General features: G+C 60.4%; 43 protein-coding genes and 1 pseudogene (1 of these 44 cut by a window edge). 18 read left to right on the top strand and 26 right to left on the bottom strand.

What is annotated here, in order from left to right; genetic code table 11:
* Nucleotides 1-85 precede the first annotated feature (85 nt).
* The 13 genes and pseudogenes from JQF37_RS13065 to JQF37_RS13005 all read right to left on the bottom strand — a co-directional run bounded on the left by JQF37_RS13065 (nucleotide 86) and on the right by JQF37_RS13005 (nucleotide 17936).
* Nucleotides 86-2452: a tetratricopeptide repeat protein gene (locus tag JQF37_RS13065; RefSeq protein WP_130206231.1), complete on the bottom strand. Its 2367-nt coding sequence runs from the start codon at nucleotides 2450-2452 to the stop codon at nucleotides 86-88.
* A gap of 142 nt (nucleotides 2453-2594) precedes the next feature.
* A pseudogene (locus JQF37_RS13060) lies at nucleotides 2595-5109 on the bottom strand (fused MFS/spermidine synthase).
* A gap of 99 nt (nucleotides 5110-5208) precedes the next feature.
* Nucleotides 5209-6789, bottom strand: a complete 1581-nt coding sequence (locus tag JQF37_RS13055; protein ID WP_130206227.1) for an arylsulfatase — start codon at nucleotides 6787-6789, stop codon at nucleotides 5209-5211.
* Nucleotides 6790-6856: 67 nt separating this feature from the next.
* Nucleotides 6857-7885: an HAD family hydrolase gene (locus JQF37_RS13050; protein WP_130206225.1), complete on the bottom strand. Its 1029-nt coding sequence runs from the start codon at nucleotides 7883-7885 to the stop codon at nucleotides 6857-6859.
* On the bottom strand, nucleotides 7882-9324 hold the full coding sequence (locus JQF37_RS13045) for a BatD family protein (protein WP_130206224.1): 1443 nt from the start codon (nucleotides 9322-9324) through the stop codon (nucleotides 7882-7884). Before JQF37_RS13045 ends, JQF37_RS13050 begins: the two co-directional genes overlap by 4 nt.
* Nucleotides 9321-10901, bottom strand: a complete 1581-nt coding sequence (locus JQF37_RS13040) for a VWA domain-containing protein (RefSeq protein ID WP_130206222.1) — start codon at nucleotides 10899-10901, stop codon at nucleotides 9321-9323. The genes JQF37_RS13045 and JQF37_RS13040 overlap by 4 nt, the downstream gene beginning before the upstream one ends.
* 1 nt (nucleotide 10902) lies before the next feature.
* A complete protein-coding gene (locus JQF37_RS13035; protein WP_130206220.1) occupies nucleotides 10903-11895 on the bottom strand; it encodes a VWA domain-containing protein in 993 nt (330 codons plus the stop codon).
* Nucleotides 11882-12463 (bottom strand): DUF4381 domain-containing protein, encoded by a 582-nt coding sequence (locus JQF37_RS13030; RefSeq protein WP_130206218.1) that lies wholly within the window; start codon nucleotides 12461-12463, stop codon nucleotides 11882-11884. Before JQF37_RS13030 ends, JQF37_RS13035 begins: the two co-directional genes overlap by 14 nt.
* Entirely contained in the window at nucleotides 12460-13395 is a 936-nt protein-coding gene (locus JQF37_RS13025; protein WP_130206216.1) for a DUF58 domain-containing protein, read from the bottom strand. The genes JQF37_RS13030 and JQF37_RS13025 overlap by 4 nt, the downstream gene beginning before the upstream one ends.
* The gene (locus tag JQF37_RS13020) at nucleotides 13392-14372 is read right to left on the bottom strand and encodes a MoxR family ATPase (protein ID WP_130206214.1); all 981 of its coding nucleotides are present in this window, start codon (nucleotides 14370-14372) and stop codon (nucleotides 13392-13394) included. Before JQF37_RS13020 ends, JQF37_RS13025 begins: the two co-directional genes overlap by 4 nt.
* A gap of 88 nt (nucleotides 14373-14460) precedes the next feature.
* Nucleotides 14461-15408, bottom strand: a complete 948-nt coding sequence (locus tag JQF37_RS13015) for a transporter (RefSeq protein WP_130206212.1) — start codon at nucleotides 15406-15408, stop codon at nucleotides 14461-14463.
* 12 nt (nucleotides 15409-15420) lie between these two features.
* Entirely contained in the window at nucleotides 15421-16824 is a 1404-nt protein-coding gene (locus JQF37_RS13010) for a DUF1254 domain-containing protein (protein ID WP_130206210.1), read from the bottom strand.
* Nucleotides 16825-17687: 863 nt separating this feature from the next.
* Nucleotides 17688-17936 (bottom strand): DUF6124 family protein, encoded by a 249-nt coding sequence (locus JQF37_RS13005; protein WP_130206206.1) that lies wholly within the window; start codon nucleotides 17934-17936, stop codon nucleotides 17688-17690.
* Here JQF37_RS13005 and JQF37_RS31825 point away from each other — a divergent pair.
* The 7 genes from JQF37_RS31825 to JQF37_RS12980 all read left to right on the top strand — a co-directional run bounded on the left by JQF37_RS31825 (nucleotide 17913) and on the right by JQF37_RS12980 (nucleotide 21844).
* Complete coding sequence (locus tag JQF37_RS31825; RefSeq protein ID WP_130206204.1) at nucleotides 17913-18260, top strand: HNH endonuclease; 348 nt, start codon at nucleotides 17913-17915, stop codon at nucleotides 18258-18260. The two genes, JQF37_RS13005 and JQF37_RS31825, sit on opposite strands and share 24 nt — an antisense overlap.
* Nucleotides 18257-18532, top strand: coding sequence for a bacteriocin immunity protein (locus tag JQF37_RS13000; protein WP_130206202.1), 276 nt, complete (start codon nucleotides 18257-18259; stop codon nucleotides 18530-18532). The genes JQF37_RS31825 and JQF37_RS13000 overlap by 4 nt, the downstream gene beginning before the upstream one ends.
* A gap of 78 nt (nucleotides 18533-18610) precedes the next feature.
* On the top strand, nucleotides 18611-19087 hold the full coding sequence (locus JQF37_RS12995; protein WP_130206200.1) for a DUF6392 family protein: 477 nt from the start codon (nucleotides 18611-18613) through the stop codon (nucleotides 19085-19087).
* Between the two features lie 349 nt (nucleotides 19088-19436).
* Entirely contained in the window at nucleotides 19437-19712 is a 276-nt protein-coding gene (locus JQF37_RS12990; RefSeq protein ID WP_130206198.1) for a bacteriocin immunity protein, read from the top strand.
* A gap of 14 nt (nucleotides 19713-19726) precedes the next feature.
* Nucleotides 19727-19987, top strand: coding sequence for a hypothetical protein (locus JQF37_RS31820; RefSeq protein ID WP_343227679.1), 261 nt, complete (start codon nucleotides 19727-19729; stop codon nucleotides 19985-19987).
* Nucleotides 19977-20252, top strand: a complete 276-nt coding sequence (locus tag JQF37_RS12985; protein ID WP_189340368.1) for a bacteriocin immunity protein — start codon at nucleotides 19977-19979, stop codon at nucleotides 20250-20252. Before JQF37_RS31820 ends, JQF37_RS12985 begins: the two co-directional genes overlap by 11 nt.
* A gap of 89 nt (nucleotides 20253-20341) precedes the next feature.
* On the top strand, nucleotides 20342-21844 hold the full coding sequence (locus JQF37_RS12980; RefSeq protein ID WP_130206194.1) for an S-type pyocin domain-containing protein: 1503 nt from the start codon (nucleotides 20342-20344) through the stop codon (nucleotides 21842-21844).
* A 95-nt stretch (nucleotides 21845-21939) separates the two neighbouring features.
* On the opposite strand, the gene JQF37_RS12975 is transcribed toward JQF37_RS12980, so the two are convergent.
* Nucleotides 21940-22362, bottom strand: coding sequence for a YciI family protein (locus JQF37_RS12975; protein ID WP_130206192.1), 423 nt, complete (start codon nucleotides 22360-22362; stop codon nucleotides 21940-21942).
* Between the two features lie 325 nt (nucleotides 22363-22687).
* Here JQF37_RS12975 and tpx point away from each other — a divergent pair, with 325 nt between their 5' ends.
* From tpx to JQF37_RS12940, 7 genes are all read left to right on the top strand, one after another.
* Nucleotides 22688-23188 carry a thiol peroxidase gene (gene tpx / locus JQF37_RS12970; RefSeq protein ID WP_047528457.1) on the top strand — a complete coding sequence of 167 codons (501 nt, stop codon included), beginning with the start codon at nucleotides 22688-22690 and terminating at the stop codon, nucleotides 23186-23188.
* A gap of 178 nt (nucleotides 23189-23366) precedes the next feature.
* The gene (locus tag JQF37_RS12965) at nucleotides 23367-24683 is read left to right on the top strand and encodes an MdtA/MuxA family multidrug efflux RND transporter periplasmic adaptor subunit (RefSeq protein WP_130206190.1); all 1317 of its coding nucleotides are present in this window, start codon (nucleotides 23367-23369) and stop codon (nucleotides 24681-24683) included.
* Complete coding sequence (locus tag JQF37_RS12960; RefSeq protein ID WP_130206188.1) at nucleotides 24680-27784, top strand: MdtB/MuxB family multidrug efflux RND transporter permease subunit; 3105 nt, start codon at nucleotides 24680-24682, stop codon at nucleotides 27782-27784. Before JQF37_RS12965 ends, JQF37_RS12960 begins: the two co-directional genes overlap by 4 nt.
* On the top strand, nucleotides 27781-30888 hold the full coding sequence (locus JQF37_RS12955) for an efflux RND transporter permease subunit (protein WP_130206186.1): 3108 nt from the start codon (nucleotides 27781-27783) through the stop codon (nucleotides 30886-30888). The genes JQF37_RS12960 and JQF37_RS12955 overlap by 4 nt, the downstream gene beginning before the upstream one ends.
* Complete coding sequence (locus tag JQF37_RS12950; RefSeq protein ID WP_204149676.1) at nucleotides 30885-32366, top strand: efflux transporter outer membrane subunit; 1482 nt, start codon at nucleotides 30885-30887, stop codon at nucleotides 32364-32366. The genes JQF37_RS12955 and JQF37_RS12950 overlap by 4 nt, the downstream gene beginning before the upstream one ends.
* A 289-nt stretch (nucleotides 32367-32655) precedes the next feature.
* The gene (locus tag JQF37_RS12945) at nucleotides 32656-34737 is read left to right on the top strand and encodes an EAL domain-containing protein (RefSeq protein ID WP_130206182.1); all 2082 of its coding nucleotides are present in this window, start codon (nucleotides 32656-32658) and stop codon (nucleotides 34735-34737) included.
* Nucleotides 34738-34856: 119 nt separating this feature from the next.
* Nucleotides 34857-35603: an SDR family oxidoreductase gene (locus tag JQF37_RS12940; protein WP_130206180.1), complete on the top strand. Its 747-nt coding sequence runs from the start codon at nucleotides 34857-34859 to the stop codon at nucleotides 35601-35603.
* A gap of 90 nt (nucleotides 35604-35693) precedes the next feature.
* Here the strand turns inward: JQF37_RS12940 and mapR are convergent, their stop codons facing one another.
* The 3 genes from mapR to JQF37_RS12925 form a co-directional block, all read right to left on the bottom strand.
* Complete coding sequence (gene mapR, locus JQF37_RS12935; protein ID WP_090469375.1) at nucleotides 35694-37103, bottom strand: GntR family transcriptional regulator MpaR; 1410 nt, start codon at nucleotides 37101-37103, stop codon at nucleotides 35694-35696.
* 82 nt (nucleotides 37104-37185) lie between these two features.
* Nucleotides 37186-38616 carry a cytochrome c oxidase accessory protein CcoG gene (ccoG, locus tag JQF37_RS12930; protein ID WP_130206178.1) on the bottom strand — a complete coding sequence of 477 codons (1431 nt, stop codon included), beginning with the start codon at nucleotides 38614-38616 and terminating at the stop codon, nucleotides 37186-37188.
* Nucleotides 38617-38811: 195 nt separating this feature from the next.
* Nucleotides 38812-39045, bottom strand: coding sequence for a DUF3203 family protein (locus JQF37_RS12925; RefSeq protein WP_130206176.1), 234 nt, complete (start codon nucleotides 39043-39045; stop codon nucleotides 38812-38814).
* A gap of 120 nt (nucleotides 39046-39165) precedes the next feature.
* On the opposite strand from JQF37_RS12925, the gene JQF37_RS12920 reads away from it, so the two are divergent.
* Entirely contained in the window at nucleotides 39166-39663 is a 498-nt protein-coding gene (locus JQF37_RS12920; RefSeq protein ID WP_130206174.1) for an MgtC/SapB family protein, read from the top strand.
* Here JQF37_RS12920 and JQF37_RS31705 read toward each other — a convergent pair.
* Together JQF37_RS31705 and JQF37_RS12915 are read right to left on the bottom strand one after the other, a co-directional pair.
* Nucleotides 39660-39788, bottom strand: coding sequence for a hypothetical protein (locus JQF37_RS31705; RefSeq protein WP_262984239.1), 129 nt, complete (start codon nucleotides 39786-39788; stop codon nucleotides 39660-39662). The genes JQF37_RS12920 and JQF37_RS31705 overlap by 4 nt on opposite strands.
* Nucleotides 39789-40174: 386 nt before the next feature.
* The gene (locus tag JQF37_RS12915) at nucleotides 40175-40342 is read right to left on the bottom strand and encodes a hypothetical protein (RefSeq protein WP_189340364.1); all 168 of its coding nucleotides are present in this window, start codon (nucleotides 40340-40342) and stop codon (nucleotides 40175-40177) included.
* A gap of 185 nt (nucleotides 40343-40527) precedes the next feature.
* Between JQF37_RS12915 and JQF37_RS12910 the strand changes: the two genes are divergently transcribed.
* From JQF37_RS12910 to glgB, 3 genes are all read left to right on the top strand, one after another.
* A complete protein-coding gene (locus JQF37_RS12910) occupies nucleotides 40528-42525 on the top strand; it encodes an alpha-1,4-glucan--maltose-1-phosphate maltosyltransferase (protein WP_130206172.1) in 1998 nt (665 codons plus the stop codon).
* A 75-nt stretch (nucleotides 42526-42600) separates the two neighbouring features.
* Nucleotides 42601-45942 (top strand): maltose alpha-D-glucosyltransferase, encoded by a 3342-nt coding sequence (gene treS, locus JQF37_RS12905; RefSeq protein ID WP_130206170.1) that lies wholly within the window; start codon nucleotides 42601-42603, stop codon nucleotides 45940-45942.
* Nucleotides 45943-45944: 2 nt separating this feature from the next.
* Entirely contained in the window at nucleotides 45945-48176 is a 2232-nt protein-coding gene (gene glgB / locus JQF37_RS12900) for a 1,4-alpha-glucan branching protein GlgB (protein WP_130206168.1), read from the top strand.
* 122 nt (nucleotides 48177-48298) lie between these two features.
* On the opposite strand, the gene JQF37_RS12895 is transcribed toward glgB, so the two are convergent.
* The 7 genes from JQF37_RS12895 to JQF37_RS12865 form a co-directional block, all read right to left on the bottom strand.
* Nucleotides 48299-49366 (bottom strand): autotransporter outer membrane beta-barrel domain-containing protein, encoded by a 1068-nt coding sequence (locus JQF37_RS12895; protein WP_130206166.1) that lies wholly within the window; start codon nucleotides 49364-49366, stop codon nucleotides 48299-48301.
* Between the two features lie 313 nt (nucleotides 49367-49679).
* Nucleotides 49680-52229, bottom strand: coding sequence for an autotransporter outer membrane beta-barrel domain-containing protein (locus JQF37_RS12890; RefSeq protein WP_130206164.1), 2550 nt, complete (start codon nucleotides 52227-52229; stop codon nucleotides 49680-49682).
* Nucleotides 52230-52510: 281 nt separating this feature from the next.
* Nucleotides 52511-53284: an endonuclease/exonuclease/phosphatase family protein gene (locus JQF37_RS12885; RefSeq protein ID WP_130206300.1), complete on the bottom strand. Its 774-nt coding sequence runs from the start codon at nucleotides 53282-53284 to the stop codon at nucleotides 52511-52513.
* Nucleotides 53285-53422: 138 nt separating this feature from the next.
* The gene (locus JQF37_RS12880) at nucleotides 53423-54181 is read right to left on the bottom strand and encodes a PIG-L family deacetylase (RefSeq protein ID WP_130206162.1); all 759 of its coding nucleotides are present in this window, start codon (nucleotides 54179-54181) and stop codon (nucleotides 53423-53425) included.
* Between the two features lie 194 nt (nucleotides 54182-54375).
* Nucleotides 54376-56535: a glycogen debranching protein GlgX gene (glgX, locus tag JQF37_RS12875; RefSeq protein WP_130206160.1), complete on the bottom strand. Its 2160-nt coding sequence runs from the start codon at nucleotides 56533-56535 to the stop codon at nucleotides 54376-54378.
* Between the two features lie 206 nt (nucleotides 56536-56741).
* Nucleotides 56742-57062 (bottom strand): DUF2934 domain-containing protein, encoded by a 321-nt coding sequence (locus JQF37_RS12870; RefSeq protein ID WP_130206158.1) that lies wholly within the window; start codon nucleotides 57060-57062, stop codon nucleotides 56742-56744.
* Between the two features lie 21 nt (nucleotides 57063-57083).
* Nucleotides 57084-57671, bottom strand: partial view of a malto-oligosyltrehalose synthase gene (locus JQF37_RS12865; protein WP_130206156.1) — the 3' end only. 2187 nt of this gene lie beyond the right edge of the window; the window shows 588 of its 2775 coding nt (coding positions 2188-2775); the start codon falls outside the window, past its right edge; its stop codon occupies nucleotides 57084-57086.

Here is a 57671-nt window from a genome sequence, read left to right as displayed (position 1 = left end):
AGCTCGCTCCCACAGGTTGATCATTGGCCGTGATTACTTGACCCGTTCAGCTTGCCCGCGAAGGGGCCTCTGGATCAGCCCCCAATCACTTCAACGCCGGATCGCCCATGTTCATTTTCTTCCAGCCCTGCAACAGCACCTGCGCCTTGGGTTCATGGCCGTTATCCAGGTAGTACTGGATCAATGCCAGGCGCGCATTGCGGTTGGCCGGCTGCACTTTCAACAGGCGTTCCAGTTCTTCGCACGCCTCATCGATTTTGCCGCTGTCGTGCAGCGCCACGGCCAGCACATAGCCAAACTGCGCACTCTGCGGTTCCAGTTGCGCGGCTTTGCGCAGGAACGGCATGGCCTGGGCGGACTGGCCGGCGCGCACCAGTGACAAGCCCCGGGTGTGTTGCAGCAGGGCGGCGTCCGGGTGCTCTTTCAGGCTCTGCGCCAACAGCGCCTGCGCCTCCTGACGGCGGCCATTGGCCTCCAGCCATTGCACCAGCGTCACCAGGGCCGGGTAGAAGCCCGGATCACGCTTGAGCGCAGTTCGCAGTAAGCCTTCGACCTCGTCACTGCGTCCACTGGCCTGATACAGCATGGCCAGGTTGAGGTTGGATTCGGCACGCTCGGCGAGGCTCTTCTGCACGTTTTCGTACTCGGCGATGGCCGCCTCCCAATTGGCCCGCGCACTGCCCAGACCCGTGTTAGCCACGCTGAGCAAGTCCCGGGCAGCGGCAATGCGCACGGCTTTCACCGGATCGCCGAGCAACGGCGACAGCAGCGCGGCGCGTTCCTCAGGCGGCAAGAACGCACTGATGGCGTGGACTGCGCTTTCACGCACTTGCGGCGCTGGATGGCTCAGGTCCCTGGTCACGAGTTTCAGTGCCTGTTCGCTTGGATACAGCGGCAACTCGGCGAGCAGGGTCGCCCGTTGAATCGCCGGCAGGTTGCTGCGTTGCAGCTGCTCGTAGAGCGCCTGCGCCGCGCCCGGCTGGCCGTTGCGAATCAGCCACAGGCTTTCGTCGTAGCGCGGGGCCTGGACGGGGCTGGCATTGGCGGTGTTCCACAATTTGAACTGCTCGGTGACCTTGTCGCCTGCCTTGCCTTGGTGACAGCTCAGGCAGGCGTCCGGTGTGCCGAGTCTTGCGGCACGCTCGGGGTTGGGAATGCTGAAGCTGTGGTCATGGCGGAAGTCGTTGCCCATGTAGAACTTGCCGGGCATGTGGCAATCCACGCACTGCGATCCGGGCTGGCCCATGGCGTGACGGGTGTGTTCGATGGAGTCGTAGTTCTTCGCTTGCAGGCCCTTGCCATCGACGGTTTCCACGGCCGTCTTGCCGGCGCTGTTGTGACATTGCAGGCAGACGCCGTTCCCCTGCGCCTTGAGCTCGGCGCTGTGCGGGTTGTGGCAATTGCTGCAGCGCACACCCTTGTCGAACATCTTGCTCTGGGCAAAGGAGCCGTGTTCGAACACTTCGTCCTTGATCTTGCCGTCCAGGGCATACAGTTCGCGGGTCAGCGGGCTCGGCAAGTAATCATCCATCAAGCGCTTGCCAACGGTGTAGCCGTCGTCCAAGGGGGCGCGGCGCGAGTGGCAGCGGGCGCAGGTTTCGATTTCAACGGTGGCGTTCTTGTCCTTGAGATCGACGGCGAAACCGGCGTGGATCAGGTCGGTCTTCTTCGCGGCCCATTCCAGGTGGTTCGAGGCCGGGCCGTGGCAAGCCTGGCAGCCGACCCCGAGGCTGTTCCACTGACTGTCGAAGGTGTTTTTCGCCGCATCGAAATTACGCTTGAAACCGGTGGTGTGGCACTCGATGCACATGAAGTTGGCGTTCTGGCTCGGTTTGCTCCAGTGCAGCGGGTCCTTGAAGGTCACGCCCTGGCCCGGATAAAGGTGAAACCAGCGGTGCTTCTCGGTATCCCAGGCCACGCCCAGGGCTTGCAGTCGACCTTCGCCGACCTCGATCAAGTACTGCTGCAAGGGCGCAATGCCGAAGGTGTAGGCCACCTTGAAGTCGGCGTTCTTGCCATCGCTGCCGGGGGTGTTGACCCAAAAGCCGTCGTCCTTGCGCGAAAAACGGGTGGTTTCGTTTTCCGCCTTGAAGGTGACGTTGTTGAAGTCGCCGAGCAGGGTGTCGGCATTGGCCGGTTGCATCGCCAATTGGTGATGGGAGCCTTGCCAGTCCTTGACCTGCGCGCTGTGGCAGCCCTGGCATTGTTGCTCATCGACCATTTTGGCCGGCGCCATGGCAACGGGTTGCGGTTGTGGTTTGGCCGGTTCAACGGCGGCCTTGCTGACCGGTGCGTAGGTCACGGGTGCCGGATGGCTGCCGAACAGAAACCAGCCGATGCCCGCGACCGCCAGCAGCAAAACGCCGATGGTGACGGGAAACAGGTAGCGATTGATCAAGGTCGGTTGCGAATCAGGGGTTGCGTTTGCTGCATTATTTTTATGTTTCGGCATTGCGACTTCCCTGGTCCAGGTACGTTTGCCGTCAGGCGCGCGTTCAGCGAATTGCAGCTTTGCCGGATGGCCGGCGACTGTCAAATGACGCTTGTGATCGGTTATGCGTCGTTCCGACAATGGCGGTCGGATAGTTGCCGGATCACTCCCCGCCAAACCAGCGGAAATACGGGTTACCGCCATCCCCGCGCATCACTTCGCGGGCGTCCCGGGCCCAGGCATCGCGGTCACCCTCGTACGCATGCAGGCTCGCCCGATAGAACTGCATCAGGCGTTGCTGGTGGGTGTTCATCCGTTCGATGAAACCTGCATCGGCGTTGACCAGGGGCGGGGCGCTGCGCAGATTCAGCAGCGCCGGAAGCACGCGGGTGATTTCCCTGTCCCGTACCCAGGGGGCGTATTCGATTCGCGGTTGATCGTCGGTCACCGCTGGCGCGTCAGCAGCGAAGCGCTCGAGGCCGGCGCGATCGGTGACCCAGGTTGCCAGCAGCGCGGCCGCCGAGCCGATACCGACATCCTGCAAGGTGCTGCGCACGCTGTCCTGCTGGAACCGCGCGCTGATTTTCGCTGCATGCAGTTCCATCGGCTCCAGCGAGCCCACCAGCAGCATCTCGTGGAACTCACTGGTCCACAGGGTGGCGTAGGGGAAGACGTCAAGGAAACTGCGCACCAGCGAGCGCGAGTCGTCGATGTTTTGCGTCGGCAACGGAAGCCATTGGGCGACCAGGCCCTGGTTCTGCAAACGGCTGGCCGCCAGTTGGTAAAAGTCCCGGGAATACAGATTGACCACGCCGGCAGCGGACGGCGGTGGTGGTTCAAGGGTGATCAGGTCGTACTGCTGCGGGTTGCGCAGCAGTTCCTGGCGACCGTCGCGCAAACGTACATCGACACCGGGATCGGTGGCGGCATTGAAGTTGCCCTTGAACAAGGGCGCAGCCTTGACCACCGACGGCAGCAGTTCGGCGACGACGCGATGCTCCAGGCCCGGATAGCGGGTCAGGGCGCCAGCGGTGATGCCGGTGCCAAAGCCGATCACCAGCGCCGAGCGCGGTTCTCCGTTGTGGATCAGCAGCGGCAACAGTGCCTGAATGCGCATGTAGCGCAGGGATGGCATGGCGTCGCCAGTGTTGGACACGCCCTGGATGTACAAGCGCTGAAACGCCTTCTGCCCCTTGCCCTGGGTGACTACGGCGACAGTGCCGCCGCGACCTTCCTCATAAAACGCCAAGGTGCCGTTGCGCGCACCGGGCAGCAGGCCGGCCAGTTTGTCGACCGGGGTCAGCAACGCCAGTGCCACCGATAACAGGCCGACCGCGACCACGCCCTGGCGCCGGCCTTTCTTGACCCCATGGCCCTTGCGCACGGCGAAGTAGCCGATCGCGGCGGCGATGATCGCCAGCAAGCCAAGAGTCCGCACCAGCCCCAGCAACGGGATCAGCACAAAACCGCAGAGCATCACTCCGATAATCCCGCCCAGGGTATTGAACGCCACGACCTCACCAACATTGCGCCCCACATGGTCGCGCCCGACGCTCAAGCGCAGTGCCACGGGAAACGCCGCGCCGAGCAGCACGGTCGGCACGAACACGATGCTCAGGGCAGCGACCGCGAAGCGTGCGCTCATGCCCAGTAACTCACTGGCACCCAACGACAGCACCCTGGCTTCGACCAGGCTCTGGGCGAGTACCAGCCAGCGCCCGAGCAAGGCGATTTCCAGCAGCGCGATCAGCCCGGCGCCAGCGATCAGCAGGCCGAATACCCCCCAGGGATCGCGCAGGCGATCGACCCGACGGGCGAGCAGGGCACTGCCCAGGAACAGCCCGGTGAGGTACGTCGCCAGCACCACGGCAAAGGCATAGGTGCGCGTACTCATGAACTGCACGATGGACTGCGACCACACCACTTCGTAACCAAGGGCCACGCCACCGGCGATCGAATACAGCCACAGGGCCAGGCGATCCGGTGCCTTGTCCGTGTGGTGTTTGATGGGGGTTTCAACCGGCAGTGAGCGATGACGCTGGAACCACAGGGCCCCGGCAGCGGCCAGCAGGTTCAACATCGCCGCGGCCAGGGCACTGCCGCGCACGCCCAGGGTGGCAATCAGCACGAACGCCGCGAGCAGGGTGCCGGCGATGGCGCCTGCGGTGTTCGCCGCATACAAGTGGCCGCCAGCCTTGCCCAGTTGTTGCGGGTGGCTGGCCAACGAACGAACCAGCACCGGCAACGTGCCCCCCATCAGCAAGGCGGGAATGCCCACCAGGGCGAACGGCAACACCCAGGCCAGCAGGCCGATGTGTTGTTCCAGCCAGGCGAAAGGGCTGGCCGCCAGGCTCATGGCGAACGTCGCGCCGACACCGAGTACCGCCACCAGCACCTCCAGCCCGGCATACAGCAGCACCGGCTGCTGCAAGCGGTCCGCCCAGCGGCCGAACAGCAAGCCCCCCAGGGCCAGGCCTGCAAAAAAACGCGCTGATGCCGGTGGTGATGGCGTACACCTCGACGCCCACCACCAGCGACAGCTGTTTGATCCACAGCACCTGATACACCAGCGCCGCGGCACCGGAGATAAACAGCAACAGAGCGGGGATCAACAGCGCCGGGGAGGCGACGTGAGGGGCAGGTATGGCCGACGACTTGCTGGCGACACGTGAGGACATGGGGGGGGCCTTGTACAATTTTCGGATTGGAAAAAAATCTGTAGGCGCATTCAGAAAAAAGTCCGCTCGCCGGCGAAGGCGAGCGGCGGTCGAGCGGTGTTACTGTGCGGCTTTCATTTTTTCCTCAATTTTGGCGTCCACCGCCTGACGGATCTGGTCGATGCTGAAGCTCGCCGGCCGCTGGCTGGGTGGATAGTCGACGAAGGTCTGCAGGAACGCTGCCGACTTCATCACCGCCACTTCGGTCAGGTAAACGTTCTTGGTGGCCCAGTCAGCGTACTGATCGGAAACTATGTCAGCACGTTCATACGGGTCCATGCGCAGGTTGAAGATTTTCGGTACCCGCAGGCACACAAAAGGTTCGCTCCAGACCTTGAAGCCCCCTGGCTCGCGTTGTTCGCAGAACACCGCTTTCCAGTTGTCGTAACGCATGCCCACCAGCACGCCGTCATCGTTGAAGTAGTAGAACTCCTTGCGCTCACTCTTGGGTTGTTGACCGGTCAGGTAAGGCAGTTGGTTGTAGCCGTCCAGGTGCACCTTGAAGCTGGTACCGCCGGAAGTGGGCGACCAGCCCTTGAGCAGTTTGTTTTTTACGTCTGTCTCACCCACGGCCGCCAACAGGGTCGGGAACCAGTCCAGGCCCGAGAACATCTCGTTGGACACTTCCCCTGCCTTGATCTTGCCCGGCCAACGGATCATGGCCGGGACCCGGTAGGCGCCTTCCCAGTTGGAGTTCTTCTCGTTACGGAACGGCGTGGTCGCCGCGTCCGGCCAGGAGAACTGGTTCGGGCCGTTATCGGTGGTGTAGACGACGATGGTGTTGTCGGCGATTTTCAGGTCGTCGAGGGTCTTCAGCAGTTTGCCGACGTCGCCGTCGTGTTCGATCATGCCATCGGCATAGTCGTTGCCGGCCATGCCACTCTGACCTTTCATCGAATCGCGTACGTGGGTGAACAAGTGCATGCGCGTGGTGTTCATCCAGACGAAGAACGGTTTGTCCGCCTTGGCCTGTTTCTCGATGAACGCCTGGGCTGCGGCGGTAGTTTCGTCGTCGATGGTTTCCATGCGCTTGGTGTTCAGCGCACCGGTGTCTTCGATCTTGCCGTCAGCGAAGCTGTGAATCACACCTCGGGGCGTGAAGGCCTTGGTGAACTCAGGATTGTCCTTGGGCCAGTTGGCACGTTCCGGCTCTTCTTCGGCGTTGAGGTGGTACAGGTTGCCGAAGAACTCGTCGAAACCGTGGTTGGTCGGCAGGTACTCGTCGCGGTCGCCGAGGTGGTTTTTTCCGAACTGGCCGGTGGCATAGCCCTGGGACTTGAGCGCCTGGGCGATGGTGATGTCGCGTTTTTGCAGGCCCACTGTCGCGCCTGGCAAACCAACTTTCGACAAGCCGGTGCGCAGCACGGTCTGCCCGGTAATGAACGACGATCGTCCAGCCGTGCAGCTGTTCTCCGCGTAATAGTCGGTGAACATCATGCCTTCCTTGGCGATGCGGTCGATGTTCGGCGTCTTGTAGCCGACCACCCCCATGGAATAGGCGCTGATGTTGGTCTGGCCGATGTCGTCGCCGAAGATCACCAAAATGTTGGGTTTTTCCGCAGCCCCGGCGATTGCCGGGATCGCCATGACCGAGGCCACCACCAGGGCAAACTTGGGTAACCATTTGCGTATGCGAGTCATCTGACTTGCTCCTTTGCTTACGTCGCTCGGTGCGACAAACGTTTATCGCGGTCCTGCATCACGCTTTTTATTGCACTTGCTCGGGTGTGGCGGCATCGAACGGGTAGATTCGGCGCCATTCGGCCGCCATGTCGACGACGGTCCAGCCGCGTTTATTCGCTTCGTCCAGGGCCTTGTCCAGACGGCCGATCTGCGACTCGCGGTCATAGGCCCATTCGCGCTTGGCGTCGGTGTGATGCACCAGTCCCATGAAGCGTTTGCCCGGCCCGGCAGCGGTCCACTGCAGCATTTGCAGGTCGCCGTCGGAGTTGCCGAAGGCCAGGATCGGCCGCTTGCCGATGACGGCGTCGATGCTTTCCGGTTTGCCCGGGCCGTCGTCGTTATGCGCCAGTTTTGGTGTGCGCAGGATCGACGCCTGGCCATCCTTGTACTGAAACACTGTGACGAAGGTGGTGCCGATCACCTGCTCGGGCGGGATGCCATAGACCTTCTCGGCGAAGGCGCGCATGAAACCGGTGTCGCCACCGGAGACGATGTAGGTCTTGAAGTCTTCGCTGCGCAGGTAGTCGAGCATTTCCAGCATCGGCTGGAAGATCATCTCGGTGTAGGGCTTGCCGGTTTTCGGATGGCGGGCCTGGCTGAGCCAGGTCTTGGCGTAATCGTCGAAGGCCTCGGTGGTCATGCCGGTGTGGGTCGCACCGAAGATCTTCATCATGCCGTCCAGGCCAGTGGCCGCCAGCGCCTTGTGATCGTTTTCCAGCACCGCCTTGAACGGCTGGGTGGTTTTCCACTCCGGGTGTTGTGGCGCAGTGCGCTTGACCTCTTCCAGGGCAAACAGCAGCTCGAAGTACATCGGCTGCTCGCTCCACAAAGTGCCGTCGTTATCAAACACGGCAATACGGTCCTCGGGTTTGACGAAGTCCTTGCTGCCTTGATCGGTCACCGCCTGCACGAACTCGATGATGTGCTTTTTCGCTGGGCCGTCGTTCCAGGAGGGCAGTGGTTCGGCGGCCTGGGCCAGCAGTGGCAGGCTCAACGCCAGGGCCAGCAGCAACTTCAGCCCGTGGAAATGGCGGTGCGCTATCGGGTTCGTCATGGGAATTCCTTCTCGTGCCCGGGGTTGAGTGGTCGCAATGCGGGAGCAACTGATTCGCTGTTGTGTTCGGCCTGACTATGCAGCGTAGTCAAGGATTCCTTGAGTTGGTGCAATGCCTGATCTTTGGTCGGTTCGCGGCCGTAGCACGCACGCAGAAAGGCTTGCAGGCGCGGGCCGAACCCCGTCAGCTTCAGGCCCGTTCGGCTGCGCCGGGTCCACAGGTACAGGGCGCTCAACTGTGGCGGTTTGCCATCAAGCTGCGCCGGGATTTGCCGCCAGGCGTAGTCGGCGCAGGCCAGCCAGGCGCTGTGCCGCGCCTGACGCCGGGCCTTGGCCTTGAGGTACGCGCGATGGACAAAGGGGCGGGCAATCCAGGCAAGCAGCGCCACGCTCGACAGCAGCGCCAACAGGCCCAAGGCAAAGCCCGAAAGGCGCAGGCGATGGGGCTGGCCGAGCTGCTTCAGGTCTTCGCTGATCGAAAACACCGGCCGATAGGCACTGTTGGCGGCGGCGTCGAAGCTCACGGCGGGCACTTGCGCGGTGCGGGTTTGCTGGCTGCTGGCGTCCCACCATTTCAGCTCGATGGCCGGCAATGTGTGAGGGCCTTCGGTGTCGATGCGGTAGGTCACGCTGTCGATGCGCTGGCCGCCGGTGAAGTGGCCGCGACCGTCGTCCAGGGTGGTGACCTGCGGGTTCTTGGCGTACCGGCTGAGGCCGCTGACATCCCCCAGCGATGGCGTCGGCAGTGACATGGCCAGGGCGCCGTCGGCTTGCAGCGTCAGTTGCCGGGTGAGGCTGTCACCGACTTTCAGCGGCGTCGCGGAATTGACGATTTGCTGGGTGAGCCGCAGGCCTTGCGCGACCAGCACCGGTTCGCCGAGCGCGAAACCCGGCGGTTGCGCCGCCGTGAAGTGCAGCGGCTGGCTCCGGGCGCTCAACTCGACGCTGGCCTGGCCCGGGGTGACGCGCACGCTCAGGGCCGGAATGTCGAACCCTTGCGCCACATTCGGCGTGATCAGGTAGCGGTAGCGCATGCCATTGAAGGACTTGCCGTCGAGCGTCCGGTTCAGGTGCTCGGCGTGGCCGTCCGGCGGCATCACCAGCGCGCCGGGCAGCTTGAGGTCGGGCAGGGTGGGGGCATTGGTGAACCAGGTGTCGGTGAGGACATCGAGGTGCAATTCGACCAGGCTGCCGACCATGGCGGTGTCGGCCGGTTGCAGGCTGGTCTGGACCCGCAGTTCGGGTTCGGCGGCGAGGGCGGTTGCGCTGATCAGGCACAGGAGCAAGGTGCCGAGTATTGTGTTGCCCGGGCAGGCGCCTTCGCGAGCAAGCCCGCTCCCAGACGATGCACGCCGTTCATGACGTTTGGGTACGCCACCTATCCCTGTGGGAGCTGGCTGGCCGGCGATGGGCGCGACCGGGTTTTGCAGACAGATCATGGCTTGCCTCCCGCCTGATCCTGCAAACTGAATTTCTGCTTCAAGAACTTCGCGGGTGATGTCGTGAGGTTCTGCAACCACTGTTCATCCGAGGCCGCCTGTTGGGTTGGCACCGGTCTGCTCTGGCCTTTTCCGGGTGCCTTGTCCATTTTGATTTCGTCGGGTTTGACCTCGGGGGCGTTTTGCTCAGCGCTTTCGGTGTCTTTCTGCAAGGCGATGGCCAACGCCAGGTTCGCCGTGGCTTCAGGGAACTGCGGCTGCAATGTCAGCGCTTGGGTGTAGGCGGCGATGGCCTCGCCGAACTTGAAGCGGCGCACGTAAATGTTGCCGAGGTAGAAATACGCCTGGGGTGTTTCCAGGCGGGCGAAGCTGGCCAGGGCCAGGTCGAAATCGGCGGCGTTGTAGGCAGCGACGCCTTTCCAGTAAGGGTCAACGAAATGCGCTGCGGCTTGTGGCAAGTGCCCGTGCTCGAACGCCCAGCGGCCTTGTTGGTCCGGGGTGAAAAACGCGTCGGTGAGTGCGTTGGCCTGTGCCGGTGCCGGTTGTAAGCCAATGCCGATGGCCAGTAAAAATCCGGCCATCCAGTTCAGGCTCCAGCCCTTGCGCACGCTGAAGAACGCGATCAACAGCAAGGGCCAGCACAGCCAGTATCCGGCGTCCTTCCAGTGCAGTTCGCGCTGTTCGTCGCTGGCACTCTGGAAATGCTGCTGGGCGTGTAGTTCGATCCAGTCCAGATCGTCGTTATTGAGGGTCAGGCTGCCCAGTGGTGCATCCAGCGTAGAGGCGAGCTGCTTGAGGGCGGCCTGATCGAAGCTACCCAGCGCTGGGCGGCCATTGCTGTCGGTGCGCGCCTGGCCATCGGCAGTGTGGATGATGCCCCCGTCCTCGCTGCCCACGGCCAGGATCAGCACTTGCAACGCGCTGTCGTCCAGTTGCTTGTCCAGCCCGGCCAGCGCCGAGGTGTCGGCACCGTCGGTGATCAACAAGAGCGTCCCCGGCGTTTTTTCGGCGCTCAGCAAACGCGTGGCCTGATCGATCACCGCCCCGACATTTTTTCCCGGTTTGCCGATCAGGTCGGTGCCCAATGCCTGGATAAAGGTGTCGAGCAGGGCCGGGTCGTCGGTGGGCGGCAACACCAGGTGCGCGCTGCCGGCGTAGGCGATCAGCGCGTTGCGGGCGCCGGCGCGACGCTGGATCAGGTCATGCAATTTGTGTTTGGCCGCTTCCAGGCGCGTCGGTTGCACATCGTTGGCGTCCATGGACGGCGAGAGGTCAATGGCGATGATCAACGGCGCCCGGTTTTGCAGAAAGTCAGGGCGATCCTGCTCCCAGGTCGGCCCGGCGGCGGCCAGCGCGCCGAGTGCCAACAGCGCGCAAACCAGATGCACCGGGCGTAGCCACTGTTGATCCTGCGGGGTAATCAAGAGGTGCGGCAGCAAATGCTCGGCGATGTTGCTGCGTAAACGCCGCTGCAAGTCGCGGCTGCGGCGCCAGAGCCACGGCAGCACGGCGGCGAAAGGCAGCAGCAACAGCCACAGTGGGCGCAGGAAATGAAAGTCGCTGAGGTTGATGTCCATCTCAAACCGCCTGCCGTTGACGGGCAATGGACACGCGTGGCCACAGCAGGGCACCCAGGTGATAGAGCGCAAGCAGGGCGATCGCCGTCCCGAGCGGCCACCAGAACAGGTCGCGTTTGGGTTGATGGCTGAGGGTTTTCACCTGATGCGGCGTGAGGGTATCGAGGTTGCTGTAGACCTGATCCAGTGCGTTGCGGTCCTCGGCGCGGAAAAACTTGCCACCGGTGGCGGCGGCGATCTGCTGCAAGCCTTGCAGGTTGACCTTGGCTTCACCGGAGGCGTCAGGATCGCCGATACCGATGGTGTGAATCACCACGCCCTTGGCTGCGGCCATGGCTGCCGCGTGGTCCGGGGTGATGGCGCTGCTGGTGTCGTTGCCGTCGGTGAGCAGGATCAGCACTTTCTCTTGTTCACGGGTCTGGTCGAGCAGTTTCAGGCTCAGGCCGATGGCGTCGCCAATCGCTGTGTTGGGGCCGGCCATGCCGATGCCGGTGTCGCCCAGCAGCAACGACAGGCTGGCGTGATCGAGGGTCAAGGGGGCCTGCGGGTAAGCGCCACTGCCGAACACGATCAGGCCGAGACGATCCTCTTTGCGCTTGTCGATGAAGCCATGCACCACCGCTTTGACGGCGTCCAGGCGATTGATTTTCTGGCCATTGGCGTCGGTGAAATCGGTGGTTTCCATGGACTGGGAAATGTCGATGGCCAGCATCAGGTCGCGCACCGGCTGCTGACGCTCGATGGGTTTTTCCACGTACACCGGCCGGGCCGCCGCCAACAGCAACAGCGCCCACACCAGCAGGTTCAACAGCAATTGCCAGCGATTGCTGCGGGTGCCGGCCTGACTGGGCGCCTGGCCGACGGCACGGCTCATGGCGGTGAAAAACGGCACGCGCACGGCGCTGCGCGACTCACGGTAATCGGGCAGGTAGCGATAACCGAACCACGGCAATGGCAACAGCAGTAACAGCCAGGGGTAATCAAGCTGCCACATGATGATGTGCCACCCAGTGTCTGCAGGTGTCGAACAACTGCTGGCGTTGCGCGTTGGGCAGGGCGCGCAAGGCTGCATCCGGGGCATAAGCGAGCAGCGACAGTTGCTGGCTGAAATCGGCTGGCAACGGCTGCTTGCAGTGGCGCTGCAAAAAGGCCTGCCAATCATCTTTTCCAAGCGCTGCCGGCGACTGTGGGAGCGAGCTTGCTCGCGATAGCGGACGGACAATCACCTTCGTTGTTGAATGTTGAGTTGCTATCGCGAGCAGGCTCGCTCCCACAGGTTGTGTGGCTGGCATGGAGAGGGCGGTGCGTTTTAGAAGTTCTGGTAGCTCACGCAACGCATTCAGGTCATCACTGCGCTTTTGCAATTGCGCCAATCGCAGCAGCGCCTCGCGCCGATAACGATCACGCCGCCATTGCCAATAACGCCGCACGGCGATGATCGATGCGGTCATCACCAGCAAACCGAGCAACATCCACCAACCCCAGGTTTGCGGTGCGTAGCTGACCGGTGCCGGCAGTGGGATCTCCTTGAGTTGGTCAATGCTCGGGATGTTCGGATTCATCGCCGCGCTCCAGCCAGTTTGCCCAGCTCGGCGCGCAATTGTTGCTGTGCCTCGGTGGCGGTGCTGAACATCATCAAAGGCACCCGACTGCGCCGTAGCAGCGTTGCAACGTCCTTGAGCCGGCCACTGAGAAAGTCGCCCAAAGGCTGGTGCACCTGACGGCGCTCCACCGCCAGCTCCACCTGCAACTGGCCTTGGGTGATCAGCAAGCGGCCGTTTTTCGGCAGGTTCAGGGCCAACGGATCGTAGACCTGCATGGCGATCACATCGTTGTGCGTCGCCAACTGGCGCATCAGCTGCAAGGTCCGTTCTCCAGCACCGGCAAAGTCGCTGACGATACAGATCAGGTGATCGTGACCGGCCAGTGCCAGGCACTGCTGCAAGACTTTGTCGAGCTGGTCTTCGCCCTCGGCATCCGGATTGGCCGCATTCAGTGCCTGGTTCTGCTGGACGATGCGGCTGCACAGGGCTTCGATCCGCTTGCGGCTGCGCAATGGCGCGATGCTGTCGATGCGCTGATCGTTGAACACCAGCCCGCCGACCCGATCCCCGGCGTTGAACACCATCCACGCCGCCAGCGCACCGAGTTCGGCGGCGACGGCGGATTTGAAGCTGCGTTGCGAGCCGAAAAACATCGACATGCGCTGGTCGACAAGTATCAGCGCCGGACGGTCGCGCTCTTCGGTGAAGGTGCGCACCACCGGTTTGCCGGTGCGCAGCGACGCACGCCAGTCGAGGTGGCGCAAATCGTCCCCTGGCTGGTACCGGCGCAATTCATCGAAATTCAAGCCACGGCCACGCAGGCGCGACGCATGGTTGCCGGCCAGGATGCTGCCCTGGGGCTGACGTGCGAGAAAACTCAGGTCACGGGCCTTGAACTCCAGCGCCATCAATTGCGCCAGAGAGACGTAGACCAGACCGTCCGCGTTCATGCGGGAATCGCCACTTTATCGAGCAACCGGTCGAGCACCTGATCGGCCGTTACGCCGTCGGCCACCGCGTCGTAGCTCAGTTGCAGGCGATGGCGCAGCACCGGATGCACCACGGCGCGCACGTTGTCCGGCGAGACGAAATCCTGGCCCTGCAACCAGGCATCGGCGCGGGCGCAGCGGTCCAGGCCAATACCGCCGCGAGGACTGGCGCCGATATTGATCCAGCGCCCGAGGTCGGCGTCGTAATCGACCGGATGGCGGGTGGCATTGATGATGTCGATCAAATAGCGGTCGATGGCCGGTGAGACGTGCACCGCACTGACTTCCCGGCGTGCAGCGAAGATCACGTCCTGGGCCAGGGCGAAGCCCTGCACCGGGGCGGTCTTGGCGCCGAGGGCCTGTTCTTCTTCGCGCAACAGGCGCAGCACCTGGCTCTCGTTTTCCGCACTGGGGTAATCCAGCAGGACTTTCATCAGAAAGCGGTCCATCTGTGCTTCCGGCAGCGGGTAGGTGCCTTCCTGCTCGATGGGGTTCTGCGTCGCGACGACAATGAACAGTTCTGGCAGCGTATGGCTGTTGCCGGCCACGGTGATCTGCCGTTCTTCCATGGCTTCGAGCAACGCAGCCTGGACCTTGGCCGGGGCGCGGTTGATTTCGTCGGCCAGGATCAGGTTGCCGAACAGCGGGCCCGGTTGGAAGCGGATCTCGTTTTTGCCCTCTACCTGGTGCAGCACCTCGGCGCCGGTGATGTCTGACGGCAGCAAATCCGGGGTGAACTGGATGCGACTCATCTTCGCGTCCAGGTGTTTGGCCAGCGCCTTGACCGTGCGGGTCTTGGCCAGCCCCGGCAGGCTCTCCAGCAGCAAGTGCCCATTGGCCAGCAAGCCCAGGAGGATCTGCCGAATCACCTGGTCCTGGCCCAGCACCGCTTCGGCGATGCTGGCTTGCAGGGCGTTGAGATCATTGAGTGCGGTCACGGGTTGCTCCTCGCTCACAACATAAAGGTCGGAATGACCGGGATGAAGGGTGGGCGGAAATTCCAGCGGCTGTTGATCGCGCTGCCTCTTAGAAAAACGCGAGGGTCAGGTTGATGTTGAAACCATTGCCTTCCGGCCGGTTCTTGGTGTCGAACTCGGGCACCCAGCGAGCGCTGACGCTGGCCTGGGCATCGGCAAACTTGCCGTTCCAGCCCACGGAAGGGCCGGCGCCCACCGAACGTCCGCGAAAGCCCGTGGTAGAGCCACTGCCTGAGTCATCGGTGATCTGCTGGATATAACCGGCCACCAGCCCCGCGTTCCAGCCGTTGCCGAAACCATGGGTCCATAAGGCGTCGAGGGTGAAGATGTCGCCGTTTTTGTAATCGGTGGCGTTGTTTTCGGTATAGAACTCCAGCCCGCCCGACAGGGTGAACTCGCCGCCCTTGCCGTCCAGGTGAGTGAACGCCACGGTGGGCATGAAGGTGTAGTTGTTCTGCCCGGGGTTGGCCAGGCGGTTGTCGTTGTAGGCACCGGTCGGCACGTAGATCGGCAGGGACAAGGAGAGGTGGTTGACCTCGTCGAAGTGGTAGCCGGCGGCAATCGGTGTCACCAGCATGTCGGCGAACTGGGTGCCGGTGTCTTCCCTGCCCAGCGTACGTCCACGCGGGCCGGTGATGCTCGCGGTGACGTCGGTGTACTGCACCGGCACGCCAATGGCCGAGGCGTAGTTCCAGCTTCCCTTGCCGGTGTCCCAGACACGGGTGAAGTTGGCCATGGTGTAGGACACCTTCATGTCCAGCCCGGTACTCAAGGCACCGACAATCGGCACTTGGGCGTTGCCCCTGAGATCGCCGTCGTACCAGATGCTGGTCAGGGACATTACCCAGCCCGGTGCTGGCGGTATGACCCCCGCATTGGAAATCACCTGCTGACCGGTGATCGGCCGGCCAACGCCGCCCTCGGTTGCCAGCACCAGCGGGCTACCGCCAACCATGCACAGCGCCAACAAAGGGCGCACTACCAAAGGCCTCATCATCACTGACTCCGCTTATTTGTCTTTTTGGTCTACAGGAGTCAGCAACGGCATATTCCATTGGCCGTTGGTGACTTCCGGTTTGGGCAGGTACAGGCGCAGTACGCCGTAGAACGGACCCTTCGGTGCCGGCAGCCAGTTGCTTTGCTGGGCCTTGGCCGGGGCCTTGTTTTGTACGTAAAGGGTCAGTCCGCCGTCGTCGTCGAACTTGAGACCGGGCAACATGCGCGAGTTGATCAGGTAGCGATTGAGCGGGTTGGCCACCAGCAATTTGGTCTTGCCGTCGTACATCGTCAGCGACCAGAACGCGTCGGCCGGGGGCAGGGCGTCTTTGTCGAAGTGCAGGGTGTAATCGTGTTTCGAGGCATCGACCGGTTGCCCATCCTTGTCGACGAAATAGCCGATGTAATTCGCTTCTTCGGCGGAGTTGCCGAAAATCCCCATGTTGGCGCCGGCATAGCGGTACAGGTAATTGCCCTTGAGGTGATCACGGGTGCCGAACACGTCGCCACTGGTGAGTTCGTGGGTATCCACTTTGGTTTTCTTGAGCGCCGCGAATTCTGCCTTGGCGTCGCTGATGCCGTCCTCCAGGGCCTTGCGCTGGTCCGCCGTGAGTGTGCTGACGTTGAACGGCTTGCCGGCTTCGATGCCGATTTTGGCGAATCGCCCGAGCAGGTCCTTTTCCACGTCCTGGGACGGAGCGAACGACAGCATGAAATTCAGGTAGCGAAACAGGTCCGGGGTGTCGCTCATGGTCGGTGTGGGTTTCGGCCAGTCGATCTTCGGCGCGGCCGGTGGCGCCTTTTGCTTGTCGTAGTGGCTGAGGGTTTCGACCTTGTAACCCTTCTGGATCTGCTTGACCTTGGCCAGGTCCTTGTCATCGAACAACTGCGTGCGATACAGCGCATAGGCAATGTTGCTTTCGCTGCGCAGCAGGCGGTCGATGTTCAGCGGCTGCTGACCCTGCCAGTTAGGCCCGGCGATCATGTAGTGGCCGCCATTGTTGCCGGTGCTGCGGGTGCCCAGGTAGGCGAAGTTCTGCGTGTAGGCGTCGATCAATTGCACCGAGTAGTAACGGTGCTCTTCGATGGGCGGCAAGGTCAGCACCAGGGGCTCGGCGCGCAGGTCCATCCAGACGAACGAGTAAGGGGTGTCTGCATTCGGCGTGACGAACGCGGTGTCCCTGGCGGTAAACGCCTTGGCGGTGTTGCCGATCTGGTTGAACGGCGCCTTGAAGTTCGGGCTCTTCTTGTCCACGGCCTGGGTGAACAAGGTCTTGTACATTTCCACCACGGGGAACCCGTATAAATAGGCTTCTTTGGCAATGCTCCGGGCTTCTTCCGGGGTGGCGGTGAAGTCGGCCGAGGCGTTCGCGCTCAGTGCCAGCGCAAGCGCGGTGAGTGACAGGCGATTACTCATAAAACTTCCTTATTCAGTCTCTTGGCGTCATCGCTTGGTCGTGACGTTGTCGGTCTTACCGGGCTTGTAGATACGGCCTTGACTGGCGGGTCCAGGCGCAAGTCGCATCGGGGGGGCAGACACATGAGTGGGTGTTTCAGCGTCCAGGGTCACTTGGCCGGTCCGTGCGTCCAGGTCCTGAGCACCCACGCCGCAGCTGACAAACATCGTCATCACGCTGAAGCCGGCTGCGCGAATGGCACCGTGCATAAGAACTCCTTGCTGGCCGTAACTGACGGTCCATGCGGTTCGAAGAAGACGTTGGTGATATCAGGCCCGGGTTTGCAGGTTTTGCCGCCACCCAAACCGAGTGGGGCGTGCCGGTGGTTTTCAGGTAGCGCAAATCGCCGCCATGCGGATCTGAACGGGCGCTGGCGGGGAGGGAGGCAGCAGCATGCAGCTTGAGGGAGCAGACGTCTTGCAGGTTGATATCTGGCGCCGGGTTCAGCGGGTTGTTGAGGGTATAAAAGCCAGGCGCATGCAAGTTCGCCAAAAGACAGACGCACATCCCCATGGTGTTCGACATGATTCCCCGGTTCCTTGGTGGCTCATTTGGACTGCTCGGCACTAGGCGGCCGTTGCGACGTAGTCTCTTTGCTCTCTAGCCTGTAGGACACGTCCTTTTGACGCTAGCAGCTCACCACGGTTTAGCCAGTCGAAGGGATTGATTCTCTGGATTTTGCAGGCGGAATTTCGGTGCCTATGTGTACTAAAAAGTCAATAAAAATCAGCAGGTTAGGCGTGAGCGCACTGATTGAAACGACGAAACCCGCCGTCTGTGTGAGCACAAAAGGCGGGTTTCAAGGATCTGTGCTTAGGCGTGATCAGCGCGGGTCAAGATTATCCAGCACCCGGTTGACTGCCAGTTCGCCCAGCATGATCGACTGTTGAATACCCAACAGCGTATTGCTCTGGGACCCCTTCAGATACCTGGCGAAGTCACTGGCCATGACATTCGCCGAGGCCAGCGATTCACAGGCGTATTCGAGCAGGGTCTGGTTGTCGATGTCGGGGGCGATGAAGAAGATGTTGCTGGGTAGGCGGGGCGTTTGGTTGAGGGTGCGCGAGCGCAGGGAGCGCCTATACCTTCGCAGATTGCTGATCAGTTAAGAGGGCGTGAGTTTGCTAATTTTCATCGGTTCAGGGAGGCGTTTTGGAAGGCTGTTGCGGCGGACACGATTTTAAGTGCTCAATTCAGTGCTACCAATCTGAGATTTATGGGCAAGGGTATTGCGCCCTTCCCGAGCACGAATGATCAGTATGGTGGTCGAGTAAAATTCGAGCTTCATCATCAAGTGGAGATTGCGCAAGGAGGAGCGGTCTACGACATGGAAAATATTGTCGTAATGACACCGAGACGACATGTTCTAGAGCATAAAGGAGGAACACAACCATGAAAGAAAACTCACGTCTCGAAGACTACACGGAGTCTGAATTTTTGGAGTTTCTTAGAGAGCTTTTTGAAGGTGGAGGAGATTTGACTGCGGATGAATTTGATAAATACATGCTAAAACGCATCAAACACTTTGAGCTGGTCACCGAGCATCCAAACCGTTCAGACGTCATCTTCTACCCAAAGGAGGGCCAGGAAGACAGTCCCGAAGGCATCCTGAAAGAAGTCAAAGAATGGCGTGCCGCCAATAATAAACCTGGGTTCAAGCCTGAATAACTCACACCTCGACGAAGGCAACATCGAGATTGGGTGCGAGAGGTTACATGCTCTTCATAAACAACAGGGGTGGTACTAATGGACGCGGCAAAAGTCATGGAACTGATAGCAGGAGTTGGTCGCACATATAAGTCGTTGATGGCAAGCGGAATCATTCATGCCCAATCTCTTGTTGAACTCTATCCTGGGTCTAATCGGCTGGATCTTGAGGTCGAAGATGGAGTAGAACTGACGTTTTGGTATGAAACTAAAGTGTTGGATAGTTTATTTTTCACTTTGAAGGAAACAATGCCTACTACGGTGAGATATAAAGGCGACCTTCCTGCTCCCTACAGAATGGCCATGACCCAGTCCGATGTGCATGCGCTCTTCGGTCAACCAATGGAATCAAGAGGTCCAATCAAAATGCCAGAACCTATGGGCCAAACAGGTGGATGGGAATCCTATCTGCTGGATCCTGTTGTTTTTCCAGGCAAGAAGGTCGTATTTCAATATACAGCGGCAATGGAAGTTAAAACCTTGGTCTTTACATTGGTCGATAAAGATCATGATTAAAACCTTGCTGTAACGGCTGAGTTTTGTGAGCAGTTGTTCAGGGGTGTAAAATGCGGGCTTGATGAATATTAGCTCGTCTAAATATAACGTTGTTTTCCGTTTTCGGATATTCGATCCTGCCGCTAATCGAGATGATTGCGGCTATTGATGAGGAGGAGAAGGGGGCTGGTATTTCAGGTTTGTGGTTTTTTGGGCGCGCTTCATTATCGGAAATGAATTGAGTGCGAATTAAAGTCGAAGCTTGCCATTTCGTAGAGGTTGCCCAGCGAAGCGGAGTTTTCGAAGCGGACAATTTTGTTGTAATGACACCAAGACGGTGCATTGATTTTCATGGGCGAGGAAATTAATCATGATTTTCAAAGAGGAACTTGAAGACTACACAGAAGCTGAGTTTTTGGAGTTTTTACGCGGCCTTTATGAGGAGCGAGACGACTTGTCTGCAGAAGCGTTTGATAATTTCATCGCCAAGGGGGTGCAGCATTTCGAATGGGTAACCGAGCATCCAGACCGCTCGGATGTGATCTTTTACCCAAGAGAAGGTCAGGAAGACAGTCCCGAAGGCATCCTGAAAGAAGTCAAAGCATGGCGTGCCGCCAATAATAAACCCGGCTTCAAGCCAGAATAATTCACATCTCTACGATGGCAGCTGCTTGGAAGGCTGTTGCGGCGGACGCATTACTAAGTACGCAATTTAATAAAGGTAACCTCGAAAGAATGCGAGATGGTTCAGCTCCATATCCCACGTTGATTGATCAAGCAGGAGAGCGGAAGGCATTCGAGCTCCATCATCAAATTGAAATTTCAAAAGATGGCGCTGTTTATGATCTGGATAATTTATTGGTAATGACCCCTATACGTCATATTCGACTGCATAAAGGTAACCATAATGATCTCTTTTAAAGCGAAGCTCGAGGATTACACTGAGGCGGAGTTTCTGGCTTTTTTGGGCGAGTTTTTTCATCAGGCAAGCAATTTAAAAGGACGAGCGCTTGAGGAGTATCGAGACAGACTCTTAAGCCATTTTGAGTCAGTCACAGAGCACCCAGGCCGTTCAGACGTCATCTTCTACCCAAAGGAGGGCCAGGAAGACAGTCCCGAAGGCATCCTGAAAGAAGTCAAAGCATGGCGTGCCGCCAATAACAAACCCGGTTTCAAGCCAGAATAATTCACATCTCTACGATGGCATCTGCTCTTGATCGAGCAGATGTCATCGTCTTCGGCAACTCGCCCACGAAAAACAAGGAAGAACCAAGGATGGAACTTAAAGCAACACTCAAGGAATACACAGCTTTGGAGTTTGAGGCATTGGTCGAAAAAATCTGGGCCGTGGATCTACCCAAGCGAGAACATGACGACCTGATCAATTATTTCGACCGCATAGTCGGCCATCCTCAAGGTGCGGATTTATTGTTTTATCCCGATGAAAGATTCGGCTCCAATAGCGCGGTTTGGGTTGTGTACGCCGTTAGCGACTGGTATCAGAAACAAGGCATGGTTGCATTCAAGGGCGTATCGTCATCCGTATCACCTCCACCGTTAGCGATGAGCCCAATTGCCCGTGCCTTCGCTGAAGTGCAAAAAATTGCTTCAGATTTGGCCTTGTTGGATCAGGCAGTCAAGCAAGCCTTTGAAAAATTTGAACAGGCTGTCCTGTACTTTAGAGGCCTTCAAGGTACCCAACTGGAAGTATCCGTACAGGAAGCGAACATTCGCAATCTCGAACGAGCCCAGCGTGAAACCAGGAGCGCGGCCAGAACGTTCGAGTTTCGGAAAACATGGATTGAATTAGCCAAAAGCAGAGCACAGGATGACCTGACTTATGCCCGATCCGAACACATGCAGTGGCAAAACATCGCTCAACAGATCAACACAACACATATTCAGTACTTTGCGCGATTGGCGGACATTAACCAGCGCCACCCTGTTGTTCATGTTGAAGCAGAAGCGATGCTGAACACCGCGCAGCAACATTTGATCCGTTCACGAAGTCTCGCCAAACTTGGTCCGGCCCATGCTGCTTGTGTAATTAATGGGTCATTGAACTTTATCGACAAACGCCCTGCCTTGCTGCTTCAAGGTCAGTCATCTGCGTTGGAGTTGTCGCAACAGGTTGATCTGCAAAAATCCATTCGCTCGGCGGTGGCTGAGTTTTCATGGCAGAACACTACTGGTGCTCCACTCGCCACCCAGTGCGCTCCTGTGCTGCATTTCGGTTTTTCCAGTCGTGCAGATGCCCAGATTTATGGCCTTTGCATGCCGTTGTCAGAACTGGTGCCTATCGAAGGTATGGATTGGCAAGCACTGGCACGGAGCAGGGCGGAGATAGAGATCCCATTCAGGATGAGCTCCGCCGTCATTACCGCCACACCTGGCGCCTCGCTCCTGGGCATACAGGGTGTTAGTTCCATGTCGCAGGTTTTCGTCACTGCGTCTTTGTCTGGACACTCAACTCCCAAAGTGCGGGTCAGGTCGGCATATCCAGGCCAAGGGGTGAACACCTACAGATTCACTGCTGATGGCGCAGCGCCGGTTACGATTTCCTGGGCCGGCGAGATTTCTCTTGAAAACAACGAACCTGGGAACTGGCAACAATCACGTTCGTTGCTTTTTGTTGTATCTCCTCCCGTCCCGGTTCTGACGCCCTTGGGCAATAACGAAGGTGTCCATTTTGACGACTACATTGTGGTTTTCCCTGCCGCGTCAGAGCTGGATCCTGTTTATGTCATGTTTAGAAACCGACATGAGTATCCCGTCTAGCAGGTGATCGCCGAGCATTCGATCACGTCCATTGAGGCGGGTAATGCCCGGGACGTGATCGCACGAATCGCCGTTACCTGCTCAGGCACAAATATTCAGCACTTCTTCTGCCCAAACGCCCGCTCTTCCTGCTCGCGCAGTTCCGGCGTGAACTCCTCGCCGAAATCCTCCATCTCGAACACCTGCCGAATCTCGATCTCGGCCTCAGTACCCGGCATCGGATTAGGGCAGCGCTTGACCCACTCGATGGCTTCTTCTTTGGATTTCACCTGCCACAGCCAGTAGCCGGCGATCAGTTCCTTGGTTTCGGCGAAGGGGCCGTCGATCACCGTGCGCTTGTCGCCCGAGAAGCGCACGCGGGCGCCTTTGCTGCTGGGGTGCAGGCCTTCGCCCGCGACGAGGATGCCGGCCTTGGCCAGCTCTTCGTTGTAATTGCCCATGGCGGTCAGCAATTCGTTGCTGGGCATGACGCCGGCTTCGGAGTCCTGACTGGCTTTGATGATGATCATGAATCGCATGGTTTCGATCTCCGCTGAAATTGAGTGGTTCAATTTATAGTCGTATGGCGGAACACCCAATCGACACTGTTGCGAAAAAATTCGCCGACGGGGTCGATGCGTGTCTTTCGTGATGAACGCCGGGTGGCGGCTGGGGAGGGCGATAGCCTATCGGGGCGGGCAAGCCCCGCCCCCACAGGGTTTTGTGGTGATTGTGCAAACGCGGGATTTCAGATTGCTCGACGACTGTTCACAATTTGTATCCAGAGTAGGTCGTCCGACCATTTCGTGGTTAACTTCGACCTCTTCAAATTTCTCTACCACAACGTTCAGAAGGACTCCGTTCATGGCTCAAGTCACTCTTAAAGGCAACCCGGTTCAAGTCAACGGCCAACTGCCTCAAGCCGGTTCCAAGGCGCCAGCCTTTTCCCTGGTTGCCGGCAATCTGTCCGACGTCTCCCTGAAGGACTTCGCCGGCAAGCGCAAAGTGCTGAACATCTTCCCAAGCGTCGACACCCCGACTTGCGCCACCTCCGTGCGCAAGTTCAACGCCCAGGCCAATGACGTCGCCAACACCGTGGTGCTGTGCATCTCCGCTGACCTGCCGTTCGCCCAGGCCCGTTTCTGCGGCGCCGAAGGCCTGGAAAACGTACAGAACCTGTCGACCCTGCGCGGTGCCGAGTTCATCGAGAACTACGGCGTGGCCATCGCTGACGGCCCGCTCAAAGGCCTGACGGCCCGCGCCGTGGTGGTGCTGGACGAGAACGACAACGTCCTGCACAGCGAACTGGTCAAGGAAATCGCTGAAGAACCGAACTACGAAGCGGCACTTGCTGTACTGAAATAAGCCTGCGTTTACATTTGTTAACGGCCTGGCCCTCCCCAGGCCGTTTTCATTTGTGTTTCAGTGTCTTGGATATATCTCCTGATACGTAAGCCGAAAGTAAATTGCCGGTAAAGGCGCTTTGCTTAAGACCCGCCAGTGCTTATCGTTCAGCCTCATGTAAAAGAAGCCCACGCGCCTAATGGTTGATCACTCAATGCAATCCTCCGCCCCCCGTAGTCCCCGTCGCTGGCTGTCAGGCCTGCTTGTCCTGTTGGTCATCGCTGGTCTGTGCTGGAAGTTCTGGCCCGGCGGCGCTGTGCCGAAAGACGCTGCGGGGCAAAAAGCCGTTGCCGGACACACGGGCAGGTCAGGCGCGATGCGGCCAGGGTTCGGCGGTGCGACAGGGCCGGTTCCGGTGCGAGTGGCACCCGCGGTCAAGGGCGACTTCCCGCTGTACTACAAGGCGCTGGGCACTGTCACGGCGCTGAATACCATCAACGTGCGCAGCCGCGTTGGCGGTGAGCTGGTCAAGATCTATTTCGAAGAAGGGCAGATGGTCAAAGCGGGCGACCTGCTGGCCGAGATCGACCCGCGCCCCTACCAGAACGCCTTGCTCCAGGCCGAAGGGACCTTGCTGCAGAACCAGGCACAGCTGAAAAACGCCCAGGTGGACGTCGAGCGTTATCGCGGCCTGTACCGCGAAGACAGCATCGCCAAGCAAACCCTGGACACCGCCGAAGCGCTGGTAGGTCAGTTCCAGGGCACGGTCAAGACCAATCAGGCGGCGGTCAACGACGCCAAGCTCAATCTCGAATTCACCCGGATCCGCGCACCGATCGCCGGGCGCGTCGGTCTGCGGCAACTGGACGTCGGCAACCTGGTGGCAGCCAACGACACGACGGCATTGGCGGTCATCACCCAGACCCAACCGATCAGCGTGGCCTTCACCCTGCCGGAAAACAGCCTCGAGGTCGTGCTGGCCCGCTATCGCAGCGGCGCCAAGCTGCCGGCCGAGGCCTGGGATCGCGGTGACACCAAATTGCAGGCCACCGGTGTGTTGCAGAGCCTGGACAACCAGATCGACGTCACCACCGGCACCCTGAAATTCAAGGCGCGGTACGAAAACCGTGACCAGTCGCTGTTCCCCAACCAGTTCGTCAATGTGCGCCTGCTGGCCGACACCCTCAAAGACGTGGTACTCGCGCCTTCCGCGGCGATCCAGTTCGGCACCAATGGCACCTTCGTCTATGCCCTGGACGGCGACAAGAAGGTCAAGATTCGCCAGTTGAAAATCGGCGCCAGCGACGGTGAGAACACCGTGGTCACCGAAGGCCTTTCCGCGGGTGATCGCGTGGTGCTGGAGGGCACCGATCGCCTGAAGGACGGCAGCGACGTGGAAGTGGTCAACACCCCCGAGGACGTGCCGACCAGCCCGGCCGGCCATCTGCAAGGCAAATCGGCGGCGGACGGCGCTGAGCCGGCGACCACCGACAAGGCGAAAAAGGGCGGCGCATGAATCTCTCGCGGCTGTTCATCCTTCGCCCGGTAGCGACCACCCTGAGCATGCTGGCCATTATTCTGGCCGGTGTAATCGCTTATCGACTGTTGCCGGTCTCGGCATTGCCTCAGGTCGATTACCCGACCATCCGCGTGATGACGCTCTATCCCGGCGCCAGCCCGGACGTCATGACCAGTGCCGTGACTGCGCCGCTTGAACGTCAGTTCGGGCAGATGCCCGGCCTGACACAAATGGCGTCCACCAGCTCTGGCGGCGCCTCGGTACTGACCCTGCGTTTCAGCCTCGACATCAACATGGACGTCGCCGAGCAGCAGGTGCAAGCCGCGATCAACGCCGCGACCAACCTGTTGCCCAAGGACCTGCCGGCACCTCCGGTGTACAACAAGGTCAACCCGGCCGATACGCCGGTGCTGACCCTGGCCATCACGTCCAAGACCATGCTGCTGCCCAAGCTCAACGACCTGGTCGACACGCGCATGGCGCAGAAGATCGCCCAGATCAGCGGCGTCGGCATGGTCAGCATCGCCGGCGGCCAGCGTCAGGCAGTGCGGATCAAGGTCAACCCCGAGGCCCTGGCGGCCAACGGCCTGAACCTGTCGGACGTGCGCACGCTGATCGGCGCCTCCAACGTCAACCAGCCCAAGGGTAACTTCGATGGCCCGACCCGGGTTTCGATGCTCGATGCAAACGATCAACTGACCTCGCCCAAGGACTACGCCAACCTGATCCTGGCTTACGCCAACGGCGCGCCATTGCGTCTCAAGGATGTGGCCGAGATCGTCGACGGTGCCGAGAACGAACGCCTGGCGGCGTGGGCCAACGAAAACCAGGCGGTGCTGCTGAATATCCAGCGCCAGCCCGGGGCCAACGTCATCGAGGTGGTTGACCGGATCAAGGCCTTGTTGCCGAGCATCACCGACAACCTGCCGGCCGGCCTCGACGTGACCGTGCTGACTGACCGTACCCAGACCATCCGCGCCTCGGTCAAGGACGTGCAGCATGAGCTGCTGATCGCCATCGCGCTGGTGGTGATGGTGACGTTCCTGTTCCTGCGTCGGGCAAGCGCCACGATCATTCCGTCGGTGGCCGTGCCGCTGTCGCTGATCGGCACCTTTGGCGTGATGTACCTCGCGGGCTTCTCGGTCAACAACCTGACCCTGATGGCCCTGACCATCGCCACCGGTTTTGTGGTGGACGATGCAATCGTCATGCTGGAGAACATTTCCCGATTTATCGAAGAGGGCGATAGTCCGCTGAATGCGGCGCTCAAGGGTGCCAGGCAGATCGGCTTCACCCTGATTTCCCTGACGCTGTCGCTGATCGCGGTGCTGATCCCGTTGCTGTTCATGGCGGACGTGGTGGGGCGGTTGTTCCGCGAATTCGCCATCACCCTGTCGGTGGCGATCCTGATCTCCCTGGTGGTGTCCCTGACCCTGACGCCGATGATGTGCGCGCGGCTGCTCAAGCGTGAACCCAGGGAAGAAGAACAAGGCCGTTTCTATCGCGCCAGTGGCGCGTTCATCGACTGGATGATCGCGGCCTATGGGCGCAAATTGCAGTGGGTGCTCAAGCACCAGCCACTGACCTTGTTGGTGGCCATCGCCACCCTGGCGCTGACGGTATTGCTGTACATGGTCGTGCCCAAGGGCTTCTTCCCGGTGCAGGACACCGGGGTGATCCAGGGCATTTCCGAGGCGCCGCAATCGATTTCCTTTGCAGCGATGAGCGAGCGTCAACAGGAGCTGGCCAAGGTGATCCTGGCTGATCCCGCTGTCGAAAGCCTGTCGTCGTATATCGGCGTCGATGGTGACAACTCGACGCTCAACAGCGGTCGGTTGCTGATCAATCTCAAGTCCCACAGCGAGCGCGACCTGAGCGCAACGGCGGTGATCGCCCGACTGCAACCGGAGCTGGACAAACTGGTCGGCATTCGCCTGTTCATGCAGCCGGTGCAGGATTTGACCATTGAGGACCGTGTCAGCCGTACGCAATATCAGTTCAGCATGTCGTCGCCGGACTCCGAACTGCTCAGCCTGTGGAGCGGGCGTCTGGTCGAGGCCCTGGCGCAACGGCCGGAGCTGACAGACGTTGCCAGTGATCTGCAGGACAAGGGCTTGCAGGTCTATCTGATGATCGACCGGGATGCCGCGTCGCGGGTCGGGGTCTCGGTGTCGAACATCACCGATGCACTGTACGACGCCTTCGGCCAGCGGCAGATTTCCACCATTTACACCCAGGCCAGCCAATACCGCGTGGTGCTGCAATCGCAGTCCGGGGAGAAGATCGGCCCGCAGGCGCTGGAGCAGATCCACGTCAAGACCACCGATGGCGGTCAGGTGCGTCTGTCCAGCCTGGCGCACATCGAAGAGCGCCAGGCGCAACTGGCGATCACCCATATCGGCCAGTTCCCGGCGGTGATGATGTCGTTCAACCTCGCGCCCGGCGTGGCGCTGGGGCATGCGGTGCAGATCATCGAACAGGTGCAGAAGGACATCGGCATGCCGATTGGCGTGCAGACCCAGTTCCAGGGTGCGGCCCAGGCTTTCCAGGCGTCGCTGTCGAGTACCTTGCTGCTGATTCTGGCGGCGGTGGTGACCATGTACATCGTGTTGGGCGTGCTGTACGAAAGCTACATTCACCCCATTACCATTCTCTCAACCCTGCCCTCGGCGGCGGTCGGTGCGTTGCTGGCGTTGATCCTCAGCGGCAATGACCTGGGCATGATCGCGATCATCGGCATCATCCTGCTGATCGGCATCGTGAAGAAGAACGCGATCATGATGATCGACTTCGCCCTGGACGCCGAGCGCAATCAGGGCATGGACCCGGAAACGGCGATCTATCAAGCGGCCTTGCTGCGCTTCCGGCCTATCTTGATGACCACCCTGGCGGCCCTGTTCGGTGCGGTGCCCCTGATGTTGGCCACCGGTTCCGGGGCGGAATTGCGCCAGCCGCTGGGCCTGGTGATGGTGGGCGGGTTGCTGGTCAGTCAGGTGCTGACGCTGTTCACCACGCCCGTGATCTATCTGTATTTCGACCGCCTCGGTCGGCGCTGGGGCCGCAAGCCTGAGTCCGTGGAAGCGGTAGAGCAGCCATGAACCTTTCCGGTCCTTTCATCAAGCGCCCGGTCGCGACCATGTTGCTGAGCCTGGCGATCATGCTGCTGGGCGGTGTCAGCTTCGGCCTGTTGCCGGTGTCGCCGCTGCCACAAATGGACTTTCCGGTGATCGTGGTGCAGGCCAGCCTGCCTGGCGCCAGCCCGGAGGTCATGGCGTCCACCGTGGCCACGCCGCTGGAGCGTTCCTTCGGCGCCATCGCCGGGGTCAACACCATGAGCAGCCGCTCCAGCCAGGGCTCGACCCGGGTCATCCTGCAATTCGACCTCGACCGCGACATCAACGGCGCGGCGCGGGAGGTGCAAGCGGCGATCAACGCCTCGCGTAACCTGTTGCCCAGCGGTATGCGCAGCATGCCGACCTACAAGAAGGTCAACCCGTCCCAGGCGCCGATCATGGTGCTGTCGCTGACCTCGGACGTGCTGGAAAAGGGCCAGCTCTACGACCTGGCTTCGACCATCCTGTCCCAGAGCCTGTCCCAGGTGCAGGGTGTCGGTGAGGTCCAGATCGGCGGCAGTTCGCTGCCGGCGGTGCGCATCGAACTCGAACCCCAGGCGCTCAATCAGTACGGCGTGGCGCTGGACGATGTGCGCAACACCATCGCCAATGCCAACGTGCGCCGGCCCAAGGGCTCGGTGGAGGACAGCCAGCGCTTGTGGCAGGTCCAGGCCAACGATCAACTGGAAAAAGCCAAGGACTACGAATCGCTGATCATTCACTACGCCGACGGTGCAGCCTTGCGCCTGAAGGATGTGGCCAAGGTCAGCGACGGCGTCGAGGACCGCTACAACAGCGGTTTCTTCAACAACGATTCGGCGGTGTTGCTGGTGATCAACCGGCAGGCCGGCGCCAACATCATCGAGACGGTCAACGAGATCAAGGCCCAGTTGCCGGCGTTGCAGGCGGTGCTGCCGGCCAGCGTCAAACTGAACCTGGCCATGGACCGCTCGCCGGTGATCAAGGCCACACTCCACGAAGCGGAGATGACCCTGCTGATCGCCGTGGCCCTGGTGATTCTGGTGGTGTTCCTGTTTCTCGGTAACTTCCGAGCGTCGCTGATTCCGACCCTGGCAGTGCCGGTGTCGCTGGTCGGCACCTTCGCGGTGATGTACCTCTACGGCTTCTCGCTGAACAACCTGTCGCTGATGGCGTTGATTCTGGCCACCGGACTGGTGGTGGACGATGCCATCGTGGTGCTGGAGAACATTTCCCGGCACATCGACGAAGGTGTACGGCCAATGAAGGCGGCCTACCTCGGTGCCCAGGAAGTCGGTTTCACCCTGCTGTCGATGAACGTGTCGCTGGTGGCGGTGTTCCTGTCGATCCTGTTCATGGGCGGGATCATCGAAAGTCTGTTTCGCGAGTTCTCGATCACCCTGGCGGCGTCGATCGTGGTGTCGCTGGTGGTCTCGCTGACGCTCACGCCGATGCTTTGCGCGCGTTGGCTCAAGCCCCATGTGCCGGGCCAGGAAAACCGCTTGCAGCGCTGGAGCCGGCAGGCCAACGAATGGCTGGTCGGAAAATACGCGACGAGCCTCGACTGGGTGCTGCGTCATCGGCGGTTGACCTTGTTGAGTCTGTTGGTGACCGTTGGCGTCAACGTTGCGCTGTACGTGGTCGTGCCGAAAACCTTCATGCCGCAACAGGACACCGGCCAGTTGATCGGTTTTGTGCGCGGCGATGACGGCCTGTCGTTCAGCGTGATGCAGCCGAAAATGGAGACCTTCCGCCGCGCCGTGCTCAAGGACGAAGCCGTGGAAAGCGTCGCCGGTTTCATCGGCGGCACCAACGGCACCAATAACGCTTTCATGCTGGTGCGTTTGAAACCGATCAAGGAACGCAATATTTCGGCGCAGAAAGTCATCGAACGTCTACGCAAGGAAATGCCCAAGGTCGCTGGCGCGCAATTGATGCTGATGGCCGACCAGGACCTGCAATTCGGTGGTGGTCGCGAGCAGACCACGTCGCAGTACTCCTACATTTTGCAAAGCGCCGATCTTGGCGAGTTGCGCGAGTGGTACCCGAAAGTCGTCACGGCGCTGAGGGCGTTGCCGGAGCTGACCGCGATTGACGCCCGTGAAGGCCGTGGCGCCCAACAAGTGACCTTGATTGTCGACCGCGACCAGGCCAAGCGCCTGGGTGTCGACATGAATATGGTCACGGCGGTGCTGAACAACGCCTACAGTCAGCGGCAGATTTCCACCATTTATGACAGCCTCAACCAGTACCAGGTGGTGATGGAGGTCAACCCGAAATATGCCCAGGACCCGATCACCCTCAAGCAGGTTCAGGTGATTACCGCTGCCGGTGCGCGGATTCCGCTGTCGACCATCGCTCACTACGAAAACAGCCTGGAAGATGACCGGGTCAGCCACGAAGGGCAGTTCGCTTCGGAAAGCATCTCCTTCGACATGGCCGAAGGGGTCACGGTGGAGCAGGGCACGGCGGCCATCGAGCGAGCGATTGCCAGGCTGGGGATGCCGGAAGACGTGATCGTGAAAATGGCCGGCACCGCCGATGCCTTTGCCGCCACCCAGAAGAGCCAGCCGTTCATGATCCTTGGCGCGCTGGTGGCGGTGTATCTGGTATTGGGTGTGCTGTATGAAAGCTACATCCATCCGCTGACCATTCTGTCGACCTTGCCCTCGGCCGGGGTCGGTGCGTTGCTGTCGATCTATGCCCTGGGCGGGGAGTTCAGCCTGATCTCGTTGCTGGGTCTGTTCCTGCTGATCGGCGTGGTCAAGAAAAACGCCATCCTGATGATCGACCTGGCCCTGCAGCTCGAACGCCAGCAAGGCATGGCGCCGCTGGAGTCGATCCGCAATGCCTGTCTGCAACGTTTACGACCGATTCTGATGACCACCCTGGCGGCGATCCTCGGCGCCTTGCCGTTGTTGCTCAGTCGTGCGGAAGGGGCGGAAATGCGCCAGCCACTGGGCCTGACGATTATCGGCGGGCTGATCTTCAGCCAGGTGCTGACCCTTTACACCACCCCGGTGGTTTACCTCTATCTCGACAAGCTGCGCCATCGCTTCAACCATTGGCGTGGGGTGCGTACCGATGCTGCTCTGGAAACTCCGCTATGACTGACCGTTCGCTTTACAACCTCACTGCACCGATGATCGCGGCTCGAGGCTCGCGTTTGTTGAGCCTGTCGCTGTGTGTGGCGATGCTCAGTGCCTGCGCCGTCGGCCCCGATTACCAGCGCCCGCCAACCGCCGCGCCGGCGCAGTACAAGGAAGCCGCCGGCTGGCGTCAGGCCAATCCCAGCGATTCCCTGGCGCGCGGCGCGTGGTGGGAGTTGTACGGTGATCAGCAACTCAATGGGCTGGTCGAGAAACTCAATGCGTCCAACCAGACCGTGGCCCAGTCCGAAGCCCAGTATCGCCAGGCCCAGGCGCTGGTGCGCAGCGCACGGGGTGCGTTTTTTCCGACGGTGGACCTGACCGTCGGCAAGAACCGCTCCAGCCAGGGCACCGGCAGCAGCAACTCCAGCCTGTCCAGTTCTTCCAGCGGCATTCGCGACACCTACACCGCCCAGGCGGGGGTGAGTTGGGAAGCGGATGTCTGGGGCAAACTGCGCCGTGGCCTGGAAGCCGACACTGCCAACGCCGAGGCCAGTTTTGCCGATCTGGCGGCGATGCGCCTGAGCCAGCAGTCGGAACTGGTGCAGAACTACCTGCAATTGCGCGTGATCGATGAGCAGAAACGCCTGCTGGAGGCGACCGTCGAGGCCTATCAGCGTTCGCTGAAAATGACCGAGAACCAGTACCGCGCCGGGGTTTCCGGCAAGGACGCGGTGGCTCAGGCGCAGACGCAACTCAAGGGTACCGAGGCAGACATGGTCGATCTGATCTGGCAGCGCGCCCAGTTCGAAAACGCCATTGCCGTACTCGTCGGTCTGCCGCCCGCTGAGTTCAGCCTGGTGGAAATCAACAGCATCCCGGCATTGCCGCAAGTGCCACTGAGCCTGCCTTCGCAATTGCTGGAACGACGCCCGGACATTGCCTCCGCCGAGCGTTCGGTCATGGCCGCCAACGCCAACATCGGCGTGGCCAAGGCGGCCTATTACCCGGACCTGACGCTGAGCCTGAATGGCGGGTACAGCAGCAGCACGTACTCCAACTGGATCAGCCTGCCTAACCGCTTCTGGTCGGTCGGCCCGCAACTGGCCATGACCTTGTTCGACGGTGGCCAGCGTTCGGCGGAAGTGGACCGCAGCGAAGCGGCCTACGATGAAACCGTGGCCAAGTACCGCCAGACGGTGCTCGACGGTTTCCGTGAAGTGGAAAATTACCTGGTTCAGCTCAAGGTGCTGCAAGACGAAGCGGTCGTGCGTCAGCAGGCACTGGATGCGGCCCGTGAGTCGTTGCGTTTGACCCAGAACCAGTACAAGGCCGGGTTGATCGCGTACATCGATGTGGTGGTGACCCAGGCGGCGGCCCTGAACAATGAGCGCAGCAGCCTGAACCTGCTGCAAAGTCGCTTGATTGCCAGCGTGCAGTTGATTGCGGCGTTGGGTGGCGGCTGGGATGGCCAACTGCAGGTCAGCGACAATATGTAGGCGCTGGCTTGCCAGCAACGGCATTGTGTCAGGCGCCATCCATTTTGAATCGGCTGCCCCCATCGTCGGAACGCCGCCCGGACCAGGCTCGCCCCCACAAGTCGCTGCGCCTCACCCAATCACTTCAGGAGCTGAGCCCAGTTAAGGTGAAACCTTAAAACAAGCGTTTCATCGGCTTGATGGCCTTTTGCTAATTTTGTGAGTGCGTTCTCAATTGGAATCAGTACAATCGCCGGATTTGCCCTGCCGAGAATGAATTCCATTACGGAGGGTGTTGGCGAGAAGTCTCATGCTCATCGGCAGTTATTCCCCCACGCTGGTTATCATCTCCCTTTGTGTCGCGATTCTTGCTTCGTACACGGCCCTCGACTTGACCGGACGCATTGCCACGGCCAAGGGACGGGCGGTGCATTTATGGACGGCGGGTGGCGCTTTTGCCATGGGCATTGGCGTGTGGTCGATGCATTTCATCGGCATGCTCGCGTTCAAGCTGCCCATCGACCTGGGCTACGACCTCACCTTGACGGTGTTGTCGCTGTTGATCGGCATCCTGTCTTGCGGCTTTGCCCTGTGGCTGGTCAGTCAGCCGCAGCTGCCGGCCTGGCAACTGGCTTTCGGCGCCCTGGCGATGGGGACCGGGATCAGTGCCATGCATTACACCGGCATGGCGGCCATGCGCATGCAGCCCGGTATCGATTACGACCCGACGCTGTTCAGCGCATCACTGCTGATCGCAGCGGGCGCCTCCGGTGCGGCGCTATGGATCGCATTCCGCCTGCGCCAGCACGCGCCGTATGTGCGCCTGATTCGCGGCGGTGCGGCAGTCATCATGGGGATTGCCATCGTTGGCATGCATTACACCGGCATGGCGGCTGCGCGTTTCGCGGATGGCAGCTTTTGCGGCGCTGCCGTCAATGGCTTGAATGGCAAAGGCCTGGACAACCTTGTCCTGATCACCACCCTGGCGGTGTTGAGCATTGCCTTGCTGACGTCGATCCTCGATGCGCGCCTGGAGGCCCGCACCGCCGGCCTTGCCCAGTCGCTGACCGAAGCCAACCGCGAACTCACCCAATTGGCCCTGCACGACACCCTGACCGGGTTGCCGAATCGGGTCCTGCTGGCCGATCGCATCGAGCAGGCGATGTCCAGGGTGAACGCCGAGGGTGGTTGTTTTGCGTTGATGTTCATCGATCTGGACGGTTTCAAACCGGTCAATGATGCCTTTGGTCATCATATGGGTGACCTGTTGTTGCGCGAGGTCAGCCTGCGTTTGCGTGAAGACCTGCGTAGTCAGGACACCCTGGCGCGAATCGGCGGCGATGAGTTCGTGCTGCTGGTGCAACTGGGCGAGCAGATCGACGCCATGGGCCTGGCGGCGCGCCAGGTCGGATTGATCGCCCGTCCGTTCCGGGTCGCCGAACATGACGTGCAGATCTCTGCCAGCATCGGCATTGCGCTCTATCCGGGCAATGGCCAGACCGTCCATGAGTTGCTGATGAATGCCGATGCGGCGATGTATCACGCCAAGGGTGCAGGCAAAAACGGCTACAGCTTTTTCGATGCCTCGATGAACAGCAACGCGCGCAAGCAGCTGCAATTGCTGCAGGACCTGCGCAACGCGCTGGACCGGAACGAATTCAGCCTTCACTACCAGCCCAAGTTTGATGCCGGCAACGGTCGGCCGGTCGGTGCCGAGGCGTTGTTGCGCTGGCAGCACCCGACGCAAGGCATGTTGCTGCCGGACAAGTTCATCGAACTCGCCGAAAAGACCGGGCTGATCATTCCGATTGGCGACTGGGTGCTCAATGAAGCCTGCCGCCAGATGCGTGAGTGGTACGTGCTCGGCTACACCGACTGGCGCATCGCAGTGAACCTTTCCGCCATGCAGTTCTGCCATGTCGGCCTGGTACAAAGTGTCGCCAAGGCGCTGAGCACGCACCGTCTGCCGGCCAACAGCCTGACCCTGGAAATTACTGAAACCACGGCCATGAGCGATGCCGATGCGAGCATGACGGTGCTTCAGGCGCTGTCGGACATGGGCGTTGACCTGTCCATCGATGATTTCGGTACCGGCTATTCCAGCTTGATGTATCTCAAGCGTCTGCCGGCCAACGAACTGAAGATCGACCGTGGTTTTGTGCGGGATCTGGAGCGAGACAGCGACGACGCCGCCATCGTTTCCGCCATTGTCGCCCTGGGCCAGGCGCTGGGCTTGCGGATCGTCGCCGAAGGCGTGGAAACCGGGATGCAACAGGACTTCCTGACCCAACTCGGTTGCGACTCATTGCAGGGTTACCTGCTCGGGCATCCATTGCCGGCCGAGCGTTTCATCGTGGAAATTCACCGTTCGGAGCAATCGGCCGTCGTCTGATCGGTGGCGAGGGAACTAGCTCCCTCGCCATATCGACTGGCAACAGACCGATGCAAAAACCGAAGAGGACGGTTATCCTTCCCCCCGGATCGCTTACGCTTGAAACGGGGAAAGCTTGTATGGACAAAGTCATCGTTATCACCGGCGGCAGTCGCGGCATCGGTGCCGCCACAGCCCTGTTGGCCGCCGAACAAGGTTACCGGATCTGCATCAACTATCAGGCAGATGAACAAGCGGCCCAGAGTGTGCTGGATAAAGTCCGCGCACTGGGCGCTGAAGCCATCGCCGTGCGTGCCGATGTCAGCATCGAAGATGAAGTGATCGCGCTGTTTCACCGGGTCGATACGGAGCTCGGCCGGGTCACCGCACTGGTGAACAACGCTGGCACCGTGGGACACAAGTCCCGTGTCGACGAAATGTCCGAATTCCGTATCCTCAGAACCCTCAAGACCAATGTGCTGGCACCCGTCCTGTGCGCCAAGCACGCGATTCTGCGCATGTCGCCCAAGCACGGCGGGCAGGGCGGCAGCATCGTCAATGTGTCTTCGGTCGCCGCCCGCCTGGGCGCGCCCAACGAATACGTCGACTACGCCGCTTCCAAGGGTGCGCTCGACACCTTCACCATTGGCCTGTCCAAGGAAGTGGCCGGCGAAGGCATCCGCGTCAACGCCGTACGCCCCGGCTACATCTACACCGATTTCCATGCACTGAGCGGCGATCCTGATCGGGTCAGCAAACTGGAGTCGGCGATACCCATGGCCCGGGGAGGGCGTCCGGACGAAGTGGCGGAGGCGATTGTCTGGTTGCTGTCGGACAAGGCTTCCTATGCGACCGGGACTTTCGTTGATTTGGGCGGTGGACGTTAGACCTCTGGATTGTCGCTCCCACAATTGACCCTGTCGTCCTGTGGGAGCGAGCCTGCTCGCGATAGCGTCCTTTCAAGCGACATCTGAACGTCAGAAGGACCTGACAATCCGCCCCAACGTCTCCATCGCCTTTTCCGCAGCCTCGTTCCACGGGCTCCCGTAATTCAAGCGAATGCAATTCCTGAACCTTTGGGTCGGCGAGAATATAGGGCCCGGCGCGATGCTGATGCCCTGGGCCAACGCCATCTGAAACAACTTCAGCGAGTCCATCTGCTCCGGCAGTTCCAGCCATAAAAAGTACCCGCCCGCTGGCTGACTGACGCGAGTCTGTGCCGGGAAATAGCGGGCAATGGCTGCGAGCATCGCGCTTTGCTGTTCTTCCAGCGCGTACCGCAGTTTGCGCAGGTGCCGGTCGTAGCCGCCGTGCTGCAGGTAGTCGGCGATGGCGGCCTGAGCCGGCATCGAGGCGCAAAGCGAGGTCATGAGCTTCAGCCGTTCGATTTTTTGCGCGTAGCGGCCGGCGGCCACCCAGCCGATGCGATAACCGGGTGCAAGGCTTTTGGCGAAGGAGCCGCAATGCATCACCAGGCCTTCGGTATCAAACGCCTTGGCCGGTTTCGGTGCCTGTTGACCGTAATACAACTCGGCGTAGACATCGTCTTCGATCAGCGGTACCTGGTGGCGGCGCAGCAGCTCCACCAGCTCCTGTTTTTTCGCCTCGGGCATGGTGGCGCCCATGGGGTTCTGGAAACTGGTCATGCACCAGCACACCTTGATCGGGTGACGTTCCAGGGTTTGTGCAAGGACGCCGAGGTCGATGCCGTCGCGCGGATGCACCGGGATTTCCACGGCTTTGAGTTTCAGTCGCTCGAGGATTTGCAGGCAGGCATAGAACGCCGGGGCTTCGATGGCCACCAGGTCGCCGGGTTGGGTCACGGCTTGCAGGCACAGATTCAGCGCTTCCAGTGCGCCGTTGGTGATCAGCAGTTCTTCCATGGGCAGCATCAGCCCGCCGACCATGTAGCGCAGGGCGATTTGCCGACGCAGTTGCGGGTTGCCCGGCGACATGTCGGTCACGACCATGCGCGGGTCCATCGCGCGGCTGGCACTGGCCAGCGACCGCGACAACCGTTGCAATGGAAACAGGGTCGGGCTGGGGAACGCCGAGCCGAATGGCACGGTGTTTGGGTCCTTGATCGAGTCGAGGACCGAGAACACCAGTTCGCTGACATCGACTTCGGTCGATTCGTTGACCTGGCTGCTGATCTCCGGCTCGGAAAACGGCCGCGGTGCATGGGCATTGACGAAATAGCCGGAGCGCGGCCGGGCGCGGATCAAGCCGCGGCGCTCAAGCAGGTAGTAGGCCTGGAACACCGTGGAGGGGCTGACGCCGTAGGTCTGGCTGGCGTAGCGTACCGATGGCACGCGCTGCCCGGGGCCGAGAACGCCGGAGCGGATCAGTTCAGCGATGTCATCGGCGAATTTTTCGTAGCGTTTCATCGGTATCCCGCGATGGAATCGAATCGAATGACTGTGGCCAGGGCGCTTGTTCCCTGACCACAAAGGTTTGCATCTTAAAGACTCAACGGTTCATTGGCGCTACAAAGCGACTTTTGGCCACGCTGTAGATGCCGGGCTCGTCGCTGTCGACGATTTTGAAGCTGATGCTTTTCGAGCTGCTTTCCGGCCGTTCCGTCGTCATTGCCACCGACACCGGCACATCGACGATCTCGCCGGGCGCCAGGCTCAGTTCGGTTTTGCCCTGTAACTGGAAACCGTCGCCGTCGACCAGCGTCAGGTGGTAGTCCTGGCGCTGCTGGGTCTTGTTGATCACTTTCAGGCTGTAGATGTTTTCGATCTGCCCCTGACTGTTCTCACGGAACAGGCCGCGGTCCTTGCTCACGTCCAGCGACACCATTGGTCGTTCGACCAAGGCCAGCACCAAAGCGCCGATCATCACCAACAGCACGGCGGTGTAGCCGATCAGCCGTGGCCGCAACAGGTGAGTCTTGCCACCTTGCAACTGATGCTCCGAGGTGTAGCTGATCAGCCCGCGAGCGTAGCCCATTTTGTCCATGATCGAATCACAGGCGTCGATGCACGCGGCGCAGCCGATGCACTCCATCTGCAAGCCGTCGCGGATGTCGATGCCGGTTGGGCACACTTGCACGCAGAGTTGGCAATCAATGCAATCTCCCAGCCCGACTTGCGCCGGCTTGACCTCACGCTTGCGCGGGCCACGGTTCTCGCCACGGGCGACGTCGTAGGAAATGGTCAGGGTGTCTTTGTCGAACATCACGCTCTGGAACCGCGCATAGGGGCACATGTGCATGCACACCGCTTCACGCAGCCAACCGGCATTGATATAGGTGGCGCCGGTGAAGAACAACACCCAGAACAGACTGACGCCACTCAGCTGCAAGGTCAGCAGTTCTTCGGCCAGCGGCCGGATCGGCGTGAAGTAGCCGACGAACGTCAGACCGGTCAGCAGGCTGATGGCCAGCCACAGCGTGTGCTTGGCCGAACGGCGCATCAGTTTGTTCAAGCCCCAGGGCGCGGCTTGCAGTTTGATGCGCTGGTTACGTTCGCCCTCGGTGATTTTCTCGCACCACATGAAGATCCAGGTCCAGGAGCTTTGCGGGCAGGTATAGCCACACCAGACCCGGCCGGCGAACACGGTGATCGCGAACAGCCCGAACGCGGCAATGATCAGCAGGGCCGAGAGCAGGATGAAATCCTGTGGCCAGAACGTCGCGCCGAAGATGTGGAATTTGCTTTCGGACAGGTCCCAGAGCACCGCCTGGCGGCCACCCCAGTTCAGCCACACGGTGCCGAAGAACAGCAGAAACAGAAAGCCGGCACCGCTCATGCGCAGGGTGCGGAACAAACCGGTGAAGCTACGGGTATGGATCAGGTTGTCACTGGTCTTGACCTTCATCTTTGGGCGTGAAGGTTCATGGATTCTTACGGTCGGGGCACTTTCTACGGTTCGGACGGGGATTCTCTCGCTCATGGTCTTTCGCTCATCAGCCTCCATCAGGCATGAGCACTATGAGCGGCCATCTGTTTGCATAACAGACTCAGGTATTGCAATAAAAACCGGATCAGATGGGCGCCCCGCGCACCCCTGCGACAAGTTGAAGCACCTTTCGCAACGGGACGCAGGCGGCTATATCAGGTGTTTGCAGCCGATGTTGATCCGGGTCAGTCAAATCACCGAATCACTGTCCGTCGTCTTCAGGTGTCGGCGACCGTCGACCGCGCCTGCTACGGTCAATGCGTCGGCTTCTGCTTCGGTGATGTAAATGTGCTGGCCGTTGATGTCCACCGCGGACATGGCTTTTTCCCCGTCGGTAACGATGGTGACGTCGGTGCACAGACGAATTTCTTCGCCGTCTTCGGTGGTAAAGAAGCAAGTCTGGTTTTCGATGCGCACGGTCATGGAGATGTCCTTCTTTCAGCGGGATCTACAGTGTTAGGGCACACCCGGCGGTCATCGTTCTGTGCAACCGATTAATGGTCGTTGCTGTCCACCTTCCAAGACCTTCTCAAGGACAACGCCATGAACGCCTGGTGGCACGAAGTCTGGGTGACCCTGCAAGCCGAATTCGCTGACATCGCAGATGCCTCGCAATTGACACGCATCACCGTGCGCCTGCTGATCGCCGCGACCCTGGGCGGCATTCTCGGTTTCGAGCGCGAGAGCAAGGGCAAGGCCGCCGGAGTGCGCACCCACATGCTGGTGGCACTCGGCGCGGCGCTATTCGTATTGGTGCCACAGATGTCCGGCTCCCAGGCCGATGCCATGAGCCGGGTCGTGCAGGGCGTCATCGCCGGCATCGGCTTCCTCGGCGCCGGCACCATCCTGAAAAACCACGAAGGCGACGAAGGCCACGTCAAAGGCCTGACCACCGCCGCCGGCTTATGGATGACCGCCGCCATCGGCGTGTCCGCCGGGTTGGGCAGGGAGGCGACGGCGGTGTTCAGTACGGTGTTGGCGTTGGTGATTTTCAGTGTGATGCCGAGAATTGTCCGGCTGATTGAAAAACCCGATCCTTAAGCGCTGCCTACATCCTCACTCTGGGTGATATGCACATAGGGCGTCAGGCTTGAATCGTACTCGTCACTCTTGCTACCCGACAGCTCGTGTTGGCCAAAGTCGATACGCTGGTGAAGTGAACACATTTCGAGCTCTCTGATGATTGAGCTTCTATCGGTTTTTTCTCGAAGGTCGCACTTACTTTGAGGATAAAGAAGAGCGTATTTGCATAATTTCAACATGTGGCCAGCCATCATTCAGTCGTCCATGGTTGAACGCCTTTGCTCGCGCGCTCGCACTTTTAATGAAGCGGTTTACGCTGAAAACTACGATGTTCATGGCTGATGACACTCACGGCTGCCGGGGAGATGGCTATCTAAACGGATGCATCGAGTATTGGTAAGGGATAAGCCTGGCGCAAACGTCGCTTTAGGATCGGGACTACAGGCTTTTAGGAATGGTCATTCCTTTTTCCAGTTCAATCGACCCCACGCGAGGCTTGGGATCGATTGACCTCAACGAATGGCTGTCATCACTCAGGATTCACAATCACCGGCGGGATGGTCGTCGGTGGCTCCTCCCGTGGAGGCGGGTTAGTGCCCGGCGGCTCCTGCTCGGGCACAGGTTGCGGGTCGGTCGGTGGGATCACCGGATTGTCGATATTCGGATCGGGTGTTTCGCCCGGGAATGGATTGGTCATGGTCTAGCCTCCAGTGGCACATGGCGTGAGTCGTGCTTAAGTTGATTGACCGCCACACCACGGATTTGATTCCGGCCAATTGCCGATGAACTTTTCCGGGCGCCCGGCGCTCGGAACCTAAGTGAGTTCATTGGGATGACAACCAGACACAAGAGCGTCCATGGGGCGTAACGGAGAGATGCTCGATGACGACTGAAAAACCGACAGAACTGAGCTACAACCCGCACATGCCAATGTCGCAGGCTCTGTTGCTGCCACGGATCGTGATTGAAGACACCATGCCGACCCTCGACGGTGGGCAGTTCGCTGTCAAGGCGGTGGTGGGGCAGGACGTGGTGGTGACCAGCAAAGTGTTTGCCGACGGTCATGACAGGCTCGCGGTACGGGTACGTTGGCGCACCGAGGGCGATGAGGTCTGGCAGAGCGAAGTCATGACCGACCTGGGCAACAATGGCTGGCAGGGCCGCTTCCGCGTCGAAGACCAGGGGCGTTATGTGTTCTGCATCGAAGCCTGGATCGATCAATTCGCCAGTTTCCGCCATGAGCTGGAAAAGAAGCACATGGCCTCGGTCCCCGTCAGCCTGGAATTGCAGGAAGGCCGCCATCACGTTCAGCAAGCGGCAGAACGCACTGAGGGGCAACTGAGCGAACAACTGGCGGCGTTGCACCATGAATTGTCCGGGTTGCTCGAAACCGAGCAGGTCGCGTTGTTTCTGCACCACCGTAGCGCCGAGTTAATGGCCCAGGCCGATCACCGTGCTTACCTGAGTTTGAGCCCCGAGTATCCGGTTGATGTCGAGCGCGAACTGGCGCAGTTCGCCAGTTGGTATGAGTTGTTTCCACGCTCGATCACCGACGATCCGGCGCGCCACGGCACCTTCAATGACGTGCATTCGCGTTTGCCGATGATTCAGGACATGGGCTTCGACGTGCTTTATTTCCCGCCGATTCATCCGATTGGTCGCAGCTATCGCAAAGGCCCGAACAATTCTCTGAGCGCCGGGCCGGACGACCCCGGCAGCCCTTACGCCATCGGTAGCGAAGAGGGCGGCCATGAGGCGATTCATTCGCAACTGGGCAGCCGCGAAGACTTCCGTCGGCTGGTGGTGGCCGCGTCCGAATACGGGTTGGAAATCGCCCTCGACTTCGCCATTCAGTGCTCCCAGGACCATCCGTGGCTCAAACAGCATCCCGGCTGGTTCAACTGGCGGCCGGACGGCACGATCAAATACGCCGAGAACCCGCCGAAGAAATACCAGGACATCGTCAACGTCGACTTCTATGCCGCCGAGGCGATTCCCAGCTTGTGGATCGAGTTGCGCGACATTGTGGTGGGCTGGGTCGAGGAGGGCGTGAAGCTCTTTCGCGTCGACAACCCGCACACCAAGCCGTTGCCGTTCTGGCAGTGGCTGATCGCCGATGTGCGTGCGTTGTATCCCGAGGTGATTTTTCTCGCCGAGGCCTTTACCACGCCGGCCATGATGGCCCGATTGGGCAAGGTCGGTTACTCCCAGAGCTACACCTATTTCACCTGGCGCAATACCAAACAGGAACTGGCGACCTATTTCACCGAGCTGAACGAATCGCCATGGCGCGAATGCTACCGGCCGAACTTCTTCGTCAACACGCCGGACATCAATCCGGCGTACCTGCACGATTCCGGGCGCCCCGGGTTTCTGATTCGCGCGGCACTGGCGACCATGGGCTCAGGTTTGTGGGGCATGTATTCCGGGTTTGAGCTGTGTGAGTCGGCAGCGATTCCGGGCAAGGAGGAATACCTGGACTCCGAGAAGTACGAGATCCGTCCGCGGGACTTCACCGCGCCGGGCAATATCATTGCCGAGATCGCCCAGCTCAACCGCATCCGTCGGCAAAACCCGGCGCTGCACACGCATTTGGGCCTGAAGGTCTACAACGCCTGGAACGACAACATTCTGTATTTCGGCAAGCGCAGCGTCGACGGCAGCAATTTCATCCTGGTGGCCGTCAACCTCGACCCGCATCACCCGCAGGAGGCGAATTTCGAATTGCCGCTCTGGGAAATGGGCTTGCCCGACGATGCCACGACCCACGGCGAAGACTTGATGAACGGCCATCGCTGGACCTGGTACGGCAAGTACCAGTTCATGCGGATTGACCCGGCGCACCAGCCGTTCGGGATCTGGCGGATTACCGCGTCCTGAGTCCACCACAGGTAATAACCACACTTGAATGGGTGATCGGCTCAGCGGCTATTTCGAATTCGACAGGAGTTTCCAATGGCGAAGAAACCCAAGGCAGCGACCTTCATCAAGGACCCGCTCTGGTACAAGGACGCAGTAATCTATCAGGTTCACGTCAAATCCTTTTTCGACTCCAACAACGACGGGATCGGCGATTTTCCCGGCCTGATCGCCAAGCTCGATTACATTGCCGACCTCGGCGTCAACACCATCTGGCTCTTGCCTTTCTACCCCTCGCCACGGCGCGACGATGGCTACGACATCGCCGAGTATCGCGGCGTCCACAGCGACTACGGCACCATGGCGGACGCCAAGCGCTTTATCGCCGAGGCACATAAACGCGGCTTGCGGGTGATCACCGAACTGGTCATCAACCATACCTCCGACCAGCACGCCTGGTTCCAGCGTGCCCGCAAGGCCAAGAAAGGCTCGGCGGCGCGGGATTTCTACGTGTGGTCCGATGACGATCAAAAGTACGACGGCACGCGCATCATCTTTCTCGACACCGAAAAGTCCAATTGGACCTGGGACCCGGTCGCCGGCCAGTACTTCTGGCACCGTTTCTATTCCCACCAGCCGGACCTGAACTTCGATAATCCGCAAGTCATGAAGGCGGTGTTGTCGGTGATGCGTTACTGGCTCGACATGGGCATCGACGGTCTGCGCCTCGACGCGATCCCGTACCTGATCGAGCGCGACGGCACCCACAACGAAAACCTGCCCGAGACCCACGACGTCCTCAAGCAGATCCGTGCGGAAATCGACGCCAATTACCCGGACCGCATGCTGCTGGCCGAGGCCAATCAATGGCCCGAAGACACGCAGTTGTATTTCGGCGCCACCGACAAGCACGGCCTCAACGGCGACGAATGCCACATGGCCTTCCACTTTCCGCTGATGCCACGCATGTACATGGCGCTGGCCCAGGAAGATCGCTTCCCGATCACCGACATTTTGCGCCAGACCCCGGAGATCCCGGCCAATTGCCAATGGGCGATTTTCCTGCGCAATCACGATGAGCTGACCCTGGAGATGGTCACCGACAAGGAGCGCGATTACCTGTGGAACTACTACGCGGCCGACCGTCGGGCGCGGATCAACCTGGGGATTCGCCGGCGCCTGGCGCCCTTGATGGAGCGTGACCGACGCCGGGTGGAACTGCTCAACAGCCTGCTGCTGTCGATGCCCGGCACGCCGACGCTGTACTACGGCGATGAAATCGGCATGGGCGACAACATCTACCTCGGCGACCGCGATGGCGTGCGCACGCCGATGCAATGGTCAATCGACCGCAACGGCGGCTTTTCCCGCGCCGACCCGGCCAGCCTGGTGCTGCCGCCGATCATGGACCCGCAATACGGCTACCTCTCGGTCAACGTCGAAACCCAGGCGGGCGATCCACATTCGCTGCTGAACTGGACCCGGCGCATGCTCGCGGTGCGCAAGCAATCCAAGGCGTTCGGGCGCGGCACGTTGAAAATGCTTTCGCCGACCAACCGCAGGATCCTGGCCTATACCCGGGAATTCACCGGGGCGGACGGCAAGCACGAAATCATCCTGTGCGTGGCCAACGTGTCGCGCAGTGCGCAGGCGGCGGAGTTGGACTTGTCGGCCTACGTCGGCATGGTGCCGGTGGAGATGCTTGGCGGTAATGCGTTCCCGCCGATCGGGCAGCTGAATTTCCTCCTGACCCTGGCGCCTTACGGCTTCTATTGGTTCGTCCTGGCCACGGAAAACCAGATGCCGAGCTGGCACGTGGAACCGGCCCAAAGCCTGCCGGACTTCACCACGCTGGTGCTGAAAAAACGCATGGAAGAACTGCTCGATGCCCCTGCGCGACGCACGCTGGAGCAGGACATCTTGCCCAACTGGCTGCAAAACCGCCGCTGGTTCGCCGGCAAGGACGCGGCCATCGAACAGGTCCACCTGGCCTATGGGGTGCGTTTTGGTGATGCCATGCACCCGGTGCTGTTGAGTGAAATCGAAGTCACCAGCGGTGGCCAGACCAGTCGTTACCAGCTGCCGTTCGGCTTCATTGCCGAAGACCAGGTCGGGACGGCATTGCCGCAGCAACTGGCACTGTCACGGGTTCGCCGTGGGCCGCAGGTCGGCTTGATCACCGATGCCTTCAGTCTCGAGAATTTCATCCGCACCGTGTTGCAGGGCATGCAGGAACATCTGGTGTTGCCATCGGACGGTGGCGAGATCCGCTTCGAGCCGACCGCCGAACTGGCCAAACTGGGGCTGACGGCTGAATCGGAAGTGCGTTATCTGTCCGCCGAGCAATCGAACAGTTCAGTGGTGATCGGCAACAGCCTGGTGTTGAAGCTAATCCGCAAAGTCGCCTCCGGTGTGCACCCTGAACTGGAGATGAGCGCCTACCTGACACGCGCCGGTTTCCGCAACATTTCACCCTTGCTGGGCTCGGTGGTGCGCCGGGATGCCAGGGGCGAGGACAACTTGCTGATGATTGCCCAAGGCTACTTGAGCAATCAGGGCGACGCCTGGGAGTGGACGCAGAACAACCTGGAGCGGGCGCTGCGCGACGAACTGGCGGACGCCATGTCCGAGCAGGAACAACACTACAACGCCCTCGGTGAATTGAAAGATTTCGCTGCCATGCTGGGGCAGCGCCTGGGGGAAATGCATCAGGTGCTGGCCGCGCCGAGCGACAACCCGGATTTCGCTCCGCACCTCACCACGCAAAAAGAGGCGCTGGCGTCGACCAGGGATGTGGTGGCACAAATCGAGCATGCGCTGAAGTTGCTTAAAGACCATCAAGCCGAACTGAACCCGGCGGACAAAACCCTGGTCAGCCGTTTACTGGACAACAAAAAAGCCATCCTCAGTCATGTGCAGGTGCTGGGCAAAAAATCCGCGGGAGGCCTGAAGATCCGCGTGCATGGCGACTTGCATCTGGGGCAGGTACTGGTGATCAAGGGCGATGCTTACCTGATCGACTTCGAGGGCGAACCGGCGCGGCCGTTGCATGAACGACGAGGCAAACACAGTCCCTATAAAGATGTAAGCGGCGTTTTGCGATCTTTCGACTACGCTGCGGCCATGGCCATCAATGTGCATAACGTTGATAACACTGCCGAAGCCCGCGCGGCTCGCCAACGGGTTTCCGATCGCTACTTGAGCGAAGCGCGGCAAGCATTTGTCGACGCTTATCGGCTGGCGGCAGCTAGTCTTGGCCATGCATGGCAAGATCCTGAAGGCGAGGACGCCGCGCTGGCGTTGTTCGGTCTGGAGAAGGCAGCGTACGAAGTGGCCTACGAGGCAGAGAATCGCCCCACATGGCTGTCCGTGCCACTGCACGGTTTGTACGGGTTATTGAACGGGCTTAAACCCTTTTCCGATCTTGGTGGAGAGTAGTCATGAGTTTCTCGAACAAGGAACAGGGTCAGCACAAAGAAGCCCTGCTACCCAGGGCGCGGGACATCGATGCGCTGGTGCGCGCCGAGCATCACGACCCCTTTGCAATTCTCGGTCCCCACGGCGATGGTGCCGGTGGACAGTTCATTCGGGCTTATCTGCCGGACGCCTTGAGCGTACAGGTGGTGGCCAGGGACTCTGGAGAAGAGCTCGGCAATCTGGAACCGACACAGACACCGGGGTTATTCGTCGGGCACTTCGACCGGGCGCAGCCCTATCTGCTGCGCACCCGTTGGGCCGGTGGCGAGCAGATCGCCGAAGACCCGTACAGCTTCGGTCCGCTGCTCGGCGATATGGATCTATACCTGTTCGCCGAAGGCAATCACCGCGACCTCAGCAGCTGCCTGGGTGCGCAACTGATGACGGTCGACGGTGTCGACGGCGTACGTTTCGCCGTGTGGGCGCCGAATGCCCGGCGGGTGTCGGTGGTCGGTGATTTCAACGTCTGGGATGGTCGCCGCCATCCGATGCGTCTGCGTCATCCCACCGGCGTCTGGGAGCTGTTCATTCCGCGCCTGCAGGCGGGGGAGGCGTACAAGTACGAGATTCTTGGCAAGGACGGGATCCTGCCGCTGAAGGCCGACCCCATGGCCCTTGCCACGTCCCTGCCACCGGACACGGCCTCGAAGGTGGCGTCGCCGCTGAAGATCGACTGGCAGGACCAGGAATGGATGCAGTCCCGTGGCGAGCGTCAGCGCCCGACGGCGCCGTTGTCGATTTACGAACTGCACGCGGGCTCGTGGCAATGCGAGCTGGATGATCTGGGCGAAGTGGCTCGCCAGTACACCTGGCCGGAACTGGCCGAGCGGCTGATTCCCTATGTGAAGGAGCTGGGCTTCACCCACATCGAGCTGATGCCGATCATGGAGCACCCGTTTGGCGGCTCGTGGGGCTATCAGTTGCTCTCGCAATTCGCCACCAGCGCCCGCTACGGCACCGGGGATGAGTTCGCGGCCTTCGTCAATGCCTGCCACCAGGCCGACATCGGGGTGATCCTCGACTGGGTGCCCGCGCATTTCCCGACCGATACCCATGGCCTGGCGCAATTCGACGGCACGGCGCTGTACGAGTACGGCAATCCCCAGGAAGGCTTTCATCAGGATTGGGACACGCTGATCTATAACCTTGGCCGTACCGAAGTGCATGGCTACATGCTGGCGTCGGCGCTGCACTGGCTCAAGCATTTCCACGTCGACGGCCTGCGGGTCGATGCCGTGGCGTCGATGCTGTATCGCGATTACTCGCGCAAGGCCGGCGAATGGGTGCCGAATCGCCATGGTGGTCGAGAAAACCTCGAAGCCATCGACTTCCTGCGCCACCTCAACGACGTCGTGGCCCTGGAAGCGCCGGGTGCCCTGGTGATCGCCGAGGAGTCCACCGCATGGCCGGGCGTCAGCCAGAGCACGCAACAGGGCGGCCTGGGCTTCGCCTACAAATGGAACATGGGCTGGATGCACGATTCGTTGCATTACATCCAGCAGGACCCGGTGTACCGCGCCCATCACCACAACGAGCTGAGTTTCGGCCTGGTCTACGCCTGGTCCGAGCGCTTCATCCTGCCGATCTCCCACGACGAAGTGGTGCACGGCAAGCATTCGCTCATCGACAAAATGCCCGGCGACCGCTGGCAGAAATTTGCCAACCTGCGGGCTTATCTGAGCTTCATGTGGGCGCATCCGGGCAAGAAACTGTTGTTCATGGGCTGTGAGTTCGGTCAGTGGCGCGAGTGGAATCACGACCAGCAACTCGATTGGTACTTGCTGCAGTACTCCGAACACAAAGGTGTTCAGAAGCTGGTGAGCGACCTCAATCAGCTGTATCGCCAAGAGCCGGCGCTTTACGAACAGGACGATGTACCCCAAGGGTTCCAGTGGCTGATCGGCGATGACGCCATCAACAGCGTGTATGCCTGGTTGCGCTGGAGCAAGGACGGCAGGCCGGTGCTGGTGGTGGCGAACTTCACCCCGGTGCCGCGTGAGGCTTATCGCATCGGTGTGCCATTTGCCGGACGCTGGGCCGAGTTGATCAACAGTGATTCGGCGACCTATGCCGGCTCCAATTACGGCAACAGCGGCGGGGCGTTCACCGAGGAAGCGCCGAGTCATGGTCAGGCGCTGTCATTGGTGCTGAACCTGCCGCCGTTGGCGGTGCTGATGTTGCGCCCCGAGGGCTGATCCGAAAACGCCTTGCCATATCGCGAGTCAACTCGCTCCGACAGGTTCCGTGTGATCCTTGTGGGAGCAAGCTTGCTCGCGATGGCGTCAGCCCGGTCAACAGTCTTTTCGAGGTCTGCCCCTCACCACCGCATCCGCACGCCCAGACTGCCGATCAACCCGTTCAAATCATTGTCGTCGACGTCACTGCTGTAATCGGCGCTGACGTACAGGCTCACGGTCGGGGTCATTCTGGCCACCAGGCCCAATCCCAGCTCTACCGTCGACGAGTTCCGGCTGCTGCTGATCTTGTCGACCTGATCCAGTGTCACGGTATTGCCGGTGTTCACCGTGTGCCACAAGTTGGTCCGCACATAGGGTTCCACGGGCAGGCCGTTGATGTCGTAACTCCCTTTCAATTTGGCGCCGACCCGGCCGCTCCACGACGACAAGTCGGTGGAGGAGGCATTGCCCGAGCCTGCGTAAGGGGTGTCCAGGGTGATCCGTTGGTTGATCAATTGCGCCTGGGGTTCAACCACCCAGTGTTCGCCCAGGCCGATGGGGAATCCACCTTCCATCGACACCGTCATCGCGCTGCCCTCGGCGGCTTGCCGCACACCCTGTTCGTTGCGGGTATAGCCATTGACCCGGCCGCCGCTGGCCGTCAAGTCCACGTGCCAGCCTTGTGGTCCGATCAGGCTCCAGTAGGCGCCGAGGCTTTGGCCTTGCAGGCTGAAGGTGTCGCTGTTGGCGTCGGATTGGGCGCGATTGGTGAACAAGCCCGTGCTGTTGCCCTGGATCATGCTGGTGCCACCGATCAGGCCAACCCGCTGAGTACGGCCACTGCCGCTTTCCAGGGTCATGAGTGCCGGGCCTTTGAGTTGACCGGCACCGGAAGTGGAAATGCCTTCGGCGAGAACATCGTTTTGTGCCTGGCGCGAGGCCTGTCCGTACACCTGATCCCAGGCGGCAGGCGAGGCATATTCGGTCGTCAGGTGCGAACTTCGAAGATCGGGCATGGCGCTGAAATGGCCGGGATACGTGGATGCTTGTGCGGGCAAGGAGAGCACCGGGACGTCCTGGCGATACCAGGGCGAAGTATCTTCCTCGACAGGCGAGGCCTGCACTTCCATGGAAGAGCACAGCAGGAGTGAGCTCGAGACTGTGCAAAAAGTGATTTTGATCTCTTGTTGGGTGAATGAAGTTTTCATGGGGGTCTACCTTGCAATCGCATGCCGTGATCGCTTTGCCGTCTCTCCTACCCCGAATGAGGGGCGACCGATGGATGGGGGCAAGCCGGGGCCCGCCCGTGTTCGCGGGTGACTTGGGGGCTTGCCCCTGATTGTGGTTCCGGGGGTAGTAAGGTGAATTCAAGGAGACCCCTGCCACTGCGTCAAGAAAATGGCCGATAAGTGGTATGGGTATTTTATGGATTATAAGTGACTGATTTTTGGCGTCTCTCTAAGTTCTTGTTAAATGGAAAAAACGCGGAAAAAGCCTTGAAATAGAGCCATTGCTCGGTATTTACCAGCTCACCCGGATACCGGCATTACCGATCATTCCCCGCAGTTGCTGGCTGTCAATGTTGCTGGAGTAATCGGCACTGGCGTACACACTGACGGAGGGAGCCAGTGTCAGCACGGCACCGATACCAAGATCGGCGTAGGAAGATTTTTGCTCGGTGTCGATATCGGTGTTTCCGGCAAATGTGACCGTATCGGTGCCGGAAAACGTATGCCACAGGTTGGCTCGCAGATAAGGTTCCAACGGCAGGCCACTGACCTCGTAGCGGGCCTTGAGCCGGGCACCGAGACGGCCGGTCCAGGCCGGATCGGAATCGAACGACACCCGCGAGATTCCATCGTCCTGGCTGTCGAGGGTAACGTTCTGATGGATCACCTGCGCCTGGGGTTCGATCACCCAGCCGCCTGCGAGGGGGAAGGGGTAACCGGCCTCCACCGAGAGCGTCACCGCGTGCCCCTCGTTGTCGAGCTTGAGGCCGCGCTCGGAATGGCTGTCGCCGTCGAGCCAGGTGTACATCGCCACTGTGTCGATGTACCAGCCCCTGGCGTCCGTCAGGGTCCAGGACGCACCGAGGCTGTCACCACGCAGCTCGACCTTGCCCGCGCGTTTGCCTTCGAAGCCCTGGTTGAAGCCGTCGACGTCGCCCTTCAAGCGGCTATGGCCGACGAAGAACCCGCTGCGTTGGGTTTGGCCCTCGGACGTCTGCGAGGCGTACAGATCGTTGCCCACCTGGAAGCCGTCAAGCGAACCATCGAGCCTTGGCGTGACGGTGCCGGCCCATGTCTGGTCGACATGCTTGCCATAGACACGACCCCAGCCCGCGCCGAAGGTCCCGGTTTCGCTCAGCAGGCGCTGATCGCCCTGGCGATCGTGGAAAGTGCCCAGGGCGGTCAGGGTCAGTTGCGCAGCCGCTGGCGGCAAGACGGACCAGATCGGCACTTCCTGGCGGTACAGGGGGATGGGAGCGGCACCGGGTTGAGCAGTGGGCAGTGGCGGGCTACCGGCAGCGGCGACCGGCGTTGCCACCAGAGGCACCAGAATCGGCGGCAGGGTCGGGTCGGGGTTCGGGACGGCAACCAGCGGCACGGCGACGACGGAGGAGCGCAGGTACCAACTGTTTTCGCTGCCGGCGGTGATACCGCCCTTGTACAAGACGTAATCGAAGGCGCCCGCCGACACTGGCGTTTTCAGGGTAAAGGCACCGTTGTCGCTGATGGCCGTCCCTTGGGCCTGAACCACCTGGATGCCGTTCTGTTGGGTCAACGCACCAGCGCCACCGAGGTTGCTGACGCTGATCGAGGTGGTGCCGGTCAAGGTGCCGTCGATGACCACCAGCTTGTCACTGGGCGAGTTGTCGTCGCCCACGGCGCTTTGCAAAAACAGTTGCCCGTTGTTGCCCGAATAATTGCCCTGTACGGTCAGTGCATCACTGGTGCGCGTATTGCCACTGCTCAGGTCGATCACCCCGGCGTTGTTCAGGGTCGCGCGCTGGCCAGCGGTGAAGGGCACGATGCTGCCCTGGCTGGAGGTCAGTACGCTGCTGCCATCGATGTTGAATACACCCGTGCCGCTGCTGTTGTCACCGAGCACGAAATTGCCGGCGAGGTCGAATTGCGAACCGTTGTTCAGGTTGACGGTTTCCCAATTGGTGTAACGGGCGGCGCTGGCGGAGGTGGTGTGGTCGAAGGTCAATTGATCGGTGCCCGTGCCACCGTCGATGCTCGGGGTCAGGGCAAGGGTGGTTTCACTCAGATTGCGCACAGTGGCTGTGTCATTGCCATCGCCCATCAGGATCGCCGAGCGGATGATGCCGCCACCGTCCCACAGAAGTGTGTCATTGCCGGTGCTGGCGCGGATTTCACCGGCGATCTCGCCGCCTGTCACCGTAATGTTGTCATTGCCACCGCTGACACTGATATTGCCGCCAATTCGTCCGCCCGCCACGATGATGGTGTCGTTGCCAAATCCGGTGACCAGATTTCCCAGGATCTGCCCGCCGGACATATCGAACGTATTGTCGTCGAGCTTCATGTCTACGCGGCCGATGGTGCCTCCGGTCATCTTCGCGAAGTCACCGTCTTCGAAGGCGCCGACGATCGTCCCGCCGGTCATCAGGAAATTGTCGAAGCCGTCGCCTTGCGCCAGAGACTGGATGCGTCCGCCGTTCATGATGAAGGTGTCGATGCCGTTGTGTTGATGGACTTCGCCGGTGACCACTCCGTTATCGATCTGCAGGACATTGGCGCCGTCGCCCTGATCAAGTACGCCATCGAGGGTGCCGGAGTTCATTTTGACGGTATCGTTGCCGCTGCCAAACGTCACATTGCCATTGATGGTGCCGGTGCCATTGGCGGGGAACGTCAGGGTGTTGTTGCCCGCCAGATCGGTCAGCGGTCCACTGCTGGCGCTGTCACACACGAAGTTATCGTTGCCGGCGGTGGGGGTGAGGGTGCAGGCGGCGAGGGTGGGAGGAGACCAGCCTGCACACAACCAGAGGGAAAAGGCGCAGGCGGTGTAACGGTACTTGGGTAGATCAGGCCATGGATTCATGCTCGTCTCCGCACAGGGATCGGCGACTGAGCGGCCACGACGTCAGCATTGGCCAGGCATCAGTCACCCTCGGCAGCACGAGTTGCGAGACAGCATCGAGAGGTCTTCTCCCGTCATCCAGAACCTTCGGCAACGCCGGCTACGGTGGTTGCATGTCCGCAGGGCTGGTCGTACGGACATGGGCAACGTAGCAGCAGCGGATAGTGGTTTCTACTGTCAGAAATACCAGAAATGACGTGAAATTACGGTGGATTCGACTGTTTTATCAACGCGGCCAGGGCTCAGAGATGGACTTCCACCGCCAACGGCAAGTGATCCGACAGGTGCGACCAGGGCTTGTTTGCGAGGATTTTCGGATCATGGCTGTTGGCATTGCGCAGGTAAATGCGGTCCAGGCGCAGCAGGGGAAACCGCGCCGGATAGGTTTTTGCGGGGCGTCCGTGGTGGCGCTCGAAGGCTTCGTGCAGGTCTTCACGTCGGGCAAGGGCGGCGTTGCCCTGCAATTGCCAGTCGTTGAAGTCGCCGGCAATGATCACCGGCGCGTCGTCCGGCAGGGACTCAAGCAACTGACAGAGCAGCTGCAATTGCAGTTGGCGATGGCTTTCCAGCAAGCTCAGATGAACGCAGATCGCATGGACCTCGGTGTGGCCCGGCACATCGAGTACGCAGTGCAGCAATCCACGCCGCTCCGGGCCGGTGATGGAAACGTCGAGGTTGCGGTGCTCGCGAATCGGGTATTTCGACAGCAGGGCATTGCCGTGATGGCCATCCGGGTAGACCGCGTTGCGTCCGTAGGCAAAATCGCTCCACATGCTGTCGGCGAGGAATTCGTATTGCGAGGTGGTCGGCCATTGGTTGTAGCGCGAGGAGTGACGCTCGTGTTCGCCCACCACTTCTTGCAGAAACACCAGATCCGCCGACGTGCTGCGTACCGCTTCACGCAGTTCCGGGAGGATGAAACGCCGGTTGAGGGCGGTAAATCCCTTGTGGGTATTGACCGTCAGCACGCGCAGTCGATGGATGGCCGGTGGCGTGTTCGATGGCACTGATTCAATCGTGTCGTGTTTGGAATTGCGGACCACTTTCACGCCTCTGAATCCGGGTTGCTTATGTATGCGACTGATACACAAGCGGGCAGTTCAGTTTGAGTCAGGCAAGGATAGTCCTCACGCGCGCATTGGCTGTTGGTCGCGTCAGACAAATACGATTTCGTAAGGCAAACGCATCCGCTCCAGCAACACCCGTGGCAGCATCGGTGCAAGGCCGATCGCCGGCTCGCCATCGAGTTGGCTGGCATAGGCGTGGGTGGCGTGGCTCTTGCGCGCGACCGTCCAGCTGTCCAGGCGTACCTTGCGCGCGCGGTGCCAGGGGATAGAGCCGTAATCACGCGCCGGCCAGTGCCAGGCCCAGACCGGAACCTCATGGAACGTTGCACCGGCAATGTTCGCGGCATTGGCGCTGGCGCGGCCCACGGCGTCGTGGTCGCTGACGCCATCCTCGCTCCAGGTGCTGAATACCACGTCGCCGGGGCGCAGGTAGCGCGCAATGAATTGCGTCAGTTTCAGTTCATGGTCGGCCAAGGCGTTGTCGGTAAAGCCGCCACGAATCCATTTCAGGCTATGCATGGGCAACCCGAGGCGACGCAAGGCTTCGACACTTTCCTGGGAGCGAAACACACTGAGGCGTTTTTCCGACCACTGCCGGGATCCCTGATGGCTCGCGCTGCCGTCAGTGACCGAGATCAATTGCAGTGGATGAGCGCCGGCGCTGAGCAATTGCAGCAGGCCGCCGCAGGTCACCACTTCATCGCCGGGATGGGGGGCGATCACCACGGCGCGAGCGCCAGGGGGGACCAATGACTGAGTACCGATTACCGGAATGTTGTCCAGTTGTGGGGCGCTGTTCCAGATTTGTCCCGACTGGCTGCTTTCACACAGGGATACAGGTTTCATGGGCTACGTCCTTGTTCCGTATTGCCTTCAGTCGTGCGCAAGGCTTGCACATGACAAGCCGGCAGACCCGTGAGGGCGGGGTGATAGCAATGCGCGGCGCTCCGAACCCTGGAACGCCGCGCATCGAGTATTGCTCATGGACACGTATTCGTCGATCTGAAACAAATTTTTATCCGCCGGGAGTCCGGCTCTTTTCAATCCTCTTCTTCATGCTGCAGTTCGAACAGCAGCAGTGAACGGCCAGTCACCGAATACTCGTGGCCGAACTCGAAGCGCTCCTGGCCGCGAATAGACGGTTGATTGGTATCGACCATGCAGGTCCAGAAGCCGCCATCGGGCACTTCCGGCAAGGTGAAATTGACGATGTCGTGATGGGCGTTGACCACCAGCAACAGGGTGGCGTCGGCCCCCTGGCGGCGAATGCCGGTTTCCTGCGCTCGTCCGTCCAGCAGCATGCCCAGGCAACGATTGTGCGCATCGTGCCAATGTTTGGTGGTCATCTCGCTGCCATCCGCGGCCAGCCAGGTGACGTCCTTGACGCCGATGTCCTCATTGTAATTGCCGACCAGGAAGCGCCCGCGGCGCAGGATCGGATAGGCCAGGCGCAACTTGATCAGGCGTTTGACGAACTTGAGCAGGGCCTTGCCGTCTTCGCTCAGGTCCCAATTGACCCAGCCGATTTCGCTGTCCTGGCAATAGGCATTGTTGTTGCCGTCCTGGGTGCGGGCGAATTCGTCACCGGCCACCAGCATGGGCGTGCCTTGGGACAGCAGCAGCGTGGCGAAGAAATTGCGCATCTGCCGCTGGCGCAGCTCATTGATTTCCGGATCGTCCGTAGGGCCCTCGACCCCATGGTTCCAGGACAGGTTGTTGTTGCTGCCGTCCTGATTGTTTTCGTCGTTGGCTTCGTTGTGCTTGTCGTTGTACGACACCAGGTCGTTGAGGGTGAAGCCATCGTGGGCGGTGACGAAATTCACCGAGGCATAGGGCCGTCGACCGCGCTGGTTGAACATCTCGCCGGACGCGGTCATGCGACTGGCGAAATCTGCCAGTTGCCCATCGTCGCCTTTCCAGAACGCACGCACGGTGTCGCGAAACTTGTCGTTCCATTCCACCCAGCCCGGCGGGAAGTTGCCGACCTGATAGCCGCCGGGGCCGCAATCCCAGGGCTCGGCAATCATCTTCACCTGACGCAGCACCGGGTCCTGGCGACAGGCCACGAGGAAGCTGTGACGCTCGTCGAAGCCATCGTGGTAGCGCCCCAGAATGGTCGCCAGGTCAAAGCGGAAGCCATCCACGTGCATCTCCTTCGCCCAGTAGCGCAGGGAGTCGGTGACCATTTGCAGGACGCAGGGATGGCTCAGGTCCAGGGTGTTGCCGGTGCCGGAATCGTTGATGTAGAAGCGTTTGTCGTCAGGCATCAAGCGGTAATAGGAGGCGTTGTCGATGCCACGCATCGACAGGGTCGGGCCCTGTTCGTTGCCCTCGGCGGTGTGGTTATAGACCACGTCCAGGATCACTTCGAGGTTGGCTTCGTGCAGGTGCGCGACCATTTCCTTGAATTCGGCGATCTTGCCGCTGGCCAGGTAACGCGGGTCGGGGGCGAAAAACGCGATGCTGTTGTAGCCCCAGTAATTGGTCATGCCCTTGTGCAGCAGATGCTGGTCGTTGACGAAGGCATGAATCGGCAGCAGCTCCACGGTGGACACGCCGAGCTTGCGGATATGTTCCAGGACGTCGTCGACCATCAACCCGGCGAAGGTGCCGCGCACGTTCTCGGGGACGGAAGGGTGACGCATGCTGATGCCGCGCACATGGGTCTCATAAATGATCGTTTTGTCCCACGGTACGCTGACCCGGTGATCGTGGCCCCAGGTGTGCGCCGGGTCGATGACTTTGCATTTGGGGACGAAGGGCGCGCTGTCCCGTTCATCGAAACTGAGGTCGGCGTCGGGATGGCCGATGGTGTAGCCAAACAATGCCTCGGACCATTTCAACTTGCCGACCAGCTGCTTGGCGTAGGGGTCGATCAACAGCTTGTTGTGGTTGAAGCGGTGACCGTTGGCGGGATCGTAAGGACCGTAGACGCGATAGCCATAGATCAGCCCTGGATGGGCGTCAGGCAAGTAGCCGTGGAAGGTCTCGTCGGTGTATTCCGGCAGTTCGATGCGTTCGAGTTCGACTTCACCGGCATCGTCGAAAATGCACAGTTCGACCTTGGTGGCGTGGGCGGAGAACAAGGCAAAATTAACCCCCAGACCATCCCAGGTCGCACCCAGTGGAAAGGGCAGGCCTTCACGAATTCGCGAGGCCTCGACTTGAGGGGCTGGCGCGGTTTTCTTCGGACTGGGCATAGGTGCTCCTGCAAAGTGAGGTACAAAAACGCCGCAATCTGTGGGAGCGAGCCTGCTCGCGATTGCGGAGTGTCAGGTAACGCATGTATCGAGGGTAAACCGTCCTCGCGAGCAGGCTCGCTCCCATAGGGTTTTGTTGAGGGTGAGCGTCCTCTCGGTGGCGAGCGGACTCGCCACGCGTTCGATCAGGAAAAGGTCCGAGCCAATCAGACCGCTGGCGGTTTTCGCGGTGCGCGAGGCTTTTTCCCGACGGCTTTTTCTCCGGGTGGAATCACGGTCGAGGCTGCCGCCGGCTTGGCCTTGGCTTTTGGCGCGGCCGCCTTGACCTCGCCAGCCTTGCCATTGGCGGTTTTGCTGACGGCCGGTTTGCTCACAGGCGCTTTTGCCGGTTTTTTCGGCGCCAGCGCTTCAGCTTCGGCGAGTTTGCGGGCCATCTCCCAGTGACGGCTTTCCTGGCCTTCGGGTTTCCCTTCGGACTCCCAGATCTGATAGGCAAATTCGCGGATGCGTTTATCGTCGGTACTCATCGCAATGCTCCTGAACTGAACTCAAGTGTCGGTAGTTTGGATAAAGAGATTGACCGGGAAATCCCCCAGCGCGGCGCTGATCATCAGCTCCCTGTTTTTTGTGACTGTGATGCTTGAAAAAAGTCCCTTTAGATTCTCGTCAGCGGTCGCGAACGGCACATGGATTCGCGTATCGCCCCACAGCGGCGCGTTCACCTGCGGTTCGGCACTGTTTTCCAGCAGCGCTGCGCAACGGATTGGCACGATGACGATGGCGCGTTTGCCCTCCCATTCACGAACAAATCCCAGCACTCGATGAGCCTGGCTGCCGACGACTTCGAGGGCCTGGTAAGTCCCCCGTCGAAACAGTTCGGCGTGCTCGGTGCGTACGTTCAAGGTCTGCGCAATCAAGGTTTGCTTGATGCGCCCGTCGCGCCAGTTCGCCAGTAGATCAGGCAGATTCACGACTTGCTGCAAGGCCTGTTGGCGGCTGGCGTAGTCCACTGGCCGGCGGTTGTCCGGATCGACCAGGCTGAAGTCCCAGAACTCGGCGCCCTGATAGAGATCCGGGACCCCCGGCACGGTCATGCGCAGCAAGGTTTGCGCCAATCCGTTGAGTGCGCCGGGCGC

The organism is Pseudomonas sp. MIL9, from assembly GCF_016887925.1.
GTDB lineage: Bacteria > Pseudomonadota > Gammaproteobacteria > Pseudomonadales > Pseudomonadaceae > Aquipseudomonas > Aquipseudomonas mohnii.
Note: the sequence above shows the minus strand (reverse complement) of the source record. Positions and strands in the feature narration are given on the sequence as shown.

What these genes read in the sequence shown, in the direction of transcription:
- JQF37_RS12880 (WP_130206162.1), bottom strand. Translation starts at nt 54,181, where the DNA reads ATGAAACCTGTATCCCTGTGTGAAAGCAGCCAGTCGGGACAAATCTGG.
- JQF37_RS12915 (WP_189340364.1), bottom strand. Translation starts at nt 40,342, where the DNA reads ATGACCAATCCATTCCCGGGCGAAACACCCGATCCGAATATCGACAAT.
- JQF37_RS13025 (WP_130206216.1), bottom strand. Translation starts at nt 13,395, where the DNA reads ATGAACGCGGACGGTCTGGTCTACGTCTCTCTGGCGCAATTGATGGCG.
- JQF37_RS13040 (WP_130206222.1), bottom strand. Translation starts at nt 10,901, where the DNA reads ATGGACATCAACCTCAGCGACTTTCATTTCCTGCGCCCACTGTGGCTG.
- JQF37_RS13010 (WP_130206210.1), bottom strand. Translation starts at nt 16,824, where the DNA reads ATGAGTAATCGCCTGTCACTCACCGCGCTTGCGCTGGCACTGAGCGCG.
- JQF37_RS12895 (WP_130206166.1), bottom strand. Translation starts at nt 49,366, where the DNA reads ATGAAAACTTCATTCACCCAACAAGAGATCAAAATCACTTTTTGCACA.
- JQF37_RS13000 (WP_130206202.1), top strand. Translation starts at nt 18,257, where the DNA reads ATGAAAGAAAACTCACGTCTCGAAGACTACACGGAGTCTGAATTTTTG.
- glgX (WP_130206160.1), bottom strand. Translation starts at nt 56,535, where the DNA reads ATGCCCAGTCCGAAGAAAACCGCGCCAGCCCCTCAAGTCGAGGCCTCG.
- tpx (WP_047528457.1), top strand. Translation starts at nt 22,688, where the DNA reads ATGGCTCAAGTCACTCTTAAAGGCAACCCGGTTCAAGTCAACGGCCAA.
- JQF37_RS13015 (WP_130206212.1), bottom strand. Translation starts at nt 15,408, where the DNA reads ATGATGAGGCCTTTGGTAGTGCGCCCTTTGTTGGCGCTGTGCATGGTT.
- JQF37_RS12950 (WP_204149676.1), top strand. Translation starts at nt 30,885, where the DNA reads ATGACTGACCGTTCGCTTTACAACCTCACTGCACCGATGATCGCGGCT.
- JQF37_RS12940 (WP_130206180.1), top strand. Translation starts at nt 34,857, where the DNA reads ATGGACAAAGTCATCGTTATCACCGGCGGCAGTCGCGGCATCGGTGCC.
- JQF37_RS12960 (WP_130206188.1), top strand. Translation starts at nt 24,680, where the DNA reads ATGAATCTCTCGCGGCTGTTCATCCTTCGCCCGGTAGCGACCACCCTG.
- JQF37_RS12945 (WP_130206182.1), top strand. Translation starts at nt 32,656, where the DNA reads ATGCTCATCGGCAGTTATTCCCCCACGCTGGTTATCATCTCCCTTTGT.
- JQF37_RS12955 (WP_130206186.1), top strand. Translation starts at nt 27,781, where the DNA reads ATGAACCTTTCCGGTCCTTTCATCAAGCGCCCGGTCGCGACCATGTTG.
- JQF37_RS13045 (WP_130206224.1), bottom strand. Translation starts at nt 9,324, where the DNA reads ATGATCTGTCTGCAAAACCCGGTCGCGCCCATCGCCGGCCAGCCAGCT.
- ccoG (WP_130206178.1), bottom strand. Translation starts at nt 38,616, where the DNA reads ATGAGCGAGAGAATCCCCGTCCGAACCGTAGAAAGTGCCCCGACCGTA.
- JQF37_RS31705 (WP_262984239.1), bottom strand. Translation starts at nt 39,788, where the DNA reads ATGTGTTCACTTCACCAGCGTATCGACTTTGGCCAACACGAGCTGTCG.
- treS (WP_130206170.1), top strand. Translation starts at nt 42,601, where the DNA reads ATGGCGAAGAAACCCAAGGCAGCGACCTTCATCAAGGACCCGCTCTGG.
- JQF37_RS12965 (WP_130206190.1), top strand. Translation starts at nt 23,367, where the DNA reads ATGGTTGATCACTCAATGCAATCCTCCGCCCCCCGTAGTCCCCGTCGC.
- JQF37_RS13030 (WP_130206218.1), bottom strand. Translation starts at nt 12,463, where the DNA reads ATGAATCCGAACATCCCGAGCATTGACCAACTCAAGGAGATCCCACTG.
- JQF37_RS12920 (WP_130206174.1), top strand. Translation starts at nt 39,166, where the DNA reads ATGAACGCCTGGTGGCACGAAGTCTGGGTGACCCTGCAAGCCGAATTC.
- JQF37_RS12980 (WP_130206194.1), top strand. Translation starts at nt 20,342, where the DNA reads ATGGAACTTAAAGCAACACTCAAGGAATACACAGCTTTGGAGTTTGAG.
- JQF37_RS12975 (WP_130206192.1), bottom strand. Translation starts at nt 22,362, where the DNA reads ATGCGATTCATGATCATCATCAAAGCCAGTCAGGACTCCGAAGCCGGC.
- JQF37_RS13065 (WP_130206231.1), bottom strand. Translation starts at nt 2,452, where the DNA reads ATGCCGAAACATAAAAATAATGCAGCAAACGCAACCCCTGATTCGCAA.
- JQF37_RS13055 (WP_130206227.1), bottom strand. Translation starts at nt 6,789, where the DNA reads ATGACTCGCATACGCAAATGGTTACCCAAGTTTGCCCTGGTGGTGGCC.
- JQF37_RS12990 (WP_130206198.1), top strand. Translation starts at nt 19,437, where the DNA reads ATGATTTTCAAAGAGGAACTTGAAGACTACACAGAAGCTGAGTTTTTG.
- mapR (WP_090469375.1), bottom strand. Translation starts at nt 37,103, where the DNA reads ATGAAACGCTACGAAAAATTCGCCGATGACATCGCTGAACTGATCCGC.
- JQF37_RS12995 (WP_130206200.1), top strand. Translation starts at nt 18,611, where the DNA reads ATGGACGCGGCAAAAGTCATGGAACTGATAGCAGGAGTTGGTCGCACA.
- JQF37_RS13035 (WP_130206220.1), bottom strand. Translation starts at nt 11,895, where the DNA reads ATGTGGCAGCTTGATTACCCCTGGCTGTTACTGCTGTTGCCATTGCCG.
- JQF37_RS12925 (WP_130206176.1), bottom strand. Translation starts at nt 39,045, where the DNA reads ATGACCGTGCGCATCGAAAACCAGACTTGCTTCTTTACCACCGAAGAC.
- JQF37_RS12870 (WP_130206158.1), bottom strand. Translation starts at nt 57,062, where the DNA reads ATGAGTACCGACGATAAACGCATCCGCGAATTTGCCTATCAGATCTGG.
- JQF37_RS13050 (WP_130206225.1), bottom strand. Translation starts at nt 7,885, where the DNA reads ATGACGAACCCGATAGCGCACCGCCATTTCCACGGGCTGAAGTTGCTG.
- JQF37_RS31820 (WP_343227679.1), top strand. Translation starts at nt 19,727, where the DNA reads ATGGCAGCTGCTTGGAAGGCTGTTGCGGCGGACGCATTACTAAGTACG.
- JQF37_RS12910 (WP_130206172.1), top strand. Translation starts at nt 40,528, where the DNA reads ATGACGACTGAAAAACCGACAGAACTGAGCTACAACCCGCACATGCCA.
- glgB (WP_130206168.1), top strand. Translation starts at nt 45,945, where the DNA reads ATGAGTTTCTCGAACAAGGAACAGGGTCAGCACAAAGAAGCCCTGCTA.
- JQF37_RS12890 (WP_130206164.1), bottom strand. Translation starts at nt 52,229, where the DNA reads ATGAATCCATGGCCTGATCTACCCAAGTACCGTTACACCGCCTGCGCC.